Annotated in this window: 52 protein-coding genes and 10 pseudogenes; 29 read left to right on the top strand and 33 right to left on the bottom strand. The window is 60.6% G+C overall.

The window, feature by feature from the left end; all coding sequences use genetic code 11:
• Positions 1–465, top strand: a 465-nt coding sequence (locus NKH83_RS28475) for an IS66 family transposase (protein WP_352808342.1), incomplete at its 5' end; no start/stop codon positions are given.
• 85 nt (positions 466–550) lie between these two features.
• On the opposite strand, the gene NKH83_RS28470 is transcribed toward NKH83_RS28475, so the two are convergent.
• From NKH83_RS28470 to NKH83_RS28455, 4 genes and pseudogenes are all read right to left on the bottom strand, one after another.
• Positions 551–724: a site-specific integrase gene (locus tag NKH83_RS28470; protein WP_352808340.1), complete on the bottom strand. Its 174-nt coding sequence runs from the start codon at positions 722–724 to the stop codon at positions 551–553.
• Positions 721–1,380, bottom strand: a complete 660-nt coding sequence (locus NKH83_RS28465; protein WP_352808339.1) for a hypothetical protein — start codon at positions 1,378–1,380, stop codon at positions 721–723. The genes NKH83_RS28470 and NKH83_RS28465 overlap by 4 nt, the downstream gene beginning before the upstream one ends.
• Positions 1,380–2,522: a non-hydrolyzing UDP-N-acetylglucosamine 2-epimerase gene (gene wecB, locus NKH83_RS28460; protein ID WP_352808338.1), complete on the bottom strand. Its 1,143-nt coding sequence runs from the start codon at positions 2,520–2,522 to the stop codon at positions 1,380–1,382. The genes NKH83_RS28465 and wecB overlap by 1 nt, the downstream gene beginning before the upstream one ends.
• A 473-nt stretch (positions 2,523–2,995) precedes the next feature.
• Positions 2,996–3,456 (bottom strand): annotated as a pseudogene (locus NKH83_RS28455) (IS6 family transposase); the annotation flags it as partial.
• 268 nt (positions 3,457–3,724) lie between these two features.
• Here NKH83_RS28455 and NKH83_RS28450 point away from each other — a divergent pair.
• The 5 genes and pseudogenes from NKH83_RS28450 (at position 3,725) to NKH83_RS28430 (ending at position 6,710) form a co-directional block, all read left to right on the top strand.
• Entirely contained in the window at positions 3,725–4,450 is a 726-nt protein-coding gene (locus NKH83_RS28450; protein ID WP_352808337.1) for an FkbM family methyltransferase, read from the top strand.
• Positions 4,451–4,651: 201 nt separating this feature from the next.
• Positions 4,652–4,788 (top strand): annotated as a pseudogene (locus NKH83_RS28445) (IS21 family transposase); the annotation flags it as partial.
• A gap of 320 nt (positions 4,789–5,108) precedes the next feature.
• A pseudogene (locus NKH83_RS28440) lies at positions 5,109–5,240 on the top strand (co-chaperone GroES); the annotation flags it as partial.
• Positions 5,241–5,291: 51 nt separating this feature from the next.
• Positions 5,292–5,921, top strand: a pseudogene (locus NKH83_RS28435) (TCP-1/cpn60 chaperonin family protein); the annotation flags it as partial.
• Positions 5,922–5,939: 18 nt separating this feature from the next.
• Entirely contained in the window at positions 5,940–6,710 is a 771-nt protein-coding gene (locus tag NKH83_RS28430; protein WP_352808336.1) for a GntR family transcriptional regulator, read from the top strand.
• A gap of 45 nt (positions 6,711–6,755) precedes the next feature.
• Here NKH83_RS28430 and NKH83_RS28425 read toward each other — a convergent pair.
• The 3 genes and pseudogenes from NKH83_RS28425 to NKH83_RS28410 form a co-directional block, all read right to left on the bottom strand.
• Positions 6,756–7,153, bottom strand: a pseudogene (locus tag NKH83_RS28425) (S46 family peptidase).
• A gap of 70 nt (positions 7,154–7,223) precedes the next feature.
• A pseudogene (locus tag NKH83_RS28420) lies at positions 7,224–7,828 on the bottom strand (IS630 family transposase); the annotation flags it as partial.
• 530 nt (positions 7,829–8,358) lie between these two features.
• Positions 8,359–8,508: a hypothetical protein gene (locus tag NKH83_RS28410; RefSeq protein WP_023721628.1), complete on the bottom strand. Its 150-nt coding sequence runs from the start codon at positions 8,506–8,508 to the stop codon at positions 8,359–8,361.
• 767 nt (positions 8,509–9,275) lie between these two features.
• Here NKH83_RS28410 and NKH83_RS28405 point away from each other — a divergent pair.
• The 5 genes and pseudogenes from NKH83_RS28405 to NKH83_RS28380 form a co-directional block, all read left to right on the top strand.
• A pseudogene (locus tag NKH83_RS28405) lies at positions 9,276–9,893 on the top strand (ISNCY family transposase); the annotation flags it as partial.
• 596 nt (positions 9,894–10,489) lie between these two features.
• Positions 10,490–10,764 (top strand): annotated as a pseudogene (locus NKH83_RS28400) (carboxylating nicotinate-nucleotide diphosphorylase); the annotation flags it as partial.
• A gap of 150 nt (positions 10,765–10,914) precedes the next feature.
• Positions 10,915–11,410 (top strand): annotated as a pseudogene (locus tag NKH83_RS31745) (transposase); the annotation flags it as partial.
• 352 nt (positions 11,411–11,762) lie between these two features.
• The gene (locus NKH83_RS31740) at positions 11,763–12,971 is read left to right on the top strand and encodes a M16 family metallopeptidase (RefSeq protein WP_502895636.1); all 1,209 of its coding nucleotides are present in this window, start codon (positions 11,763–11,765) and stop codon (positions 12,969–12,971) included.
• Positions 12,972–13,011: 40 nt separating this feature from the next.
• On the top strand, positions 13,012–14,070 hold the full coding sequence (locus tag NKH83_RS28380; protein ID WP_352684528.1) for a class I SAM-dependent methyltransferase: 1,059 nt from the start codon (positions 13,012–13,014) through the stop codon (positions 14,068–14,070).
• Between the two features lie 396 nt (positions 14,071–14,466).
• On the opposite strand, the gene NKH83_RS28375 is transcribed toward NKH83_RS28380, so the two are convergent.
• The 11 genes from NKH83_RS28375 to NKH83_RS31735 all read right to left on the bottom strand — a co-directional run bounded on the left by NKH83_RS28375 (position 14,467) and on the right by NKH83_RS31735 (position 25,787).
• The gene (locus NKH83_RS28375) at positions 14,467–15,885 is read right to left on the bottom strand and encodes an FAD/NAD(P)-binding protein (protein ID WP_352808333.1); all 1,419 of its coding nucleotides are present in this window, start codon (positions 15,883–15,885) and stop codon (positions 14,467–14,469) included.
• Positions 15,882–17,057 (bottom strand): FMNH2-dependent alkanesulfonate monooxygenase, encoded by a 1,176-nt coding sequence (gene ssuD, locus NKH83_RS28370; protein WP_352808332.1) that lies wholly within the window; start codon positions 17,055–17,057, stop codon positions 15,882–15,884. Before ssuD ends, NKH83_RS28375 begins: the two co-directional genes overlap by 4 nt.
• A 33-nt stretch (positions 17,058–17,090) precedes the next feature.
• The gene (locus NKH83_RS28365; protein WP_352808331.1) at positions 17,091–18,338 is read right to left on the bottom strand and encodes an SfnB family sulfur acquisition oxidoreductase; all 1,248 of its coding nucleotides are present in this window, start codon (positions 18,336–18,338) and stop codon (positions 17,091–17,093) included.
• On the bottom strand, positions 18,335–19,126 hold the full coding sequence (locus NKH83_RS28360) for an ABC transporter ATP-binding protein (RefSeq protein WP_352808329.1): 792 nt from the start codon (positions 19,124–19,126) through the stop codon (positions 18,335–18,337). Before NKH83_RS28360 ends, NKH83_RS28365 begins: the two co-directional genes overlap by 4 nt.
• Positions 19,127–19,190: 64 nt before the next feature.
• On the bottom strand, positions 19,191–20,522 hold the full coding sequence (locus tag NKH83_RS28355; RefSeq protein ID WP_352780144.1) for an ABC transporter substrate-binding protein: 1,332 nt from the start codon (positions 20,520–20,522) through the stop codon (positions 19,191–19,193).
• A 50-nt stretch (positions 20,523–20,572) separates the two neighbouring features.
• Entirely contained in the window at positions 20,573–21,610 is a 1,038-nt protein-coding gene (locus NKH83_RS28350; protein WP_352808328.1) for a branched-chain amino acid ABC transporter permease, read from the bottom strand.
• A gap of 3 nt (positions 21,611–21,613) precedes the next feature.
• Positions 21,614–22,510, bottom strand: a complete 897-nt coding sequence (locus NKH83_RS28345) for a branched-chain amino acid ABC transporter permease (RefSeq protein WP_352808327.1) — start codon at positions 22,508–22,510, stop codon at positions 21,614–21,616.
• Entirely contained in the window at positions 22,510–23,412 is a 903-nt protein-coding gene (locus tag NKH83_RS28340) for an ABC transporter ATP-binding protein (RefSeq protein ID WP_352531517.1), read from the bottom strand. The genes NKH83_RS28345 and NKH83_RS28340 overlap by 1 nt, the downstream gene beginning before the upstream one ends.
• Positions 23,413–23,467: 55 nt before the next feature.
• Positions 23,468–24,568, bottom strand: coding sequence for a dimethylsulfone monooxygenase SfnG (gene sfnG, locus NKH83_RS28335; RefSeq protein ID WP_352808326.1), 1,101 nt, complete (start codon positions 24,566–24,568; stop codon positions 23,468–23,470).
• A 27-nt stretch (positions 24,569–24,595) separates the two neighbouring features.
• On the bottom strand, positions 24,596–25,165 hold the full coding sequence (gene msuE / locus NKH83_RS28330; RefSeq protein WP_352808325.1) for an FMN reductase: 570 nt from the start codon (positions 25,163–25,165) through the stop codon (positions 24,596–24,598).
• 73 nt (positions 25,166–25,238) lie between these two features.
• On the bottom strand, positions 25,239–25,787 hold the full coding sequence (locus tag NKH83_RS31735) for a hypothetical protein (protein WP_502895635.1): 549 nt from the start codon (positions 25,785–25,787) through the stop codon (positions 25,239–25,241).
• A gap of 382 nt (positions 25,788–26,169) precedes the next feature.
• On the opposite strand from NKH83_RS31735, the gene NKH83_RS28320 reads away from it, so the two are divergent.
• Positions 26,170–26,295 carry a hypothetical protein gene (locus tag NKH83_RS28320; RefSeq protein ID WP_023722890.1) on the top strand — a complete coding sequence of 42 codons (126 nt, stop codon included), beginning with the start codon at positions 26,170–26,172 and terminating at the stop codon, positions 26,293–26,295.
• 66 nt (positions 26,296–26,361) lie between these two features.
• On the opposite strand, the gene NKH83_RS28315 is transcribed toward NKH83_RS28320, so the two are convergent.
• Complete coding sequence (locus NKH83_RS28315; RefSeq protein ID WP_031195338.1) at positions 26,362–26,820, bottom strand: hypothetical protein; 459 nt, start codon at positions 26,818–26,820, stop codon at positions 26,362–26,364.
• 125 nt (positions 26,821–26,945) lie between these two features.
• On the bottom strand, positions 26,946–27,548 hold the full coding sequence (locus tag NKH83_RS28310) for a hypothetical protein (RefSeq protein ID WP_352808324.1): 603 nt from the start codon (positions 27,546–27,548) through the stop codon (positions 26,946–26,948).
• A 96-nt stretch (positions 27,549–27,644) separates the two neighbouring features.
• Here NKH83_RS28310 and NKH83_RS28305 point away from each other — a divergent pair, with 96 nt between their 5' ends.
• The gene (locus tag NKH83_RS28305; RefSeq protein ID WP_352808323.1) at positions 27,645–28,217 is read left to right on the top strand and encodes a helix-turn-helix domain-containing protein; all 573 of its coding nucleotides are present in this window, start codon (positions 27,645–27,647) and stop codon (positions 28,215–28,217) included.
• A 111-nt stretch (positions 28,218–28,328) separates the two neighbouring features.
• Here the strand turns inward: NKH83_RS28305 and NKH83_RS28300 are convergent, their stop codons facing one another.
• The 4 genes from NKH83_RS28300 to NKH83_RS28285 are packed head-to-tail and all read right to left on the bottom strand — an operon-like array spanning position 28,329 to position 31,512.
• Positions 28,329–29,645 (bottom strand): sensor histidine kinase, encoded by a 1,317-nt coding sequence (locus NKH83_RS28300; protein WP_023722885.1) that lies wholly within the window; start codon positions 29,643–29,645, stop codon positions 28,329–28,331.
• Positions 29,642–30,187, bottom strand: a complete 546-nt coding sequence (locus NKH83_RS28295) for a putative pterin-binding protein (protein ID WP_352808322.1) — start codon at positions 30,185–30,187, stop codon at positions 29,642–29,644. The genes NKH83_RS28300 and NKH83_RS28295 overlap by 4 nt, the downstream gene beginning before the upstream one ends.
• Entirely contained in the window at positions 30,177–30,869 is a 693-nt protein-coding gene (locus NKH83_RS28290; protein ID WP_023722883.1) for an FkbM family methyltransferase, read from the bottom strand. Before NKH83_RS28290 ends, NKH83_RS28295 begins: the two co-directional genes overlap by 11 nt.
• A 13-nt stretch (positions 30,870–30,882) precedes the next feature.
• Entirely contained in the window at positions 30,883–31,512 is a 630-nt protein-coding gene (locus tag NKH83_RS28285; protein ID WP_352648702.1) for a response regulator, read from the bottom strand.
• A 141-nt stretch (positions 31,513–31,653) separates the two neighbouring features.
• On the opposite strand from NKH83_RS28285, the gene NKH83_RS28280 reads away from it, so the two are divergent.
• Positions 31,654–31,998 (top strand): SPFH domain-containing protein, encoded by a 345-nt coding sequence (locus tag NKH83_RS28280; RefSeq protein WP_352700052.1) that lies wholly within the window; start codon positions 31,654–31,656, stop codon positions 31,996–31,998.
• Here the strand turns inward: NKH83_RS28280 and NKH83_RS28275 are convergent.
• The 3 genes from NKH83_RS28275 to NKH83_RS28265 are packed head-to-tail and all read right to left on the bottom strand — an operon-like array spanning position 31,995 to position 33,303.
• Positions 31,995–32,159 carry a hypothetical protein gene (locus NKH83_RS28275; protein WP_352808321.1) on the bottom strand — a complete coding sequence of 55 codons (165 nt, stop codon included), beginning with the start codon at positions 32,157–32,159 and terminating at the stop codon, positions 31,995–31,997. The genes NKH83_RS28280 and NKH83_RS28275 overlap by 4 nt on opposite strands.
• Positions 32,156–32,704 carry a thermonuclease family protein gene (locus NKH83_RS28270; protein ID WP_352808320.1) on the bottom strand — a complete coding sequence of 183 codons (549 nt, stop codon included), beginning with the start codon at positions 32,702–32,704 and terminating at the stop codon, positions 32,156–32,158. The genes NKH83_RS28275 and NKH83_RS28270 overlap by 4 nt, the downstream gene beginning before the upstream one ends.
• The gene (locus NKH83_RS28265; protein ID WP_352808319.1) at positions 32,701–33,303 is read right to left on the bottom strand and encodes a hypothetical protein; all 603 of its coding nucleotides are present in this window, start codon (positions 33,301–33,303) and stop codon (positions 32,701–32,703) included. Before NKH83_RS28265 ends, NKH83_RS28270 begins: the two co-directional genes overlap by 4 nt.
• A gap of 67 nt (positions 33,304–33,370) precedes the next feature.
• Here NKH83_RS28265 and NKH83_RS28260 point away from each other — a divergent pair, with 67 nt between their 5' ends.
• The 12 genes from NKH83_RS28260 (at position 33,371) to NKH83_RS28205 (ending at position 46,404) form a co-directional block, all read left to right on the top strand.
• Positions 33,371–34,045, top strand: a complete 675-nt coding sequence (locus tag NKH83_RS28260) for a lytic transglycosylase domain-containing protein (protein WP_352808318.1) — start codon at positions 33,371–33,373, stop codon at positions 34,043–34,045.
• Between the two features lie 13 nt (positions 34,046–34,058).
• Positions 34,059–34,373 carry a TrbC/VirB2 family type IV secretion system protein gene (locus NKH83_RS28255; protein ID WP_352808317.1) on the top strand — a complete coding sequence of 105 codons (315 nt, stop codon included), beginning with the start codon at positions 34,059–34,061 and terminating at the stop codon, positions 34,371–34,373.
• A 3-nt stretch (positions 34,374–34,376) separates the two neighbouring features.
• Entirely contained in the window at positions 34,377–34,670 is a 294-nt protein-coding gene (locus NKH83_RS28250; RefSeq protein WP_352808316.1) for a VirB3 family type IV secretion system protein, read from the top strand.
• On the top strand, positions 34,667–37,069 hold the full coding sequence (locus NKH83_RS28245) for a VirB4 family type IV secretion/conjugal transfer ATPase (protein WP_352808315.1): 2,403 nt from the start codon (positions 34,667–34,669) through the stop codon (positions 37,067–37,069). Before NKH83_RS28250 ends, NKH83_RS28245 begins: the two co-directional genes overlap by 4 nt.
• Entirely contained in the window at positions 37,053–38,210 is a 1,158-nt protein-coding gene (locus NKH83_RS28240) for a transglycosylase SLT domain-containing protein (protein WP_352808313.1), read from the top strand. Before NKH83_RS28245 ends, NKH83_RS28240 begins: the two co-directional genes overlap by 17 nt.
• 9 nt (positions 38,211–38,219) lie before the next feature.
• Positions 38,220–38,954: a type IV secretion system protein gene (locus NKH83_RS28235; protein ID WP_352808312.1), complete on the top strand. Its 735-nt coding sequence runs from the start codon at positions 38,220–38,222 to the stop codon at positions 38,952–38,954.
• Between the two features lie 179 nt (positions 38,955–39,133).
• Positions 39,134–40,177: a TrbL/VirB6 family protein gene (locus tag NKH83_RS28230; RefSeq protein ID WP_352808310.1), complete on the top strand. Its 1,044-nt coding sequence runs from the start codon at positions 39,134–39,136 to the stop codon at positions 40,175–40,177.
• A gap of 78 nt (positions 40,178–40,255) precedes the next feature.
• Positions 40,256–40,963 (top strand): VirB8 family type IV secretion system protein, encoded by a 708-nt coding sequence (locus NKH83_RS28225; protein ID WP_352808309.1) that lies wholly within the window; start codon positions 40,256–40,258, stop codon positions 40,961–40,963.
• Positions 40,960–41,757: a TrbG/VirB9 family P-type conjugative transfer protein gene (locus tag NKH83_RS28220; RefSeq protein WP_352808307.1), complete on the top strand. Its 798-nt coding sequence runs from the start codon at positions 40,960–40,962 to the stop codon at positions 41,755–41,757. Before NKH83_RS28225 ends, NKH83_RS28220 begins: the two co-directional genes overlap by 4 nt.
• Positions 41,757–43,220 (top strand): type IV secretion system protein VirB10, encoded by a 1,464-nt coding sequence (virB10, locus tag NKH83_RS28215; RefSeq protein WP_352808306.1) that lies wholly within the window; start codon positions 41,757–41,759, stop codon positions 43,218–43,220. The genes NKH83_RS28220 and virB10 overlap by 1 nt, the downstream gene beginning before the upstream one ends.
• A complete protein-coding gene (gene virB11, locus NKH83_RS28210; RefSeq protein WP_352808305.1) occupies positions 43,217–44,242 on the top strand; it encodes a P-type DNA transfer ATPase VirB11 in 1,026 nt (341 codons plus the stop codon). The genes virB10 and virB11 overlap by 4 nt, the downstream gene beginning before the upstream one ends.
• 11 nt (positions 44,243–44,253) lie before the next feature.
• A complete protein-coding gene (locus NKH83_RS28205; RefSeq protein ID WP_352808303.1) occupies positions 44,254–46,404 on the top strand; it encodes a type IV secretory system conjugative DNA transfer family protein in 2,151 nt (716 codons plus the stop codon).
• A gap of 103 nt (positions 46,405–46,507) precedes the next feature.
• On the opposite strand, the gene NKH83_RS28200 is transcribed toward NKH83_RS28205, so the two are convergent.
• Both NKH83_RS28200 and NKH83_RS28195 read right to left on the bottom strand, forming a co-directional pair.
• Positions 46,508–46,756: a DUF982 domain-containing protein gene (locus NKH83_RS28200; protein ID WP_352808301.1), complete on the bottom strand. Its 249-nt coding sequence runs from the start codon at positions 46,754–46,756 to the stop codon at positions 46,508–46,510.
• Between the two features lie 40 nt (positions 46,757–46,796).
• Entirely contained in the window at positions 46,797–48,449 is a 1,653-nt protein-coding gene (locus NKH83_RS28195) for an MFS transporter (protein WP_352808299.1), read from the bottom strand.
• 232 nt (positions 48,450–48,681) lie between these two features.
• Between NKH83_RS28195 and NKH83_RS28190 the strand changes: the two are divergent.
• A pseudogene (locus tag NKH83_RS28190) lies at positions 48,682–48,873 on the top strand (transposase); the annotation flags it as partial.
• Here the strand turns inward: NKH83_RS28190 and NKH83_RS28185 are convergent.
• The 4 genes from NKH83_RS28185 to NKH83_RS28170 all read right to left on the bottom strand — a co-directional run bounded on the left by NKH83_RS28185 (position 48,861) and on the right by NKH83_RS28170 (position 52,901).
• On the bottom strand, positions 48,861–49,607 hold the full coding sequence (locus NKH83_RS28185) for an NAD(P)H-dependent flavin oxidoreductase (protein ID WP_502895637.1): 747 nt from the start codon (positions 49,605–49,607) through the stop codon (positions 48,861–48,863). The pseudogene NKH83_RS28190 and the gene NKH83_RS28185 sit on opposite strands and share 13 nt — an antisense overlap.
• Positions 49,608–49,694: 87 nt before the next feature.
• Positions 49,695–49,859, bottom strand: a complete 165-nt coding sequence (locus tag NKH83_RS28180) for a nitronate monooxygenase (RefSeq protein WP_352808297.1) — start codon at positions 49,857–49,859, stop codon at positions 49,695–49,697.
• Between the two features lie 397 nt (positions 49,860–50,256).
• Positions 50,257–52,434, bottom strand: a complete 2,178-nt coding sequence (locus NKH83_RS28175) for a relaxase/mobilization nuclease domain-containing protein (protein WP_352808295.1) — start codon at positions 52,432–52,434, stop codon at positions 50,257–50,259.
• A gap of 59 nt (positions 52,435–52,493) precedes the next feature.
• Positions 52,494–52,901, bottom strand: a complete 408-nt coding sequence (locus NKH83_RS28170; protein ID WP_352808294.1) for a hypothetical protein — start codon at positions 52,899–52,901, stop codon at positions 52,494–52,496.
• A 493-nt stretch (positions 52,902–53,394) separates the two neighbouring features.
• On the opposite strand from NKH83_RS28170, the gene NKH83_RS28165 reads away from it, so the two are divergent.
• Positions 53,395–54,075: a nucleotide-binding protein gene (locus NKH83_RS28165; RefSeq protein WP_352808293.1), complete on the top strand. Its 681-nt coding sequence runs from the start codon at positions 53,395–53,397 to the stop codon at positions 54,073–54,075.
• Positions 54,072–54,479, top strand: coding sequence for a hypothetical protein (locus NKH83_RS28160; RefSeq protein ID WP_352808292.1), 408 nt, complete (start codon positions 54,072–54,074; stop codon positions 54,477–54,479). The genes NKH83_RS28165 and NKH83_RS28160 overlap by 4 nt, the downstream gene beginning before the upstream one ends.
• Positions 54,480–55,044 lie beyond the last annotated feature (565 nt).

Here is a 55,044-nt window from a genome sequence, read left to right as displayed (position 1 = left end):
ATGGCCCCACTGTGGGCCGCCGAGGAGGCCGTACGCGGCCAGGACCCGGCAGTACGGATAACTGCGCGTCAGGAGAAATCCGCCGTCATCGTTGCCGCTCTCTTTGCGCTGTGGGAAAAGGAGCTGCCCAAGCTGTCGGGAAAATCGAAACCGGCCGAGGCGATCCGCTATGCACTCGGCCGGCGTGCCGCGCTGGAGCGCTTCCTCACTGACGGCCGGATCGAAATCGACTCCAACACCGTCGAGCGCGCCATCCGGCCGCAGACAATTACCCGAAAGAACAGCCTCTTCGCGGGCAGCGACGGCGGCGGACGGACATGGGCCACCATCGCCACCCTGCTGACCACCGCCAAGATGAATCAGGTCGATCCGCACGCCTGGCTCACCCTGACCCTCGAGCGCATTGCCAATGGCTGGCCAAACAGCAATATCGACGCCCTCATGCCATGGAATTACCAGCGCTGAACGGCCTCAGCTGCCCGCTTACTGTCCACTTCGGCCTTGGTGAGGTGGTACGTCACCTCAATCTGCATCCGTTTAATGCGAATCGTCAGCACGCGTTGGGCAACGCCGAAGAACGCCGGGTCGGCGGCAAGCGACGTCGGAAGAAAGATCGGATCGCGGCCAAGCGGGCGTTGCGCGTGGTGACGGAATTGTTCCGCTTCTCCTCGAGTTCGTCGAGAAAAGCGAAAACAAGGTCTCGATCAAGCTCTTCGAGCGTCAACGCCGCCGGCTTCTTCCGCAACCGGGCGGCGGCAAAAGGATCAGCATGCGCAAGGCGTCGCGATAGCTGGCCACGGTCGCGGGAGTCGCGTTCCGCTGCTTGGTCAGGCGCCGGCGGAAATAGGACTCCAGGAGCGGCGCTACGAGCAGGTGTGCGGTGTTCGCTCGTGCTGCGCCTCCATCGAGGGCGGCACGCTCAGGTAGTAGGCCGTGTCGGTGTAACTGGCGTGGCCGAGATATGTGGCCAGCGCCTGAACGTCTGCGCGCTGTTGGTGCCAGAGGCTGAGGCGGGTCACGGCAAACCGGTGATCGTGCGGCCTTAAACGGCTTACCGCCATCAAAGTCGGCGAGTTTACGGACCTCGGCAAAGCCATTTTGCAGGCCGGTCGCCGAGAGGCGGTTGCCCCGGGAACTGAGGACGAATCCCTGATCCTTGGGTATGGGCGCTTCATTTCGGAATCGGGGGCGGGCTTCATCGGAATAGGCACACCACAGCGTTGGAGAAATTGAGATCTCGTCGGATTGTTCACTCCTAGCCATGACCTTCTCTCTTTTGTCGTCATCGCCCGGTCCGGTCAGTTCGATATGGTGGTGTTCTTCGGAGGGCGTGGAGGGCAGCGAACGGTCCCGCGCCACGCCGCTGATCTGGCGGCCCATCAGTTGGCCAGCTGCGACTCGCGCGCGGTGTGCGCAGCAAAATATCTCGCGATTGCACCGATGACCCGAGTTGTCGCCTTTCCATCGCCGTAGGCGTCCACGGGCTGGGCCATCCGTGAATATTCGTCCGGATCGCGCAGCAGCCGGGTCGCTTCACTCACGATGCGGGCGGTGCTGCGGCCCACAAGGCGCGCCGTGCCAGCTTCGACAGCCTCCGGCCGCTCGGTGATTTCTCTTAAAACGAGCGTCGGTTTGCCGAGTGAAGGGCCTTCTTCCTCTGCGCCGCTGCTGTCCGAGATGATGATGTCCGCGCGCAGCATAAGGCTGCAGAAGTTGCGGTACGGCAGAGGATCCACCACCGTAATATTCGCCTGGTTGCTTAAATAGGGCAAAATGACTTCGCGCACTGCCGGGTTCTGGTGCAATGGGATGATGACACGCACGTTCTCCTGACATGATAGCTGCACAAGAGCTCTTGCGATCTCGTGCATCGGTGCGCCCCACGATTCACGCCGATGTGCTGAGGCGACCACGATCCGCCGCGTTTCGTTCTTCAGGTCGGCAAGCGCTGGCTCGGCGAAGGCGGGAGCATTTTCGGCCGCCCAGTGAAGGGCGTCGACGACCGTGTTCCCGGTGACCGTGATACGATCCTCAGCGGCACCTTCGCGGAGAAGATTCTCGCTGCTACGAATCGTCGGCGCCAGGTGGAGATCCGTTATCTGGGCGACCAGGCGCCGATTGGCCTCCTCTGGATATGGCGATGCAATGTTGCCGCTACGCAAGCCCGCCTCGATATGGATGATGGGGATACGGTGCTGGAAGGCGGCCAGGGCTCCTGCCAGGGTGCTCGCGGTATCGCCATGAACGACTACCGCGTCGATCCCCCATTGTTCTATTTGCCCGGAGAGCCTTTCCAGTATTCGATATGTGACCTGCGACAAGGTCTGGCGAGGTTGCATGACGCTTAGTTCGATGTCGGGTCGAATACCGAATTCCGCTAAAGCGATATCCAGCATCTCGCGATGCTGCCCCGTGGAAACAACGAGGGGCTCGAACCTGCGGTCGAGCTTCATCGCGTTAATTACTGTGGCGCATTTAATCGCCTCAGGACGAGTACCGAAAATGAATGCCACCTTGGGCATGATCGTCTCTCCAAATAAATGTGAGCGCGCTCTCTGCTAGTGTCTTGCGTGGCCTGGGGGCGTCGGAGACCGCAGTCGCCAAGGAATCGCATAAGGGGCCATAGGCGCCATCATCAGGGCCGAAGCGAACCACGTCTTGTCCATTCACAGCGGACGACGAGGATGTACCCTTGCCATAGTACGCGATTTGACGCGGATCGCCTTCCTCCATCGCGACTGACCCCGGCATCAATGATGGCGGCAATTGCTGCCGCCACTCCTCAACGAGGAGGCACAAAACTCGTGCCACATTGGCTGATCGAGCTAAAAAACAATTTGTGATTGCTTACAGCTACTTAGCAAACAGAAAAAAGTTCGCCCAACCGAACTTCGTGTCACGGGCCCGACAAAGCCGACACACGACGCAGTCTTAGCGACGAAGAGCAAATCGCTGCGTCGGACAAGCTGGCCGGCTTTGCCAAATGCGGGTCGGCTTTCGACCGGCGCCGGGAGCAATCCTGCAATCGACTTGTCGCATCGCAGGAAACAATGGCTTCCCGGTTGGTCATGCGTCGATGACGATGCGATCAGCACGGTCATGGCGTGCCAACGCTCTTACGCTTGGCGGCCGGCAAATCCCGGGATTCACTGAACCAGAACTCGACGGTGTCGCCGACGCTGTCGATGGCGCGATAGAGGTCCATCCCGCCAGCGGACCTTGATGTAGTTCTCGTCCGCATGCCATTTGCCGGTCACGAGGCGCTTGCGCCGGTTAAAGCGTTCCATCAGCAGCGGCGCGAAATGAACGACCCAGCGATGGATCGTTGAATGATCGACACTAATGCCACGCTCCGCCATCATTTCTCGAAGATCAGCGTAGGCTCAGTCCGTAGGCCAGATGCGAGCGAATGCAAAGCAAGATCACAGATTGGTCGAAATGGCGGCCTTCGAATATCTCAACTCTCCGAGGAACACCGGAGCCCAATGCGCTTGGTTACCAAAAACTTTGCAACACATCCTCGGGAAGTCGCCGGACGGTGGCGCCGATGTCGCGAACCCGACAAAAGTGTCGCGGCCATTCCAGCGGGCGCGCGTGTTTCACTCTTGTTGAGTAAGGAGCACCGCATTCGGCACGTGGCACGCTGATTGCGGGGATTATGAGCAGGGGCCGTCGCGAAAACCGGTCGTAGCGGTCCCCTGTCCAATACATTGGAGGTCGAGCTATGTTGTCCCACTTCGAAAACCAGTCAATAAACCAAGAGGTCGCTAGGCTCAATCTCCCGAACTCTCGGATAAAGCACTTCGCGCCGGCTAGTTACGCACAAGCCGGAGAAGACGTTATTGTCGAAGGAATTCTGGCTGCAAAACTCTACAAGAGTCAAAGATCTTGGGCCAGTGTGTTTTATGTCGAGATCGGCGCTAATCACCCCATCTCGACCTCAAATACCTTTCTTATGTACCAACGGGGCGCGCGAGGTGTTCTGGTTGAACCCAATCCTGAATTGGAAGCGCTGATCAGGACTGCTCGCCCGGAAGACGTTCTCGTTCGATCCGTTGTCTTGCCCGCTCCGCAAGCGTCTGCGACGCTCTTCATCGGAAACGCCCATGAGCTTTCGTCGGTGGATAAAGCACACGTTGAAAGTTTCGGGGACTTCGACGGTATAGGAGGTATCCGAGAACATATCGAGGTGAGCGCGATCGGTATCAATGAACTACTGGCCCCTTATGCCAATAAGATCGATTTCTTATCGATCGATTGCGAAGGACTGGATCACGATCTCGTCAAGGCCATTGACTACGAGTGCATCAGACCTGCTGTCATCCAATGCGAGCCAAACGAGCATTATCTAAAGGGCAATAGGGATCGGATCATCAATGTAATGGAATGCAGATCATACCGGCTTGCTGCAATGACTGACATCAACGTCGTCTTCGAGCGATTGACTTGATGCAGCGGCCCAAATCGAACGCGTCATTGAACGTACACCAAGTCTGCCAACATCCGTCCTCGGGTGCCGCGTGGCAGTCAGATGAAGCGCATATCGCCGCATGTAGCGTAAGCGGGAGCTGAGGCCATTCAGCGCTGGGAATTCCATGGCATGAGGGCGTCGATACCGCTGTTTGGCCATGCATTGGGATCGGCCACTATTCTTATCGAGCCGGTGGCCTGCACTTCAGCGTCGGGTTGGGAGAGGGGTCGGGTCGAGAACCAGGTCAGGCTGGGCCCGAGCGCTTTTTCACCCCAAGGCTGCGCTTCAAGAACCTGGAGGAACTCAACGCCTTGCTGCTGGAGACGGCCTCAGCTCCATGTCCCGCGAGCGCAGGCCCTGAACGCGCCGAAGACGTATTTCATAGGCTCAGGATAGGCCCTGTGAAACTTCGTCTCGTCCGCATCGAGACAACGGTCAATGCGTCCCATGGCGCAATCAACACAGCAGGGCATAAGGGTCGGAACTTCATAGGCCAGTCCACTCTTGGAGAACGGAGCAAAATTAATCCGCATGTGCGCGCGATGCCGAAAAAGGGTCGCGCGAGCCCCGCACCAAGCCCTGTCGGTCCGAATCGGGGTAGCCCTGTTGCAATCTGTTTGTCCTGAAGGAGAACGACATGACGTTCCGTTCATTGGATGACCGCATCCACGTCCGCCGCATCGAAGCCGACGAGAAGACGGCCAGCGGCATCACCATTCCCGACATCGCGAAGGAAAAGCTGCAGGAGGGCGAAGTGATCGCCGCCGGTCCTGACGCACGCAATGAAACCGGCCAGCCTAAGCCGCTGAACCTCGAGGTCGGCGACCGCCGTAAATCGATGCTGGAGGATATCGCGATCCTGACTGGCGGCACCGCCATGAGCGAGGATCTCGGTATCAAGCTAGAGAATGTCGCGCTGGACATGCTCGGCCGCGCCAGGCGGGTGACAGTCGAGAAGGAGAACACCACGATCGTCGACGGCGCCGGCAAGAAGGAGCAGATCCAGAGGCGTGTCACCCAGATCAAGACGCAGATCGAGGAGACCACCTCCGACTGGATCGCGAGAAGCTGCAGGAGCGGCTGGCCGAGCTCGCCGGGGTGTCGCCGTCATCCGCGTCGGCGGCTCGACGGAGGTCGAGGTCAAGGAACGCAAGGATTGGGTCGGCGACGCCATTCATGCCACCCGTGCCGCGGTCGAGGAGGGCATGCTGCCCGGCGGCGTGGCGCTGCTCAGAGCCGCCAAGGCACTCGAGGCGGTCGCCGCCTACAACGCCGACCAGAGATACGGCCCCGATATCGTGCGGCGCGCCATCGAAGCTCCCGCGCGCCAGATCGCGGAGAACAGCGGGGCAAACCGCTCCATCGTCATCGGCAAGCTGCGCGAGGCTGTACCTATGGCTCGGACGCCTAGACCGGCGAATTCGGCGATCTCTTCGGCCAAGGCGTGATCTCGGCTTAAGGAGACCGCATGGTTCAGCCCGGTAGAACTCCATTTCATATTCAGCTCGCGGATATCATTCGGTCTCAGATCGAGAGCGGGGTCTTCAATGCTGGGGATCAGCTCCCCACTCAGATGGAGTTGATGAAACAGCACGAACTCAGCAGCAATACGGTGCGACAGGCGGTGCTTGCCCTTGTCGGTGAAGGCTTGCTTTATCGACGCGCTGGCAAGGGGACGTTTGTTGCCAAGCGTCACATCGGCCGGGACCTGCTCACTTTTTCAGGATTTTCGGAAGAAGCGGTAGCGCGTGGCTTCCGGCCGGGTACCAGGCATATGACGGTCGACTGGCGTTCCGCTGACGCATTGGTTGCAGCCGCTCTCAACGTGCCGATCGACGAAAGCGTGCTGACCATTGAGCGCGTGCAAACGATCGACGGCGAAGTCGTCGCGGTTGAGACGGTTTCGTTTGTCGCGGCAATCGGACGCCAGATGGAAAAGCGCGACCTTGCCGACGCTTCTTTCACCGAGATTCTCGAGCGGCAGCTTGGTGTGGCTCTTGCGCGAGCCAGACAGGAGATAAGGGCCGGCACCGCGCGTACCAGACTGGCAAAAGCACTCGACGTGTCGAGCGGCACTGCGGTGCTGCAAATCGACCGTACCGCCTTCGACTCGAACGATCGGGTTATTTACTTTTCGTCCTCGTCCTACCGGGCGGATCGCTACATTTACACCGGCTGGATCGAACGAAAGAGCGCCTTGGTTACTCAACCACGCCAATTGATCGGCCGGAGCAGATGATGCCCAACTGCGAAGGGATGTGTTGCAAAGTTTTCAGCTAGCTAGTCATGTGAACCTAAAGTTCGCCACATAAGCGCCTTCAACGGCGATGCGCAGCCAGTTCTTGGGCCGGTAGGGCACGTTGTCGCGCGCATATGGCCGGGAGGAACCATCAGGCGCGACATAGGCGCGACAAAAGCCGAAGTGGCCCGTGTGGCGCGGCCACATCCAGTTATCCGTTTGGCCGCCGAAGTTGCCGATGCGGAGCGCGGGCGCATAGACGAGGCGCACGTCCTCAATTTCGAGCTTCTGGAGGAGATAGTAGAGGCGCCGCCATAATGGGCCCCTACGTCGCAACGGTGATTGGGCTGTCCTTCACATGCGGCGATCAGGGCCTTTTTGTTCGTGGCGAGCCGCTCATAGCGGGCAAACCCGTTCAGCTTGTCTGAGACGCTCTTGAGCATTTCGGCGGTCACATCCCGCATGTCCTCGATCACATAGATGCGGGCTGCCGGGCGCTGCTCGGCCTAAACACCTGACGGACGAGAGAATTTCGTCCGCGGACTTGGTCCATCGATAGGGCTTTGGGTTCTCATTGTGGCGCTCGATGAAGGTGCGAATATCGGCCTCGAGCTGGCTGGTTGAGGTATGCACGCCGCGTCGCAGCTGCTTTCGGGTCAGTTCAGCGAACCAGCGTTCGACCTGATTGATCCAGGATGCCGATGTGGGCGTGAAGTGGACATGGTAGTGAGGCCGGCGCGACAGAAACCTGACCAGCGCGGTTTTGTGGTATCCATGATGACGTGGACATCGAGATCGGGCGGCACGTTGGCGTCGATCTGCTTGAGGAAGTCCAGAAACTCGGTCGCCCTGTGCCGCTTGTAGCATTTGCCAATCACAAAGCCGGACGCCACATCGAGCGCCGCGAACAGCGAGGTGGTGCCGTGTCGGACATAGCTATGGGTCCGGCGCTCCGGCACGCCCGGCATCATCGGCAGGACCGGTTGCTCCCGATCGAGTGCCTGGATCTGGCTCTTCTCGTCGACGCTCAAAACCAGTGCCCTGTTGGGCGGTGACAGGTAGAGCCCGACGATGTCGCCAACCTTGTCGACGAACAGTGGATCGCTCGACAGCTTGAACTGGGTGAAGAATTGCCCGCGGCGCCAGGATGGACATTCTGCTGAATTTTACCTGCGGCGCTGTTTCATGGACGCGCTTGGGCACCCCATTTTCTATTGCCCGCCTCGGCTCATGCGGGGCGGGCTTCTTGGCCTTCTGGAGGATTTGCTCACCATGGTTCATAGTGGCGGCGCAACCGTCCGGTGAGCGCCTCACCTGAGGCTACATGGCGGCCGTGGAGATTGCCTCAGGAGCGGCGCCCAATCGGAAACCTTAGCACCTCCGCGTTTTGGCGTGGCTGCTTGAACTCTTCGACGGCAACCGCCTAATTAGCAGGTCCAAGGCTTGGCGTCCCCTTCGACTCATCGGGTCATCGCCACAAAGGTAGTCATACGCTCGATCTAAATGCACTCGGGCGGCGGAAAAATCGCTTGTCATAGGACCCTCTCTAACCACCCCATTGCCGTCTACGAGGTGAAGGTCGCGCAATCGTCAATATTTACAGACAAATTTGAATTAAATCGGGGATGATCGGGGAGTAGCTAGGCCGTCACCCACGGTGACTGAACCGGCCGACATCGGCGCCGAGGTCTCGGCATTCCTCGCGCGCCTGGAGGCCGTAGTCCCCTAACATGATGCCGCCGTCCAGCCCGCCGACGATCACTCGCTGGCGCTCGGTCGGATCATAAATGCCGAGCACCCCGTTCCGACACCACCTCTAACCGGCGTCATTCGATGCGGACGCGGAACCGGCCCGATTTTGCGGCGCAGAGCCAGAGGCGGCGAGGCGGCCGCCCAGGTCCCAGGCCGGTTGGCTCCAAATCGCGCTAGGTCGTGTAGATCAGGTTTGTACACACCACTTAGCTATACGCGGGGGGCGATAATGCCATCGAAGAACAAATGGCGCAGGTATTGGGTATCGATCCGTCGGAGCACCCAATCCCGCCCGCAACGCGGTTCGCAGCCATCTCGACCGATTGGTGGACTCCTGACTGCGGGATCTAAGGAGCTTTTCCTAGCCTATAGCTAAATGGAAAGACGCCCATCCCCTCGATTGAGCCAACCCAGACCCAACCTACTGGACTCCAGAGCGAAAAGAGCGCGTGCGGCTCGTGCGACTTGTGGGGAAAAGTAAATGGCGCCTCGGCATGACTGACTCCGACTGCCTGAGCGCCGGCTTTCAGTGCGCGCAAGGGGAGCGTTCCGGTGGCCAATGCTGCTGTTGGAACGGAGCAGGTGGGTTGTTCTAGCAACACGGTTGAGTGTCCGGGGTGCCAACAATGAACAAATGCGCAGGAACACTCGATCCGCGCCTTCTGCAGGCCTGCCTACAACCTGTGCAAGTGCACAGGTAGCGAAGGTGCGCGCATTCAAGCACGTTTGAGCGTCGGCGCAATTTCCATGCCGACCACCAACGGAGATATCTGCGATGACCAGCAACATGCGGCTAATGAAAGCGAGCGAGATTCCCGCCTTCGTGGCATCAGCACGATAGAGGCGGCAAACGCCTACGCTCCAGAGTTCATGGCGGACTTCAACGCGCGTTTTGGCAAAGAGCCCCGCAATCCGAAGAACATGCATCGGCCCCTCGCCGATCACGAACAGTTGGATGGCGCGATGTGCCATAAAGAGTTTCGCACCGTGTCTAAGGCGCTGACGCTGCGCTACGACAAGGTGCTGTTCATCCTCGATCCAACCGACTTGGCGAAGCGTCTTGCCGGCAAGAAGGTCGTTGTCTGCGACTATCCGGACGGCCGGCTCGAGGTAACTCATGATGGCATCGGCCTGCCCTACAGAACCTTCGACAAACTTCGCTCAGTGCACAGGACTGCAGTCGTCGAGAACAAACGTCTCGATGCGGCGCTGCTGATGGTTGCCGAGATGCAGGAAGCTCGGGAGCTGAAGCGTAGCCAGCACGCTCCGCGGCGAACCGGCCAGACAGACCATATGTTCGGCATCCCAGACGGGAGCGTGGGCAATGGCTATGTGAAGCGCGACCGCAAGCCTGGGCGTCGGCGGGACTTCATGAACGACCCGGCCGTCATTGCCAGACGGGAGGAAGCACTGGCGCGCATGGCGGCCGCTGTCGACCGTGTTGAAGTCACTACCCCGAACAAATTTGGTGCGGGTGATCCGGCAGATTCAGGCAGGGCCAGTGGCCGCCTGGACGATGTTCTCGCATTCCTGATGGAGAATTCGGGCAAGCTGCCGGAAGCCCCGCTGCCCTGATGAATTTTCGGCAAAGTGTAGGCAAGCGGACTGCCTGTGCAGCGCCAGTCCGCCGCGATCTGTCCAGCGGCGGGTCTCAAAGCTAAAGCCAAGGGAGCTTCACTGGAAGGCACCCGATCGGGCTGCGCAACCCCGACCAGCTGACGCCCGATCGGGCGCTCTCGTCGGTGCCAAGAAGGCGCGGCTTCACCGTCGGTGCGACATTTCTACTTTGCTAGGAACCGAAACGCCCTGCCCTACAAGTGTCGCATTTCTAATTTTCCAGCGCTGTCTCATCTCTAACTTGCTTTAACACCTGATCTGGCAAAATAGGAATGTCGCTCCTGCTTGTGCGTTGCCAGTCTCTCGCCTTCGAGAGCGGAGAGATTGCATCTTGACTGAAATCGCATTGAGGCCCTTGTCGAGGGTTATAGAGCGGCGGATGACGAGCGTTGCCGCCGCAAGCGTGGCTGGCGCGAGCAAGCGTAGGTCATCTCGTCAAAATCGAAGTGGAGGTCGATACGCTGATCCAGTTGGAGGAGGCACTTGGCTTCGCCCCCGACGCTATCCTGCTCGACAACATGTCGGTCGATGAGTTGCGCCACGCGGTGGCGATGGTTGCCGGGCGGGTGGTCACCGAAGCATGGCTGCGCAGATTGCTGCGACGGGCGTCGATCTGGTCTCCATCGGCTGGCTGACCCATAGCGCGCCGATCTTGGATATCGGACTTGATTATCGGGACTCATAATCGACTGATGGACGGCACCGGGCGGATAAGTTTTCCGGTCACCGTCAAGCGGCTAGCAGAGAAGCCGTAAAGGCCAGAAACCAAAGAACAGGATGGAAATGGACGCAACGATTTCGACGAAGACGATGCCGCCAGGTCAAGCACATGACTTGGCGCGAAATGCGCAAGAAAGGCTTTCGTGGCCAGATCGGCGTCGTCTCTGAATGGGCGCGGCGCAGACGCCTTGCTGAAAGGACCGATCAAAGCGCACTTGCCCGCACGCCTTCGGCACGAAGCATCGCCAGGCTCATGACGCTGGCGCGTGACGACCTGTCCAAATCGGACGCTGTACTGATCGGGGCAATCGAGAGCAATGTTCCTGACCTCGGTCATCGCGCGAACGCTGATCGACGACTTTCAGCAGATGATCCGATCAAAGGCGGCCGCAAAACTGGACACTCGGCTGGACGGCGCGAAGGCAAGCCTCGTCGGCTCCTTTGCAAACAGGGTCGAAAAGGACATCGCCGCAGTCCGCAACGCCATCATCTCTCCGTGGTCGAATGGCTAGACCGAAGGCCAGATCACCAAGCTCAAACTCATCAAGCGGCAAACGTACGGCCGCGCCAAGATTGATCTGCTCCAGGCGCGCCTTGTCGGTGCAACTTAGGCTGTGGCCGCAGCGAGAGTGCCGAATGAGGACCCCGTTTAAGGGGTGATTCTCGTCCAAACGGTTCGGATGGGCGGTCGTCCGCCAGCAACTTCTCCTTGCTAAGTAATCCGGCATCCTCGAAGGCCTCGCGCCAGTTCGAAGCGCATTCATATCCCCTCCGCAGCAGCACGCGCAAGCATCGTCACAAGCCCCGAGCCGCTTCGCGTTCGGCGCTGTCCAATTTCCGACAATGTCGGACACGCAACGTAGCAGGGTCAGATCTACCAGACTGCGTATAAATGGTTTTCTCATTTGGCACGGTACATGCACCATCATCCGCAAACACGTGCCCGACCAAAGAAGACGTCGCATGATCACCTCACCAAAACATACCGCCGCCGCGGAACAAATCACTTCGCCCCGAACCTTGCTTATCGTCCGTCCCGTCACCACAACCGGAGCCATCCGCTTCGTCTTCGACGGCGGCACCACGCAGGACTCGGCTGACAAGGAGGGACTGGCCAATTTGATGACCGGCCTGTTCGACGAGGGCGCCGGCGATCTCGACAGCGATGCCTTCCAGGTGACGGTTGACCATGCCGGGGCCGAGATGAGCTTCGACGCGCAGCGCGACGGCATTTATGACAGATGCGCATGCTGCCCGAACGGAAGGACGCCGCCTTCGATCTGCTCAGGCTCGCGCCTAACAGCCCCCGCTTCGACCAGGAGCCGGTCGACCGCATCCGCGCCAAGCGGCGCCGAATCTACGGCACGCATCCTTATTCGAGGCCGGACGAGGGGCACCAAGGAGAGCCTCGCCGGCATAACGCCGGTCGATCTAGGCGCCCTCCACAAGGCCGCTTTCGTCGGTGACGGGCTGCACGTAGCGGTCGTCGGCGATATTGATGCCAAAGGCCTGAGTGAAAGGCTCCACGACTCGGTCGGCGATTTGCCTCAGAAGCAGGCGATCGCGCCGGTGGCCGATGTCGCCCCGAGCTCGGCCGGCGTAATTGGTCGCCTACGACCCGCCGCAGACTTCGCTGCAGCTTGTTTTTCCCGGCATCGGACGCAGCGACTCGGAATTCTAAGCCGCACAGCTGATAAGCAAAATACTCAGAGGCTCGCCATTTACCTCACGTCTGTTCCAGGAAGTGCGCGAAAAGCGCGGCCTTGCTTACGGTATCCATTCCAGATTGAAAGACTACCAGCATTCCAATGCGCTTGTCGTGACCACGGCGACGCGCGCCGACAGGGCGGCCGAGACGCTCGGCGGATACGCCACGTGATCAGGGAGTTGGCGGAAACAGGGCCGACAGAGGCCGAGCTAAAAGCGAGCAAGAAATATCTGATCGGCACCTATGCTACCAACAATCTGGATTCCTCCAGTTCGATTGCAGCCACGCTTGTCGGGTCTTGGCACCGGCTACACCAGCGCCGCGCCGCCCACATCGATCGACCAAGTCGAGGCAGCGGCGAAGAAGCTGCTTTCGGCCGAACCCGCCATTATGGTGGTCGGCCCGCGCGTGGACGCCAAAGAATGGGCCCGGGCTCCAATTTCGCCATTCTTCTCCCCTTGTGAGGCTTTTCCTGGGAGAGATCGAGCCCAAAGGGAGATTCCGATGTCTGAAGCGAGTCAGGAAAAGTTGGACGCATTCTTGGGGAAAATGGTCGGCGATCTCGGTGCGATCGCTACGGGCGCGGGAGTCTTGCTGGGCGACAGACTCGGCCTGTTCAAGGCATTGCGCGAAGGCGGCAAGATGACGGCCGCCGAACTTTCGACACGCACCGGTACCCAGGAGCGCCTTGTAAGGGAATGGCTTTCCGGGCAGGCGGCGGCGGGCTACGTCGACTACGATGAAGCCAACGACCAGTTCTATCTCAACGCCGAGCAGGAGCTGGTGTTCGCCGATGAAAATAGCCCGGCCTTCATGGCTGGCGCATTCGAGTTCCTATCCGCGCTGTGGCTCGATGAAGAAAAGGTGAGGCAAGCGTTCCAGTCCGGCAAGGGCGTTGCATGGCACGATCATAGCGCGTGTCTGTTTCGCGGCACGGAGCGGTTCTTCCGTCCAGGCTATAATGCCAATCTGATCGACTCCTGGCTGCCGGCCCTGGAGGGCGTAGTCGAGAAGCTCGAACGCGGCGTGGAGGTCGCGGATGTCGGATGCGGTCATGGCGCATCGACGGTGCTCATGGCACGTGCTTTCCCCAATTCGCGCTTCGTCGGCTTCGATTATCACGCCCCTTCGATCGAGCGCGCCCGCAAGGCCGCCGAGGAAGCCGGCGTCGGCGCCAACACGCGCTTCGAGGTCGCGGCCGCCAAGACCTATCCCGGCACCTATGACCTCGTCGCTTTTTTCGATTGCCTTCACGACATGGGCGACCCGGCGGGCGCCGCCACCCATGTCCACGGGTCGCTCAAGCCGGATGGCACGTGGATGATCGTCGAGCCGTTCGCGCATAATCATCTAGCGGCGAACCTCAATCCCGTCGGACGCGTTTACTATGCCGCTTCCACGTTCGTGTGCACGCCCGCATCCCTGTCGCAGGAAGTCGGGCTCGGGCTTGGCGCCCAGGCCGGCGAGGCGAGGCTACGCAAGGTGGTGACCGGCGGCGGCTTCAAGCGATTCCGTCGCGCCACGGAGACGCCGTTCAACATGGTGCTGGAGGCCCGTCCCTAGCGCGGCCGTCGCTAGAAATTGCAGCTCATCGCTTTATGGTGAAGATCTCGTCAAAATCCGAACTCACAGTTATCGACAAATTTTCAGAGGCGTCACTCCCCTGACATCAGATTGGAGTTGTTAGAAGCCAACAGTAGTTGAAGGCACACGCAGCCAAGCTCGTCGCCTAGACTAGTTCGGTGCTCTCAGAGAAGCCAACTCCGAAGACCGTACTCCGCTCAAACGCGCAGTCTCTCCACCTGAACTTGGGCGACTTCGGCGGCGTCGGCGACAAACGCGAAAAGCGCCAGGAGCGGCACTGCGACCAATGGCGCTTTCATAAACCTCGAAGGCGCTTTCAATCCTGGCGATGCGTTCCGTCAGTGTCATCTGAATAGACTCATGCTAATCACAGCTTCACGACGCCTTGCGACGCAACGCCGTTTGGTATCGCAACCATTGGTGAATTTCGGCGGCGATGCGCTCGGTATGTGCGGTGACTTCGGGAATTCCCATCAATTCGCCGACGCTGCCGCGCGCCAGCGGTCCGCTGACGAAGATATTGTCGGTCGGGCGCCCGGATGCACCGACTGCACGGCCTTGCGGATCGGTCTCCAAGCCGAGACCAATCGGGTCAAGCCGGACCAAGCCCAACTGTCCGAGCTCGGCAATCGCCGTGTTGGTCCTGAAGAGATCGGCATGTGCCGGACCTGTCGTCACGATCACCCTATCGAAAGCCTCGACAACGAAGCTGCGTTCGCCACGCAGCCGCTGCGCAATGCGAATGCGCCCATCGACCACCTCGGCGTCGGCAATCGATGCCGCGCGATAGGCGAGCTTGCCCTCGGCAACGCGTCGATCGAGCACGTCCGCAACCTGCGGCGCGAGGCGGAAGCGATGCACGTCCCAGAGCGCACGAAGATTGCGCGCCACACGTCGCTGCTCGGCCAGCGGCAAGGCCTGCCAGATGGTTTGTCCCTGACGTCGGACGGCATCGAGCACCGGATGCCAGTCTTCGCCCCGACGCTTGGCATCAAGGATCGTTACCCGGATGCGCCTGAATAGTGCCGTTGCGCTGCGTGAAGGCAGGGTCGTGAAATCGCCAATTGGATCGGCCAGCATCGCGGCTTGGCCGCGCGAGCGATAGCCGTGGCGTGACAGCGCGACGATGTGGCCACGATGCCCCTTGCGGTCGAGCGTTGCAATCACGTCCGCCGACGTCAGCCCGGTGCCCACGACCAGGACACGGTCGTCGCGGCCGATCGCTTCCAGCCTCTCGAGATCATAGGGATTGGCCACCAGCCCGGCTGTGCCAGCCACGGACTTCAGGGGCATCGGCAAGGCCGGCGGCGGATGCGTCGTCGCAATCACCACGGCGTCGGCAGCGAGCGTCCCGCCATCAGCGAGGATCAGACGGTAGCCCTCGCCGGTGCGCTCGACCGATGCGACGGCCGACCTGACATGGCGGATCGTTTTGCTGAGTAGGAAGGGCCGGAGATGAGATTCCACATAGCGCCCGAAAACGCGACGCTGCGGGTAGAGTGCTCCGTAGGCGGCAATAGCCTCGGCATCGTCTACAATGGCTCTGGTCTGCTCCAGCCAGTCGGCAAAGTGGCTGTCCTGGCCGGAGATCAGCGTCATGCTTGACGCCGGCACATTGATACGATGCGCCGGATCGGCTGTGGAATAGGCCAGACCATAGCCGAGCCCCTCGCGGGGCTCGACGACCACGATATCGGATGCACCGGCCGGGAGCAGTCGCGCCAGATGAAACGCAGTCGCCGCACCTGAAAAGCCGCCGCCGACAATCGCTATGATCGGTGCGCTGGCGCTCAAGACTGACTCGCGCGCAGCGCCGACGGGCGATGGTCGCCGGCCACGGTTTCGCCGAAGGGGCCCATGTTGACGGCCGTCGGCCGCGTTGAGATCTCGTGATCGAGTGGCAACTGCGGCAACACAAGTTCGCCGAAGCGATAGGCTTCCTCCAGATGCGGGTAACCGGACAGGATGAATGTATCGATGCCTCTGCGCCGGTATTCATCGATCCGTGCCGCCACCGTAGCCGCATCGCCGACCAGAGCGGTGCCGGCGCCGCCACGCACCAGGCCGACACCGGCCCACAGGTTCGGGCTGATTTCCAGCTTGTCACGGCGGCCGCCATGCAACCGGCTCATACGCGACTGGCCAACCGAGTCCATGCGCGCGAACACCTTCTGCGCCTCGGCGATCGTCTTGTCGTCCAGACGGCTGATCAGCCGATCGGCATCGGCCCAGGCTTCGTCATTGGTTTCGCGAACGATGACATGCAGCCTGATGCCGAAACTCACCTGGCGTCCGGCCTTCTCGGCAAGGCCGCGCACATGGTCGACCTTTGCGGCGACGTCAGCCGGCGGTTCGCCCCAGGTCAGATATTTGTCGATCTGCTCGGCGGCGACCGCATTGGCCGCCTCCGACGAGCCACCGAAATAGAGCGGCGGATGCGGCGTCTGCACAGGCGGGAACAGCAGCCTTCCGTCCTCGATGCGGAAGTGCTTGCCTTCGAAGGCAACGGTCTCGCCGCTGAGCACCGCCTTGTAGATGTCGAGGAATTCCCGCGTCACCTCATAGCGCTCGTCATGGCTGAGGAAGATGCCGTCGCCCTTGTTCTCGACTGGGTCGCCACCGGTGACGACATTGATGAGCAGGCGCCCCCCGGAAATGCGATCGAGCGTCGAGGTCATCCGCGCGGCGAGCGTCGGCGATTGCAGGCCCGGCCGCACTGCAACGAGGAAGCGGAGCCGCTGCGTCAACGGCGCCAGCGCCGACGCCACGACCCAGCTGTCCTCGCAACTTCGGCCGGTCGGCAGCAGCGCGCCGTAGTAGCCGATGGCGTCGGCGGCCTTGGCGACCTGGGTCAGATAGGGCAGGTCGACCGCCCTGCCCCCCTCGGAGGTGCCGAGATAGCGGCTGTCGCCATGCGTCGGAAGAAACCACAGGACCTTGATCCTGTCGGGGATGGCAGTGCTCATGAATAGTCCTTTGTGACTTTACGGCGTTCTCGCTCAGCTCCAGGCGTGGAACGGCGGATTGACGTCGTTCAGGTAATAGTTGCCGAGGATCGCGTATTTCCAGCGCACCGGATCGTGCAGCGTGTGGGTGCGGGCGTTGCGCCAGTGACGGTCGAGGTTGTACTCGGCAAGCGTCGAGCGGGTTCCTGCGAGTTCGAATAGCTTGTTGGTGGCATTGATGGCGATCTCGGTGGTGAGGATCTTGGATTCCGCCACCGCGATCTGTGCTTCCGCGACACTCTTCTCATTGGGGCGGGCCACGGCGCGATCGACTGCAAGCCCGGCCTTGTCCAGAACCGCCTCCGCCGCATTGGCCCGCAGGCGGAGGTCACCGACGGCCTGGATCGTATAGGGATCTTGCCAGGCATGATCGACGCCGCTGTCGATCCACGCGCGCGACTTGGTGCGCACGAAGTTGATGGTTTCGTCGATCGCCGCCTTGGCGATGCCGAGATCGACCGCGGCCTGGATTATCTGGAAGATGGCGCCGTCGGCCGTCGGCCGGTCATAGCCCTTGTAGCCCGGGACGAGATGCGTCTTCGGAACCTTCACATTGTCGAGCAGAACGGTGCCGGACAGTGTCGTCTTCTGGCCGAAGCTCGACCAGTCGTCGATGACCGTCAGTCCGGGCGCGCCGCGATCGGCGATGGCATACCAGGCCCGGCCCTCGTCATCGAGCGCCACGATCGGCACCAGATGGGCGAGCAGCGCGCCGCTGGAATAGAATTTCTGGCCGTTGACGACGACATGGTCACCAGCATCGACGAACTTGGTCTCGAAGTCGGCGGCGCGCTTGGAGCCGAACTCGGAGAACGCATTGCCGAAGCGGGTGCCGGACAGAACCTCGGCGAAGAGCAACTGCTTCTGCGCCTCGTCCGAGACGGTGCGGATGGCGGCGACGACGCCGAGATGGTTCTGCGGAATCTGGCCGAGCGACGGATCGGCCGCCGAGATGATACTGATCACCTTTGACAGCGTCACATAGGAGAGCTCCGGTCCGCCATAGGCCTTCGGCACATTGATCGACCACAGGCCGCTCTGCGAGAAGGCGTCGAGTTCCTCCTTCGGCCAGATGCGCTCGCGGTCCCGCTTTGAGGCTTCCCGGGCGAAGTCGGCAGCCAGTTTTTCCGCTAAAGCGATCGCCTCGGCATCGGTCTTGATGACATGCGCTTTGGCCGACGGACGCTCGACCGGCGGCACAGCCTGGCGGATATCGGACGGCTGCTTGGATTGGATGGTCATGCTGCGGTCTCCTTGGGGATATGGTCGGATGGAAGCGGCGAGCCGCCGAGATAGTAGGTCTTGATGTCGGCGCGCTGCCGCAGTTCGGCCGCCGGTCCCTCCAGCACGCTGATGCCGTTTTCCAGCACAGTGGCACGGTCGGCATATTTCAGCGCAACCGCCGAATTCTGTTCGGCGACGAGGATCGACAGGCCCTCGTCGCGGTTGAGCCGCTTCAAGGCGTTGAAGATCTCCTCGACAATCAGCGGCGCCAGCCCCATCGAAGGCTCGTCCAACACGAAGAGTTTCGGCCGCGACATCAGACCCCGGCCGATTGCCGTCATCTGCTGCTCGCCGCCGGAGGTGAGGCCGGAACGGGTTCGCCGCTTCTCGGAGAGCCTGGGGAAAAGCGCATAGACACGGTCGAGGTCGGCCTTGACGCCGGTGCGGGAGGACGAGCGCCCGAGCGCGCCGGTCAGAAGGTTCTCCTCGACGGTCAGCGAGCGGAAGCAGTGCCGGCCCTCGAGAACCTGGACTAGGCCCTTGCGGACGAGGTGCGAGGGGCTTGCCCTGGAGACATCCTCGCCGTCGAAGGTGATCCGGCCGGAGGTGATGGCGCCGCGCTCGGCCGGGAGGAGATTGGATACGGCCCGCAAAAGCGTCGTCTTGCCGGCGCCGTTGGAGCCGAGCAAGGCGACGATCTCGCCCTTGCCGACCGTCAGGTCGACGCCGTGCAGGGCGGCAATGGCGCCGTTGTAGACGGCTTCGACGCGACTGACCGACAGGATCGGGCTTTCCGGGCTGGACATTGTTGACTCCGCTGGGAGGATGGATGGCGCGGCCGGCCAGATTGTCGGCCGCGCCATGCCGAACTCAGTTGCTGACCACCGCTTCGGCATCCTCGGCCGTGCGGATCTTGATGCCCTTTTCCTTGGCATAGGCCTCGGACGACTTCTCGATGATCGGGCGCAGCAGCTTCCAGTCGGGCGCGATCCAGTCGGAGACGACGTTCCATTTCTTGCCGTCCCACTGCTGGAAGGTCACATAGCCGTCACCTTCGTGATTGTCCCAGGAGACGTTGATCGAGTGGAACAGGTCCTTGGCGCCCAGCGCCTCGACACGGGCCGGGTCAAGCTTGAGATGCTCGAAGCCCCAGCGGACTTCGTCGCCAGTGAGCGTGCGGTTGCCGAATTTGGCCTGCGCGATGCGAACCGCCTCGACATTGAGGATGCCGTTGACGATGCCGAGATTGTGGTAGACCGAGCCGATGCGGCTCTTGTCCTCGAGATTGCCCTTTCCGGCGCCGTAGACCGTTTTGACGATCTCCTGGACAACCGGATACTGCTCGCCAGACGCCTGGGTGGTGATGGCCGTATAGCCCTTGGCGGCGTCGCCGGCGGGGATCACGTCCTCCTCGGAGTTGGACCAGACATTGCCGACGATGTGATCGGCCGGGAAGCCGGTCTTCTGCGCCGTCTTCAGGGCGACCGGGTTCATCACGCCCCAGCCGCGCAGCACCACATAGTCGGGATGCTCGCGACGGATCGTCAGCCACTGCGCCTGCTGTTCGTTGCCGGGATGCGGAACCTCGATCTGCGACAGCTCGAAGCCGTATTTCTGCGAAAGCAATTCATAGATCGGGATCGTCTCCTTGCCGTAGGGCGAGCCGTGATAGAGCACCACGATCTTCTTGCCCTTGAGCTTGTCCAGGCCGCCTTCCTTGGAGGCGATGTAGTTCACGATGCCTGAGGTCTCGCTGTAGGGATTGAGCAGCAGCGGGAAGACGTAAGGGAACACGCGCCCGTCCGTCGTGTCGGTGCGGCCGTGGTTGATGGTGATCAGTGGCACCTTGTCGTCGGTGATACGGTCGATCATGGCATAGGCGATGCCGACCGAAAGCGGGTTCCAGGCAGCGATGCCGGGATTGCTCTTCAACCGCTCATAGACCTCGACGCCCTTCTCGACCTCATACTGCGTCTCGCCTTCGCTCCAGGTCAGCTTGACGCCGTTGACGCCGCCGTCGCGGATGTTGATCAGGTTGAGATAGTCGATGAAGCCACCGAAGAAGCCGGTGCCGCCGGCGGCATAGGGGCCGACGCGGTAGCTCTGCAGAGGAAAATACTGTTCGTCGGCGTGAACCGCCGTCGCGCCGAGGACGAAGGCCGTGGCGATCGCCGCTTTTCGTAGGTGACTGAAGAGGGTCATGGGTTGCGTCTCCTGAGGTTTGTGGTCCGTGAGAGGATGTCGAGCGGCGCTCAGCTGGACCTTGAGCCGATCCGTCGTTTCAGGCGGTCGAAGAGGGCCGACAGCCCGTTCGGTTCCGCGATGAGGAAGATGATGATGAGCGCGCCGAGGACGATGCGCTGGCTCATGTCGAGCACACCCGAATCGAACAGGCCACCGAACACGAAGGCGCCGAGCCGGGACAGAAAGAGCGGGAGGACGACGATGAACGCCGCCCCCAGCAACGCGCCGCGTATCGAGGCCAGCCCACCGATGATGATGATGAACAGCATCTGGAACGAGCGGTCTAGATTGAAGCCGGCCGGCTCGACAGTGCGCAGATAGGTGAAGGCCCACAGCACGCCGGCGACGCCGATGATGAAGGACGAGATGGCGAACGCCAGCAGCTTGGTCTTCAGCACAGGGACGCCGATCACCCGCGCGGCGGTTTCGTTGTCGCGCACGGCGATGAAATTGCGGCCGGTCGCGCTGTTGACCAGGCGCCAGACCAGCGCCGTGAGCACGATGACTGTGGTGACCGAGAGCAGGTATCGGCCTGTCGCGCCGTCGAGCGACAGCCCGGCGACGGCAAGGTGCGGCGCCGAGATCACTCCGGATGGGTTGTCGTTGGAGAACCAGCCGAACTTGGTCAGCGCCCACTGCACGAAGAACTGGGCGGCGAGCGTCGAGACGGCGAGATAGAAGCCGCGCAGGCGCAGGCTCGGCAATCCGAACACGACGCCGATGCCGGCGGCCGAAATCCCGGCCAGGATCATGGTTGCAGCCAGCGGCAGTCCTTCGACCCGAAGGTTGAAATTGTAGGCGGCGAAAGCGCCGACCGCCATGAAGGCGGAGGAGCCCAGCGAAAGCTGGCCGCAATAGCCGGTCAAAAGGTTGAGGCCGACCGCCGCCAGGCTGAGCGCCAGGAACGGCAACAGGATCGCCTCGACGAGATAGCTCGACGCATAGGCGGGGATCAGGCCGTAGGCGACGGCAATCAGGGCGGCCGGCAGAGCTAACTTCTGCCAGTCGATTGGACGCCTTGCGGCATCGAGCGCTTGGACGGCCATCGGTCAGACCCTTTCGACAGTCTTCTGGCCAAACAGGCCGGAGGGGCGCACCAGCAGGACGACCAGCGCCAGCGCATAGGCGAACCAGCCTTCGATGCCGCCACCGACAAAGGGTCCGAGGTAGACCTCGGCGAGCTTCTCGCTGGCGCCGATGATGAGGCCGCCGACGATGGCGCCGAGGATAGAATCGAAGCCGCCAAGCACCAGCACCGGCAGCGCCTTCAGCACGATCAGCGACAGCGAGAACTGGACGCCGAGGCGCGCGCCCCACAAAAGCCCCGCGACCAGCGCCACGAACCCCGCGGCCGTCCACACCGTTCCCCAGATCCGGGGCAGCCGCAGCCCGACGGCGAGCGCCGCGAACTGGTCGTCTGCGACGGCGCGAAACGCTAGGCCGATGCGGGTCCAATAGAAGAATGCGCTCAAGCCGGCGACCATCGCCGCGGCAATGCCTGCAGCAAGAAGATCGAACGACGAGATCAGGATGCCGCCGACCTCGAACGGCGTGTCGTCGATGCCGAGATCGAGCCCGTGCACCTGCGTGCCCCACACCAACTGGGCAGCGCCTTCGATGATGTAAGACAGGCCAAGCGTGGCCATGAACAGCGTCATCGGCGAGCGATTGACCAGCGGCCTCAGCACAGTTCGCTCGATGGTGAAGCCCAGCGCAACCATGACCGCGAGGATAATGAGCAGCGAAAGCGCAAACGGGATGCCGCGTTCGACAAGGCTGACAAAGGTGAGTGCGGCGAACAGCACCATCGACCCCTGCGCGAAGTTCAGCACGCCCGACGTCTTGTAGATCAGCACGAAACCGATGGCGACGAGCGAATACATGACGCCTGAGAGCAAGCCACCGACCAGCACCTCGATGACGAAGAGGAAATCATAGTAGCTCATCAGATGCCCTCGCCATCTTCGCCTTCGGCGGTGCCGATATAGGCCCGGATCACCGCCGGATTGGCCCTGACCTCGGCCGGTGTCCCGTCGGCGATCTTGCGGCCGTAGTCGAGCACGGCGACGCGGTCGGAGAGCCCCATGACCACGCCGATATCGTGTTCGATCAGGATGATGGTGACGTCGTGCCGGTCGCGCGCTGCGCGCACGAAACCGGCCATCTCGGCCTTCTCGGTCGCCGTCATGCCGGCCATCGGCTCGTCGAGCAGCAGGATCTTCGGCTCGGCGACGAGCGCGCGCGCCAGTTCGACCCGCTTCTGCAGGCCGTAGGGCAGCGTCGCGACCAGGCGATCGGCGACGGCCTCGAGATGCAGGAAGGCGATTGTCTGGTCGACCTTTTCAGCGATCGCGGCATCTTCGCGCCGGGCGCGCGGCAGACCGGCAATATGTTCGACGAAGCTGGCGCGCCGGGTGTGGACGCGGCCCGACGCGATGTTGTCGCGCACTGAAAGCCCACCGAACAGTGCCAAGTTCTGGAAGGTGCGCGCGACGCCGAGCCGTGCCAGACGGCTTGCCGACACCCGGGAAAAGGACTGGCCATCGATCGCGATCTTGCCCTGATCGGCGTGATAGAGGCCGCTGATGATATTGATCAGCGAGGATTTGCCGGCGCCATTGGGACCGATCACAGCGCGAATCTCGCGGCTTTTGACCTCGAGGTCGACATCCCGCAGTGCCGTGACGCCACCAAAGGAAATGCTGATCCCGCCCAGCGCCAGGATCGCATCAGCCTTTGCCGACAGGCGCGCCGGGCGCGTGTCCTCGACGGGACCAGCGCCAGCAAGAATGCCGGAAATTTCGGGCGCGCGCTCGTATGCGGCGGCTCCCAGCGAAGCACCAATCATGAAACGTTCCTGATTTTGAAGGCGTGCCGGCAGCGGCCTGATGGCCGCGCCTGTCCTATTCCGCGGCGACAAGCTCCCTGTCGCGCGCCGCTTCCAGTTCGCGCACCAGAGGGATGACGCGCTTGCCGAAGAACTCGACCTCTTCCTGGAAATGCAGGAAGCCGAGCAGGATCAGATCCGCGCCGGCATCCTTCAGCTTGAGGATGCGTTCGGCAATCTGTTCCGGCGTGCCGATGAGATTGCTGCGGAAGCCGTCATTGTATTGGACAAGATCCTCGAAGGAGGATTTCGCCCAGTTGCCTTCGCCTTCCGGCGAGGCCTTGCCGGCATTCTTGACCTGATCGGCGAAACCCTGCACCGCCTCCGGATTGGCCTTGGCGATGATCTCGTCGAGCACGGTGCGCGCTTCTGCCTCGGTTTCGCGAGCGATGGCAAAGGCGTTTACGCCGATCTTCACCTTGTGGCCATTGGCCTTCGCTTTGGTCTTGATGTCGTCAACCTGCTTCTTGATCTCTTCCGGCGTGTTGCCGTTGGTGAAATACCAGTCGGAAACCCGCGCAGCCATGTCGCGCGCCGCGCGTGATGAGCCGCCCTGGAATATCTCCGGCTGCGGATCGATCGGCTTCGGCTTCATCGAGTAGTTGGTATAGCGATAGAAGTCGCCCTTCAGCGTGAAATTGTCCTCGGTCCAGATGCCGCGCAGCGCACGGATGAATTCCTCCGAGCGGCGATAGCGCTCGTCATGGTCGAGCCACAGCTCGCCGATGGCGGCGAACTCACCGCGGAACCAGCCGCTCACGACATTGACGGCGACACGGCCATTGGTCAGGTGGTTGATGGTGGCTATCTGCTTGGCCGCCAGCGCTGGATTCCAGGGGCCGGGCAGGATCGCCGCGATGACTTTCAGCGTTGTGGTCGCCGCAAGCAGGGCGTGGCTGAACGATACGGATTCGTGCTGGTTGTCGGCGCCATAGCCGGCGGTGAAGCGTATCTGGCTCAGTGCGTAGTCGAAGCCGTTGGCCTCGGCGATCTGGGCGAGCTTGCGGTTATAGTCGATGTCCCAACCCGTCCGCTGCTCGATGTTGGAGATGACAAGGCCGCCCGAGACGTTCGGGACCCAGTAGGCGAATTTCAGGTTGTCGGAATTCGAGGTCATTTCGTTCGTTTCCCCTTTTGATTGGCTTCAACCGATGCGCGTGGCGACGGCAGCGTTTGCATGACTGGAATTAAGCAAGGAGACCGCTTCGGTAGCGGCCCGTGAGATGCGATCGATAATCGCCGCGCCGACGATCTTGGCATCGACGAAATCGTCGGGCGCGCCGTAGACGCCGGTCGGGACGGTGACGGCCCCGAAAAAACCGAACAATGGCCGGAGCTGATGTTCGAGAACCAGGCCATGGTATGGACTTCCGCCTGTTGCCGCGAGAAGCACGGTCTTGCCCGTCAGTGCACGATAATCGACAAGGTCGAACAGGTGCTTGAGGGCGCCGGTGTAGGACGCCCTGTAGACCGGCGTTCCGACCACGAGCAGGTCGGCCTTCTCGACACGCTGGATGATCGCTTCGCCAGACGCGCCGAGCGCACGACGAGACAGCCCGGCGAAAAGCGAAGGCGCCGCCTCGGTGATTTCGATCAGGCCGGCGTCCGACGGGACACGCGACGCGACCGCCTTGACCAGCGCGCTCACCACCGCGGTGGTGCGGGATGGCGTACTAACGCCGCCGGATATGCCGAGAACCGAAATTCTTGCCACGTGTCGTCGATCTCCTGTTCCACCAAGGGGATGCCCGGTTGCCAAGACGGGATCGGACGATATTACACAAAATCTATAGAGATAAGGAATTATCTTTTGATTTTTCCAAACCATTGAGAAAATCGGAGTGCTGACGCCTCATTAGCATGAGCTCTAACATCCGATTGGCGGCAAACCGCGGGCGCAGACCGGCCAGGCTTGATCGTGGCGATCGGCGCTCCGTTGCCCGGTGCGGCCCGCGCCGCAGATTGTCACCACCGGCACGTCGCGCTTTTGGTCGTCGATCGGCGTCGCCGCCGTGATAGCTGCCGTTGAATCGGACCCCGAACTGCCGCTCGGCGCCGAAACGCCCGCTCACATCGAGATGCCCGCCGCGCTGGGGGCTCGACCGTGTCAGATCGACCTCGGCCCGCGCGCTTGGGATGATATTGGTCGTACCCCCCGAGACTGCTGTTCGGCGCGATGCCATAAAGGAGCACCACCGGTCCTTTGAGAACCTCGATCGCTCGATATAATCGGTGAACAAGCGATAGGTCGGCGCGACCCCGAACACACCATCGAACGCGACCTCGCCAAAATTTCCTTCATTGATCGGAAAGCCGCGAATGTAGAAGGAATCCAATATCCCGCCGGTTGAATGGGTGCTCCGTACCAAGGATCATTGATCATCACGTCGTCCACCGTGCGTGCGCCCTGATCCTCGATCGTTTGCGCCGTGTAGCTGCCTATGTTGAACGGCGTATCCATGATGTCGCGATTGCCGAGCAGGCCCAGGCGCCCGCCTCGCGCGACTTGTCCGCCCGGATACGCTTCCGGCAGATTGTCGATCGTTGCGGTCAGGGGCAGGCCGCCCAGCCCCACCACCACGATGCGCTCGAGCACCGTGCCATGGAATGTTCGTTTCATTGTTGACAGGTTAGTCATGCAAGACCTCCTGACCATCCTCACCCAGCTCTCGCCAGGCAAGGCAAAACGTTCTTGGTCCTTGGCGTGAGGGGACTTGGATGAGGAAATCTGTTGGGCTGTTCGCTGCGCTGGCCGTGATGGGTCAGGACGCCGCTGCGCAGGAGTCGACGGCTGATCGTCTGATGAAACTAGATCGGGAAGACGGTTATGCCGGACTTTTCTGAAACGCCGGTGGCTGGCGCCCGAGGTCAGAACATATCGGTTTTCGCTCGCCTTCCCTCTCGGCTCACTCACTTGTGCGGCATACAATAGACGCCCTCGGATTCCATGAGTACCGCGCCGCCCTTCAACTCGCTCATTGCGCCGACCCAGGCTTCCGAATAAGTGCGGCTGGCATCCACGGCCGTCAGCCAAAGAACGCGATTGTCAGCCAGTTCGACTTTAACTTCCTGCTGCAAAGGGCTTGCCTGCACGGTCTGTTGATAGTGCCGTTTGATCCTGACATTGCTGGCCGGGAACTCAGCTTCGTTGCTGCCATAGTTCAGCACAAACCTAGTATGGTCCTCGGCCACTGTGCAACTGCCGTCACGCTCACACACGATTTTGGCGGCGGTCTTGCAGTCCCATTTCAGTGAAGCGGGCCACATCGGATTGTCCGCGCTCGATCGCGGCTTCTCGCTCTGGCTAGCCACCGCCAAGCCTGCCCATGGGCCCATTATCGCAGTCGACAGGAGCAGCGCCTTCAACACTTATTACCCTTCCCTGATCCAGTACCGTATTGCTGTCTCGAAGCTATCGCTGGCGTCGGGGTGAATGAACCGGACAGACACGCCTTGTGATCCTCATGGCGACTCATCCTGCGTGATCGCCTGGCTTATGGCATGTTGAGATTGAACCAGCTTTTCTGGCGCATGCCGTTCGCGTCGTCATACTCGATGAACCAGGGCTTTCCGCGCACCGGCCGAGAGATGGTGTAGTAGGTGGGGCCATTACCAAGGGAATGCCCTCTATCGTTGCCCGTGATCTGGATTTTTGCCGTCACCAACCTACCGTTGATTTCGATCTGGGCCTGTCGAGATCCGTTGTCATGGTCTTGGCCGAGACGACTATTCGTGAAAGTGGCGGGCAGGGTGAGCCTGTCGGAGCTGATACGGCAGATGTTCCGTTCTTGCCTCATTCCTCGCCGATCGGAGTCGTAGCTGCCAGCTGCTTGCCAGCCAGCTGGACAATCCTCATACTTCTCGAATCTCGCGGCGCTGGAGTTGGCTTGTGGACAGATCGGCCAGTTAAAACCCGGCGCTTTCATCGCCGCCATCAACTTGTAGATTGACGGGTGGCAAGAAGGAGTGGCCTGCCAGTCACCGGACAGGCAGAGGAGGACCTGACAGCCCCATTCCGATGCCTGTGATTGGGATGGAAGAGCCGCGGCGCCCACGACGACGGCGGCACCCACCAAGAGATATTTCAGCATGTTCATAGCCTTTTCCTCGCTGCGGATTCTGATACTTTACTATGGATCATCCGCGCGAAAAAGGACAGATCGAGAAGGCAGGTTGTGCGACTACATCGATTTATGAAACGAGACGACGCGGGCCTGGTCAACAACCCGTTGCGCGCCAACATTGCGAGAACGCTGGAGCGGGAGAGAGCTAAGCGTGGCCTATCCCATATGCACATGGCCGAGCTGTTCCGGACCGTCGAGGGCGAAAGGCTCGCCTACCGGACATACATCCAGACCGTGCGACAGAAAAACAATGTCACCCTGACGACGTTGCAAATCATGGCAAGCGGCTTGCATGTTTCAGTTGCGGACCTGCTCGCGGGCGGAAAACAACTTCCCGAATGGGCGCATCAGTTGGACGAAAATGCAATCCGCATGCGTCTGGCGCACATCATCGACATTGAGCGAAAACGACGCACTTTGCTCCGCTATAAGATGGCCGAGCTCATCGGCGTGGCGGAGGCGACATTCATGAAATTGGAACGCGCAAGCGGCAATATCAGCGTCGACACAATTGCGGCGATCGCCAAGGCGTTGAAACTTGATCCAGCGACCTTCCTCTTTTCCGATAAGGTCCCGCCATCAACTGATCTACCTGATTCTGACGCACCCGGAGGCGTAGGTTCTCATTTCAGAGTGCCGTGAACTTCCAGCGTCATCATCCGTCTAAGCTGCGCTACACAGAATGCCTGGCAGGTTTTCGCCGTGATAGCGCATACCGGTGCAATTCAGGTGAAAATGGAGCAGAGCTGACAATTAGGCGCGCCACGTGTGTACCTTTTTTCGCCCGCGCCTGAGGAACGACTGCCATGACGTGGCGGCAGTCGAATGCACCGGAATCCTGATCTCTACGGTTGTGCCGGCACCGGGAGCGCTGTTGATGATGAGCCTTCCTTTCAGCGTCGAGACCATCTGGGAACATGCGGTCAGTCCAAGGCCAGTATGATTCCCAGCTCGCGTTGAAAAGAAAGGTGTAGTTGCCTTCACAAGGATTGCAGGCGACATGCCTGCGCCGTTGTCCGCCACATCTAGTACGAGGTAACTGCGCAGGAGGAAGGGACGTCGCTTGACTGTCGCGGAGATGAGAATTGGGGCGTTTCTGGTGCCGGATAGAGCGGCAAGAGCGTTTTCTATCAGCTCATTAACGACCAACCGTAACGGCGTCGCCGGAACAGGTTGCAGACGTGCTTTAGGATCGACCAAAACTTGCACCAAACTGCTGCGATCGTGCGCGAGATCCTCTAGGAGTGGGCCGAGCGCCACGGTGCTGGAATCTTGTGGCGCATAGGCGATCTGAAGGACACTGTTGGTGATCGATTCCAGTTCAGTAGCAGCACTGCGCGCAGCCTCAAGCATTTCGCCGCTCGGTTGCTTGTCTGGTTGTGCGTGCTCAAGGAACAGCCTCAAGGCTGTAACCCGCGATCGGGTCATATGCGCAAAGAGCGAAGCGAACGAGCGCATATGCTGGTCACGGCGATTGGCCAAAGCATAGCGCTGATGGATAACGAGATAAAAGGTGGCACCCAGGCCAAGTGCGATGGCAAAGATGAACCAGTTGCGCGAGGCCGCAATGTCGATGCTGGCGGTCTGCTGCAAGGTGGCACTGTGATCAACGGTAGAGCTGGAAATCTCGTAAATTGACTGTTCCAGCTTGGCCATGTCGGCAATGGCTTGGGTGTAGTTTGTACGCGCTGACACAAGAGGGGCAATTTTCTGTTCGAGGGTTAGGCCAATCCGGCCCAGGAGTTCGGCATCGTGGTCGGGAAAAAAGCGGTTCAGATAGGGCAGGTTTTCCAACTGCGCGACGTTGACGTTCACCAACGCCATTTGTCGATCGATGTCCGCATCAAGCTTGCCCGTCTCGTCGGCAATGCGAAGATAGCCATAGACTCGTATAAGGCGCTCGCGAATCTGTGCCGCGCGCCACTGAATCTCGAAAGTCTGATTGAGGATGGCATCCGTCTCCTGACGGTAGCGGTTCGATTGCATGAATGTCCACGCACTCAGCCCAAGCGCTGCAGCCATACCGAGATACGGCAGAACAGTGAGCAAACGGCCGTTTAAGAACTTCATTGCGTGGCGCGCAGGATGACTGGGAAAAACACCCAGATCGAGTTTCTTGCGGGAACATATGAAGCAGGCAATTGGTCGAAGGGCCAAACAATGAAGATGGGGCCTTTCTCTACCATGCTGATCGGGCGGAAATCCTGGCCCGGCGGGCAATGCGAGCTGGCCTTGTCACTCTCGTTGCAACGACGTTCGATCGCCAGGATCGGATTATAAGACCGGATTTCGTCCATATGAATGTCGGAAACGAAGTTGTCATAGGCGACAACTTTGACCTCCTGCACGGCGGTGACTCCGGCCTTGGCAAGCACATTTGCAAGCAGCGGCCCACGATATTCGATTTTCTCGTTGTCGCTCGTCCAAGGCGTACGCGTGTCATAGGTCTGTTGTGGAAAGTCTGCCCGCAGCTGCTTTACTGAAAAAACGGCGACAGTCTTGCCGCTGGCGTCTTGAACCGACACTTCGTTGGGATCGAGCGGCATTTCCTCGGCCGCGCTGGCGAGCGGAAGGGCTACGGCAAACATGACGGCGAGAGCATTACGCAACATCTTCCACATCCTCGTATTCGCGGGGGCCATCGTTCTTAGCGAAGAGGACGCAAGGTCCTCGGGAGCCCCGCGGATCGTAGGCAAATCCCTTTTCTGCTAGGGCAAGGGTGATGTTGCGGATGCCGTCAAGGCCATAGAGGTGGTCGTGCAGCTCAAGAAAGATGCGTTCGACGCCGGGCAGCTCGGCATCCTGCAGAAGTTCTTTCTCAGCTCCTTCAATGTCCATGACGAGGGCGTTTATTCGATGATCGGCGATGAAACGATCGACGTCGGCCGAGACGATCGAAAGTTCGCGCTCATATGGTCCTTGGTCTTTGTCCGTGGAAGACATCCAAAGGTCGCGGCGAACGTAGAAGGTGAAGGACCGCGGCGGGCCTGCTGTGAGGATACCCTGCGAATATGTGACATTGTCGAGATCGTTGGCCGCTATCACGCGCTTCGCTAGTTCCGCTGTTGCAGGATTCGCTTCAAAAGCCCACACCTGAACGCCGGGGATTTTCGCGATCAGTGCGGTGATGATGCCGATACCGGACCCTAGCTCCAGTACGCGATCGCGCGCCTTGACTGCCCTGAAGATCCACTTCGCTTCCTTCGCCTCATAGCTCTGGCTTTGAAGCGCTCTCCAGATAACCGGCGAAACATCCTGTGGTGCGACAGGAACCTTGATTCCATGGACGATCATGGGCGCAATTGTCTCACAGACCTCGTGGGAGCGGATGGCCTTGCCGCATGAGCTTGGCGCGAGCCTGCTTGTAGTATTTCTCGGCCGAGCCGGCATCAATGGCCAGCCGGTCGGCCATCAGCGAAAAGATTTCCTTGCGCTTCACGCCGGGTTCGCGATGCGCCATCATGTCGATGGCCTCTTGTTCGCGCGGTGTAAGAACAGAAAAGCGATAATCGGGTTTCGTCATGACAACCCGCGACAGGCGCAACGAGAATCCCTTGGTGGAAATATCGTCCAGCACGTCCCTGAACACGCCGGGCGCAAGCCCGGTCTTGCCGAGATAGGCGGCAGCGCCGATTTGCCGGAAGCCATCCGCCTCGCAACGGTTGTCAGAACCGGTGACGACAACATGGATTGCACTGGGTGAAGCCTCGATGATCTTGTCGACGACAGCGACGCGGTCGCCCTGTGAGGTGGGATCAAAACCGGGCAAGCCAGGATCGATCACGACAAGATCGAAATGATTGTTTTGAAGCTCGGCAGTCGCGATGTTCAGCGTCTCCGCTCCCAGGACAATGCATTCTTCGAAGCTTGCTTGCACTTCGTTCATCAGTGCCAGACGCATAAGTGTCTGGTCTTCGACCACCAGGGCACGAAACATTGGAAGCCAATCCCTCTACGCATGCGCCCACCGCCCCTGTCTCTCAGAATTGGTCGCTTCAAAAAAGGGATGATGTCATCCCTATTTTTCCTCACCTCCCGAGCTACCAGTATGTGACCGACGTACGCCAGGGCGAGGACGATGCCTATTCAACAGGTCTGCAGCAATGGACAGATGGAAGCGGCTGAAGACGTCGCAAAACTGATTGCGGAACATCGTCAGAGGCTCGCTGACCTTGAACGTCTCGGAAAGCGAGCGATGCAGGCCGAGGGTACGGACGCGATCTTGCTGGGTCAAAGGCTGGACGCGGTCATGGCGGAAGAGGCCACGGTGCGAAGGCGTGCTGCCATTGCTCCAGTAGCCACTATCGCGGAAATGAAAATGAAGGCTGCTTACTTCCAACGGCTGACGGCTCATGGCTGGTGCGAGATTGATGTGGACGATTGGCGCGCGTTGCTCGGTTCCTTCACGAAACTGCAGCCCTAAGAAAAGAGCGCCGAAATCCATGAGGCCACGGTGTTCCAGGCTGCGTACATTCCCGCCGGCAGCAAGATGATTGCGATGAATGCGACAGCATCGCCAATGGCACCGTCAGTCCGTCCTTCCACGGGATAGTAATATTTTTGCCCTTCATCATCGTGTTTCACTGTTTTCTCTCCAACCCTTGGCTCAGCAGCAGTTGCACAGGATGCTGAAACGTCGTGCCCCACAAACCCGCACGTTTCATCTTAGCGTTGATTTCCGCGACGAGGTAGTTCTGATTGACGGCTTTGCCCTTTGCTGTCGTCGCGGCAAACGCGTATCCGGTTGCTATCAGCGCGGTGCCAACATCGATTGTTTCGCCATTCAGCTGCGCACCGCACACGACAAAAACCGCCTTGTCGAGGGCGTAGCCGATTGGCTGGCATGTAACCGCGGCGCTATCGAACAGCGCAGCAAGGTGCGCCAGCGAGATGTTCCCGCAATCGATTTTGTTTCCATTTGGCTCTTCGGCTGACGTACCTCGAAGACATGACTGGACGCCATAGAGGCGGAAAAGGTGATCTCCGTCACGCCAGGTATCTCCGGTCAGCAGTTGAGCCGATTTCGATACCGCGAAGGGCATTGGTAAGGCGGAGGCGGTGGCATCCTGCGCCTGTGCCGATGCACAAAAACAAAATGCGGCCAGCGCTGTAAAGCTCGCCTGTTTCATTCCTGGAACTGTCCACCGAGGTCGGCGGAATGCTCCAGATCGGGGCGCAGCGACTTGCCGTCCTTGTTGCGTCCGATTGCCGCCATGTCGAAAAAAACCATTTCGTCATCGTCGTAGGCGACGTTGTACGGGTCGTTTGCATTGCCCGCCCCCACGAGCGAGAAACACGACACGGCATCGGGTTCACCCTTCGTGCTGTGCAAGACTAGTGTTTTGCAAAGCACGACAGATGCACGATCGTTGTAGATTGCCTCTTCATAGTCCTGCGCGGCCTTCGTGCAGTCCCATTGCTGCGTCTTGTACGTAATCTTCGGTTTGGGGCAGGCCGCAAGGCCGCGCAGTCGATACGTCACGCCGTTGATGACGCGCTCGGTCGCGGACGGCACCTTAACCGGCGAGATAAGGGCGGCCGCATCGCGCTGAAAGAGCGCGCCTTTTGCATCATAGCGTTCATAGACGAACACCTTCTCGCCCGGCTTGGCAAACTGGAGCAGGTAGTGCTCCGACGGCTGGGCAAAGGCACTCGGGGCGTCGGCGCCGGCAGCATAAGCCGCGGTGCCCTGAAGCAGCAAAACCATGCAAAGGGCCGTCTGTCTCATCAAAATCCGTCCTTGCGATTACATACCGTGTTGACACTTTACTAGGGCTGCGTGTAGCCATAGTAAAGTGTTAAATTTTGGCGACACTATGAACACTCGATTCGCTCTCCTGCTCACCCTGTGTGGCGCCACGATGCCGTACAATGCGCACGGCCAGGACTTGGCGTCAGACCGCGTAGCAGTTGCCTTTGCAACGCCGGCGCAAGCCCTTGCCGCGGTCGGGGCGCAAAGGCCGGGGGCGTGTACGACCGGAAATCGTGCTGAGGTCTCCCGACTTGTGCGTTCAATCGCGCAGGAGGAAGGATTCGACGCCGATCTGGCCGAGGCGATTGCATGGGCCGAAAGCGATCTCGGCGCCAGTCAGGGTCCGTCGAAGGCCGGAGCCCTGGGGATCATGCAGTTGATGCCGGGCACGGCGGCCGATCTCGGCGTGAGCGACCGTTGCGACACAAAGGCAAATGTCCGGGCTGGCCTCCGCTATCTGAAGTCACTCTATGACGAGTTCCAGGATCCGCTGCTGATGCTGGCGGCTTACAACGCCGGGCCCAACAGCGTCTACAAGGCGCAGGGCATTCCGGTGAATCCGGAAACTGCAGAATACATCGTGAAAATACTGAACCGCTGGAAGTTCGGCGGTGTCGTGAAGAAGTCTGCCCTGGCCAAATCCGAAACGCTCGCGGCCGCTCCGCCAGCAAGCGAGGACGCTTGGCAGGACGGTCATGTCATGGATTTCGGCAACTGAAAGGAGCCAAAGGGTGGAATACAGGAAAGCGGGCAAATTTGCCCTGAAACTGGCCTTGGCCTCGGCGGTCGGAATAGCTCTCGCGCCAGCCACTGCGTGTGCGCAGTCGGCGGCACCAGTCGAAAATGTGCTGGAGTGGTTTGTCGGAGTTCTGCAGGGCAACATAGCGCGCTCATTCGCCATCATCGCGGTCTGTTTTCTTGGCTTCCTCGCCATGACGGGCCGGCTGGCGTGGATGATGGCTTTTTCCATCATCATCGGCATCGCTCTGATCTTCGGCGCTGCCCAACTGGTGGATGCGGTTCGCGCGACTGCGGGAGGCAGCTGAGACATGGACGACGAGGAAGTCTATGTCGAGCCGGTCAGCCTGCCTTTGACACGCCCCCCGATGAAATGGGGCGTGCGCTACGAGGTTTTCGCGCTGAACGGCATTCTGGCGGTGATCGGCTTTATTGCCACCAGCAGCTTCATCCTCGGCCTTGGCGTGTTCGGCGTGGTGCATCTGGTCAGCGCATATCTGTGCCAGCGTGACCCCTACATGTTCCACATTTTCGAGCGGCGCGTCTCCAAACGCGGAGCGGTGGCGAACCTCACTTTCTGGGGCGCGAGGAGCTATTCGCCATGAGCCTCGATGCCGACCTGAAATTTGGCCGTGAGCGCCGGCGTGAAAAGCCCGCGGCGATGCACATCCCCTACCTTCGTCATGCCGATGACAATTTAGTTGTGACGAAGAGCGGCTTTCTGGTCGGGGCCATACAGCTCAGTGGCCTGCCCTTCCAGACGATGGACCAGGCCGAGTTGAACAGCCGCATGTTCAACCGCAACACGACGTTTCGCAATCTCTCGACCTCTCGCTTTGCGGTCTACACAACGATCATCCGCCGCCACGTGACGCCTGAGATCGAAGGCGATTTTGACAATCCTTTCGTGGCTGAGCTCGACGCCCGCTACATGGATGAGCTTGGGGCGAAAAACCTTTTCGTCAACGAGGCGTATCTGGCGATAATCCGCCGGCCGATGGTCGGCCGTGTCGGCTGGGTGGACAAGGCACTCAATGCGTTCCGCATCAGTACCGCAGGCGAAGAAACCCGCGACGAGGCGATGGCCGAACTGCATGACGTTCTCGACGGCGTCGTCAAGGATTTTACCGCTTACGGGGCGCGTCTTCTCGGTGTCGTGAAGCGCCGCGACAGCTTCTTTTCCGAGCCGGCGGAATTCTTGGCGAAGATCCTCGCCGGCGGCCGCGACGTGGAAATGCCTTTGCCTCGCATGAGCCTTGGCGATGTGCTGGCGACGCGGCAGCTGTTTTTCGGCAAGTCCGCGCTGGAACTTCGCGGGCCGGACGAAGGCAAGCTCGGCGCCATGGTGTCGATCAAGGAATACCCTCCGTTTACCGCTCCGGGCTCATTGGACGGCCTCTTGCGCCTGCCACATGAGTTTGTCCTGACGCAGAGTTTTGCGATCGAAGACCGTGTAACGGCGATGCGCAGGATCAACACCATCGCGAACCAGGTTGAGGGATCGGACGAGGCGGGCACGACGGTCGAGGAGTCCGTCCACGACGGCGCCGACAAGCTGGCCGGTGGCGAAGTCGTCTTCGGACAACATCACATGAGCGTCATGGCCTTGGCATCGGACATGACTGGTCTCAACCGTGCGCTATCCGACATTACGGCCGAGCTTTCGCGCATGTCGATCGTGCCGGTCCGCGAGACACTGAACACGGAACTGGCCTTCTGGGCGCAGTTGCCGGGAAATTTCAGCTACATCGCGCGACGTGCGTTGATCTCGTCTCTTAACTTCGCCGGGCTGTTTTCAGGCCACAATTTCCCGTCCGGCCAACGTGAGCGGCTGCACTGGAGCCGGCCCATCGCCTTGCTCGAAACGACCAGCCAGACGGCCTACTATTTCAATTTCCACGTTCACGATGTCGGGCACTTCACTGTGTTCGGCCCGACCGGCTCGGGCAAGACTGTGGTGCTGTCATTCCTGATGGCGCAGGCCATGCGCATCATGCCGCGTCCGCGATGTGTTTATTTCGACTACATGCGCGGTGCTGAAATTTTTGTTCGAGCGCTCGGCGGTCGATACGAGGTGATGGAGCCTGCTCAGCCGACCGGCTTCGCGCCATTGCAGCTGGAGGACACGCCAGAAAACCGGTCCTTCCTGGAAGATTTGCTCATCTACATTCTGACGCCGGAAGGTGGCGCGCTGGACGTGGCGGAAATGCGCGTCATCAACGCCGCCGTCGACATGATCTACAAGATCCCGCGCGAACAGCGGACCTTCGACCTGCTGCCGGAAGTGCTGCGGGGGTCGCTCATGCCCGGCATGAACGATCTGGCCGCGCGGATACAGCCGTGGCTCGACCCGAAGGACAAGGGCTGGCTTTTCAACAATCCCGTCGATCTGGTTGATTTCTCGAAACCCGTTGTCGGGTTCGACATGACGAAGATCCTAGGTGACCGAAAGCTGCGCTCGGCGGCGCTGCTCTACATCTTCCACCGTCTTGAGGACGTCATCGACGGCTCGCCGATCATGCTCTTCCTCGATGAAGGTTGGAAGCTGTTGGACGACGAGGTTTTCGCCGCTTTCATCAACGAGACACTGAAGACCATTCGTCGCCGGAACGGCGTTGTCGGCTTTGGCACGCAGACGGCGGAAGACGTCGTCAATTCCTCCATCTCGTCGTCGCTGATCGAGCAAACGAAGACCAACATTTTCTTCCCCAACCCAAAGGCGAGCAAGGAGTCCTGCATGGAGCGCTTCTCGCTGACGGCGAAGGAATTCGAGTTCGTGCGCCGAACGGCGAAGGAAACACGGACCTTCCTCGTCAAACACGACAGCGACTCGATCGTCGCCAAGCTCGATTTGTCGGCGATGCCCGATCTCATCAAGGTCTTGTCCTCGAACGAAGCCAACAGCAAGGAATGCGCACGGCTCCGGCAGACTTTCGGCGAGGAGCCGGAGGCGTGGCTGCCATACTTCTGCGGATGGGAGAACGAGCATGACGAAGCGGCTTAGCAGCGCTTGTCTGGCGGTGGCTCTTGCGACGGCGGGAAGCATGAGCGTGGCTGTCGCTCAGATCGCGGTGATCGACGATCCGAACCTCGACAAGCGGCAAGAGGACGAACAGCACAGCAAGAACTCCGATGCGGCCAAGAAGGACGAAACCGACAGGAAGAAAAGCGTCGTCTGCACCTATTCGAACAAATACCGCTCACAGATGTTTCGCCGGTCGCCGGCCGACGCGTTGCAGCGCGACGCCGCCAACGTAAAGCTGATCCGCTACTATGCGCAAAAATACGGCGTGCCAGAAGGTCTGGCACTCTCCGTCGCCTATCAGGAATCGCGCTTCGACACCTGCGCCGGGAGCCACACCGGCGTCAAAGGCGTCATGCAGCTGACCAAGCGCACCGGGAAGTCCATGGGACTGGACCGCGACGTGAACGAGCAGAACGTCGAAGGCGGTGTCAAATATCTCGGAATGGGCGTGAAGCAATGCGGGGCAACGAATTATAGCTGTCTCGCTTCCTTCTACAACGGATCGAACGCTGGCGAGCAAAACCAGTGGGCCGGCGGGGTCGGCCGCTGGAACAACTACTTCAACGAATATGTGTCGAGCGGCAAGGCTCCGGCCGCCGCGCCGCCACCCTTCTCGATCGTAACGGCCGACGGCGCAGGCGGCACGGCCCAGGACGCGGCCATGGGCACGGTCAGGAAGGCGGCTGGCGGGCTTGATGCAAGCTCATCGCAGATGGGGGCCAACGATGCGGCGATCGACGCGCTGGCGGGCACCGTTGGCCAGGTGACGGAATACAAAGACGCTTGGGAGCTGAACTCGTCGGCTCGTGGGATCAACGCCGATGTCACCAACCAGTACCTCGCCCAGGCGGGGGACTTCACGGCGTTGCTGGCCCAACTTCTGTCGTTGCAGAACGTTCAGGAATCGCAGTCGTCCAAACTGGTGCAACGGCCAAAGAGCGGCTCTGCAAACCCGTTCTCTTGTGATCCCGCGGAACTTGAACGGTTGAAGATAGATCGCGGCCGGTGGCTACCATGCGCACTTGAGAACGCAGGGGCAAGCTCAGCCGACAGACGCTCGATGATCATCACCCCCGACCCTGCTGGCGCTGCCAGCGTGATCGATTCCTTACAGCAATAGGAGGCTGACATGAAGAAATTCGCGATTGCCGCCAGTCTGGCGCTTTGGGCAAGCACGGCCCACGCACAGATTGCCGTCATTGATGGCGCCAATCTCGATGTCGCCCGCAAGAATGCGGACAACACCAACTCCATCATGGACTCCAACAAGGATATCCTGAAAAAGAGCGAGGAGATCCTGCAGGCTCTCAGCGGCAGTCGTGACGGTTCGCTCGGCATCGGACAAATGGGCCTCGGCGGCAGCATGTCGATTGCCCAGGCGCCGTCGTTCGGATCGATCCTGAACGGCGGGGCTCTCTCATTTGGTGGCCTGTCACCGGAAATCCAGAAAATCGCCGGCGCCGTCATCAATGGGCTCCAGCTGGTGAAGCAGCTCCAGCAGATTGCCGGCAAGGAGACCAGCGCCGTCAACACCGCCTATGGCGGCAGCGTCAACGTGGCCTCGCTGCTAAGCGCGCTGACTTCGCAGGCCTCGCAGGGCGTGACCCAGCGCCAACAGTCCCTGCAGTCTGCAAGTGGGCAGATCGGGCAGTCGCAGGACGTCAAGGGATCGGTGGACCAGAACACGCGAATGCAGCTGGAAAACGCGCGCGCGGTCAACGAATTGATTGGCGTCCAGAATGGTGCGGTCGCGGCCCTGAATGAGAAGCTGAAGGGAGATCTTCTTCGCCAGAGCCAGGTGCAGAAGATGATGACACCGCGCAACGTCAATCCGTTCGCGGACTTTGGCAAGAGCGGAGGGTAGCACTTGTCGAGGCGGGTGGTGCGCATAGTCGTGATTGGGCTCAGCGCAGGGCTTTTAGGATGCGCAAATCGCGAACTGAAAGCGCCGTGCGGGCCTTTGGCGTATGCGCACGCCGACGAATGCGGCGCGCTGAAGCCGGTCAATTCAACGCCGTTCACCAGCATCATTGACGAGGATCCATGAACGGTCTCGCCGAAAGCATTCTCGGTGGCATTGACAACATCGGTGAGGACTTCGTTCGCACCGTCTATATGCAATTGGGCAATGCGATGGGCAACGTCTTCACCCTCATGCTGACCCTCTATATAGTCTGGTGGGGCTATGCGATCCTGAGCGGGCGTGAGTCGATTTCGCCAATCGAAGCGGCCTATCGCCTCGGCCGCGCCGTCATCATCTATCTGCTGCTAACGGGATGGGGCACATTTTCCGCGACGATCTACCAGCTCGCGCAAAGCATGCCCGATGAAGTCGGCAAGGTGATCGTCGGGGCCGTGTCGCGAGCTACAGGCAATCAGCTCAGCGATCAAGCGGCGATTCCAGCGCTCATCGACAACCTCTACCAAGGGGCGCAGGACGTAGCCAATCAGGTGTACAGCGGATCCTTCTACGACATTTTTGGCGCGCTGCTGTCGCTGCTCGTTCTGCTGTCAGCCATCATCTTCGCAGCGCTTGCCATTGCCGCGATCATCGCCGCCAAAGTGATGTTGTTCATCACGCTCGCCTTGGCGCCGATATGGATCATTCTTTGGCTATACCGCTGGTCATCGCGCATGAGCGAAGGCTTCCTTTCGCTCACCACCTTCCTGATGATTCAGCAAGTCCTGATCTACGGCTTTCTCGGTTTCTACTTCTCGCTCGTCAATGCGGCGCTCAACACCGCCACGTCCGGCGGAGCGACCATGGATAGCAAAATGTCCCTGGTGCTGCCGCTGGTGCTGGTGACGATCATCGGGATCTACGTACTCATGCAGATACCCTCGATTGCTTCGATCCTGAATGGCGGCGGGTATCTCAGCGCCGTGGGAGCCCGGTACTCATATGGGACGTTCGGCAGGAATGCCGTGCGCTATTCCGGCGCGCGATGGGCCGCCGGCCGTGCCGCTCGCGGCGCCCGGCAGCTCGCGGCAAACCAGTTTCGAGCTTCGCGAGCAGCCAGGTCGGATGCCGCAACCCGGTCCGCCATTCAGCAAGGTGCGCGCGATAACTCCAGGCCTCTGGCCTAGAACACAAGAACGGTCATCGATCGCGGCGTGGTATCAGGATGCGTCGGGCAAACGAGGCAATAGAGAGTGTCAAATCCAGTGGAAACGGTTGCTGACCGCAGCAGCGAACTCGTCGACAAACGCTATTACAGGGCGGGCGTGACCTGGGAAGACGACACGCACAGGTCAATGCGTCGATCGCGTACATTGGCATGGATCGTCAGTGGCGTTTCTGGACTGGTGGCGGTGTTGTCGCTGCTGGCGCTCGTGCTGATCCTGCCGCTCCGGCAGTTCGAACCGTATGTTGTGGAGGTCGACAAATCGACGGGCTACCTCGAGATCATGCGCGCGCTCAAGCCTGGAGATTTGTCCCAGAACGAAGCCGTCACGGCGGCCAATCTGGTGCGCTACATCAGGGCCCGCGAAACCTACGATTCCCGTGAACTGAAACAGAATTACGACCTGGCGCAACTCTACTCCACCGACACGGCGTCCAAGGATTTGTCATGGCTGTACACGCCTGCGAATCCTCAGTCGCTGGACAAGATCTATGGCCGCAATGCCACGATCTCCGTCGAGATCAAGTCGGTATCCCTGCTCAACCGCAACACAGCATCGGTGCGCTTCGCCACGACGACGCGGCGGGACAATTCTTCCACCGTCGACAATTGGGTCGCGGTGATAAAATTCCGCTACACCTCGACGCCGCTCAAGAACGAATGGCGCTTCGACAACCCGTTGGGATTTCAGGTTACGGATTACCGCCGCGACCAGGAGTCGGCGCCGGCTGCGGGAAGCCTGCAATGAGATGGCCCATGGGCCTCGCCCTGTCGGCCGCCCTTTTCCTCGGCGTTACCCACAACGCGGCCGCACGCGACGGCCGCATCCGATATGTCACCTTCAAAAATGACGACGTGACGTCGGTGCGCGCAGCTCTTGGTATTTCAACGATGGTCGAGCTCAGCCCAACCGAAGTCATCGAAACCGTGTCGGCTGGCGACACGAAAGGCTGGTCGATCATCCCCAAACGCGGATCGCGATTTCTGTTCGTCAAGCCGCTGGAGCGCGATGCTTGGACCAACGTCAACGTCGTCACCAACCGGCGCGTCTATTCTCTGCTGCTGCAGGCGACTGACAATAGCCGTGACCGGGCATCCTTCCAGGTCCGGTTCAAATACCCGGACGAGGATATCAACGCGCGCCTGCTCTCACAGGCCAAAGAGAGCGCCGCCGATCCGGATTTGAAGGATCTGAACTATGCCGATCTCAACTACGACTATGCCTATAAGGGCGACGACAGCTTGAAGCCACGTACCGTATTCGACGACGGCAGCAAGGTGTTTCTGGAGTTCAAGGGTGACATTCCGGCGATTTTCGTTGTCGACGACAAGCGCCATGAGTCGCTGGTCAACGTTCGCACGCAGGGCAAATACACCGTCGTCGACAAGGTCGCGCGGCAATTCACCTTGCGAGCCGACGGCAAGACGCTCTGCCTCTACAACCGAGCTCGACCCAACGCTATCGATCCAGTCGAGCAGGTGTACGGTCCAACGAAACTGACAGGCGGTTCCACCCTGTTCGGATCCAGCGGAGGACGGTGATGACCCAAATCGACTATAACCAACTGGATGGTAGCCCGACGGTCGCGCGCCGCGGTGCGGGCGTGGGCACCAGGATCGCCCTGGTCGGCGTCAGCGTGGTGCTCGTAGGCGCGCTGATATGGCTGAACTGGCCTCGAGAGCCGGTCTCGCGCGATCTTCGCAGCGATGGCGAGGAAAACTTCAACCCGCCCGAGTTTCGCCCGCCGGCGTTGAACGAACCGCCTCAACCTGCCGACGGCACGATCGACCAGATCGTGGTGCCGCCACCGGCCGCCGAACAGAACGGCACGCAACAGGCTGACAATGTCGATCAGACCGTGCAGGAGGGCGCCGACCTTGATGCGCAGCGGCGCGCGCTGGAGGCGCAAATGGCGGCCGAGGAGGCTCGCCGCAAGGCCGAGGAGGAAGAAGCCCGACGCAAGGCCGCGGCTGAGGACGAGGCTCGCCGCAAGGCTGAGGCCGCCGAGCGTGAAAAAGCGGTATGGGCACGCCTGCAGTCGAACCAGATGGTGACGAATGATGAAACCGGCTCGACAGATGCCGGCGCCCCGGCGGCACAGGTCGAAATCGCGCCCGACGGTCAGATCATCCCGGTCCCCGGCGCCGACAGTGATCCCAACAAGGCATTCCTGGCGCAGTCTGAGGCAAGTTCTTCCAGCATTGTCAAAGCCAGGGTCTTCCGACGCACCGATGCGTTGATCCCTGAAGGAACGATCATTCGCGGCTATTTGGAAAGCGCGGTCAACACCGACCTTCCCGGTGCCGTGCGCGCCGTCGTGCGTGAGGATGTATTCTCCCTTGACGGCAGGCGGATCCTCATTCCGAAGGGCTCGCGCCTGACCGGGGAATACCGCTCGGGGCTTGCGCGCGGTCAGAAGCGTGTTTTCATCGTCTGGAGCAGGGCCATCCGCTCGGACGGCATTTCCGTCGATATCAAGTCGCCTGGTGCAGACGCGCTCGGCCGCGGTGGCATGGGCGGCCGGGTCGATACGCACTGGGTTGAGCGGTATGGCAACGCCATCATGCTTTCCGTCGTTGGCGGTGTCTCTGAATATCTGTCCTCGCTTGGAGATAGCAGCCAGGATGGACAACAGCGCCAGGTGTCGACGATCGATCCCGTAACCGGCGAGACCACGACCGTAACTTATGGTGGCAATGGCTCGCAGCGCGACGCCCGCAGCATCGCCTTCGATAAGTCATCGACCGCCCTGCAGCAACTCGCGCAAGAGGCGTTTCGCGACACGCAGAACATTGGCCCGACAGTCTACGTCGATCAGGGCACATCCATCGTCGTGCTGGTGCGGCGAGATCTCGATTTCTCGGATTTGTACGCCGATCCCTTTCAGGAAGAAGTGGCGCGCCTGAAGGCAGGTGGGCGGCCGAAGACGGCGATCGATCCGACGCCTCTCTACGGCACGCCGAAGGATCATTTCTATTCCGGCTATGGGAGCCCGGTGAAATGAATGCCGTGCATCCCCTCCCCGACCCTTGGGCGAGAGCCCCGGTCCTGCGCGCTCATCTGGAACCGATATGGTCCTATTTGAACGAAGATGCGGTGTCCGAGATTGCGATCAACAGGCCGGGTGAATTGTTCATCGAACGCCTTGGCGCGAAGGAAATGGAGCACGTCGTCAAGCGCGAGGTCACGCCCGGCTGGATTAGGCATATCTCGACGGGCGTTGCCTCGGCGACAAATCAGGTCATCAACGAAGAAAAGCCGGTCCTGTCGGCCGCTCTACCCTCAGGCGAGCGCATCCAATGCATCTTGCCGCCCGCGGCTCCCGAAGGCGGGGCGATTTCCATCCGCAAGCAGGTCATCATGGATATGAGCCTTGATGCCTACAACGATCTCGGCGCCTTCGAGAACACGGCGATGGGCAGCGGACTGGCGCTGTCAACCGAAGAAAAACGACTTGTCGAGATGTTGCACGACACGTCGCCGATGGACTTCCTGCAATATGCAGTGCGCAACCGCGTCTCGATCGTCGTTTCAGGCGGTACGTCGACCGGCAAGACGACGTTCTTGAATGCGCTCTTGAAGGCGATCCCGGCCCATGAACGGATCATCACGATCGAAGACACCCGCGAATTGAGGCTGCCGGCTCCCAACAACGTCACCCTGATAGCCTCGAAGGGCGACCAGGGGCTTGCCAAAGTCTCCGCGCAACAGCTTCTCGAGGCGTCGCTTCGCATGCGGCCCGACCGTCTGCTGTTGGGCGAGTTGCGCGGTGCTGAAACCTTCGCATTCCTCCAGGCGATCAACACCGGCCATCCCGGTTCGCTGACGACCGTTCATGCCAATTCCGCCCGGTCCGCCTACGAGCGGCTGGCGCTGATGGTCATGCAGGGCAGCTCCGGCCTCTCACGAAGCGAAATCCTCGACTACCTGCGCGAGGTCATTCCGGTGGTCGTCCAGATGGTCCGCACTGAAGGCGGACGACGCAGCATCAGCGAGATCAAGTTCACCAAGGCGGAGACGATCTAGCGGGTCCATTCATGCAGAAAATCGCAACAGCAATTTTCATGGTGCTCATGGCGATGGCCCTGGGTGCCCTGGTCTTCACGGTCACCTATGCCGGGACAGATTGGTACCGGACTGGCTCACACTTCCTGTTCGACCAGCTGAACGCCGATCCCTTGCCGGTCGTTCGCCAAGCCTGGGCGGACACGATGGCGGGGAATTTTGGCCGGGTACAATACGCCGTTGCGGCAGGAGCATTAGGGTTTTTCTTGCCACTGGTCGGCCTGTTTCTCATGCGCCCGAGAAAGCGCAATGACTCTCGCTTCATGACTATGAGCGACGTATCAAAAACCGGCCTGACGAAAGTTGGCGGCGTCTTCGTCGGTCGAGCCGGCGGCAGGCTTGCCGAAATTCTGTCGCCCGGCCGCGATCAGCGCTCCGGCAAGATGCGCTTGATGCAGCGCAGGCTGATCGGCGGCAAGAAATTATGGATTGACGGCGATGATCTCGGCGGCTTCGTCATAGGGCCGCCGCGCTCCGGCAAAGGCACGTCTCTCATCATCCCGAACGCCTTGACCTGGGCGCATTCGCTCGTCGTTCTCGACCTGCGCGGCGAGACCTATGCGGCGACCGCCGGCTACCGTTCAACCATGAGCCGCGTTGTGCGTTTCGCGCCGGCTGATCCGGGCGGCAATACCGCATGCTACAATCCGATGGACTTCATCTCGCTGGATTCGGCGCAGCGCGACATCGACCTTCGCAATATCGCTGCGGCGCTGTTTCCGCGCCCCCCGTCCAACGCAGACCCATATTGGGTCAACGATGCCCGCCTCCTTTTTACCGGCATAGCGTCCTTCGTCATGGAATCGCCCGCGATCCCAGACGAGAAGAAGACCTTCGCCACAATCCTCCAGATCATGAACGGTGCCGAGCAGCCGCTCCTCGAATTCTTCGGCTCGCTGCGCGAGGAACGCCGCCGCGAATGTTCGCATTTCACGCTGCAAACCCTGCTGCCATATTTTGAGATGTCTGAGCGGCAGTTCTCCGGCATCTACGCCGGCGTTCGGACCGGCATGGCCCCCTTTCTCAACGAGCGCCTGATGCGAGCTACGTCGCGCAGCACGTTCGATATTCGCAATCTGAAGCGCGACCGGATCTCTCTTTATCTCGACGTGCGGCGCGAGCAGATCACCTCCCTTGGACCGTTGTTCAACGTCCTGATTACGCAGTTGATGAACTTCATGTCGGAAACTATGCCGCGTGCCGACGAGCATCCGGTGCTTGTGCTGCTCGACGAGTTCCAGAACCTCGGCAAGCTCGAGAACGTGACCGAAATGGCGAGCGTGCTCGGCGGCAACGGTGTTTCGATGTGGTTCTTCGTACAGTCGCTGAAGGCTGTAGACGAGATCTATCGCCAGGAAGGGCGCAAGACACTTATCAACGCGGCTCGCGTGCAGATCTTTTTCGGTGCGCAGGACGCTGACGATCTGCGCTACGTTTCCGAGCAGCTCGGCGAAACGTCGGACGTTCAAAAGGACGTGACGCGCACCAAGGCTACGTTGTTCGACACGTATTACACGCGCTCGGTCCACCGCAAGGAAGTGCGGCGGCCCCTCATGCGGCCGGACGAAATCCGCACGCTCGACAAGAACAAGGTGATTATTTTGCCGCGAGGCGAGTTGCCGATCCTGGGCACCCGCAATTTCTATTTTGCCGATGGCCAGCTCGCCAAACGCGCTTTCATGCCCCTGCCGACCTCTATCGAGGTTTCGCGCACGAAAAGCCCAGCGTTCAACACTTCTGCGGCGGCTCCAAGTCCTGCGCTGCCGACGATTGTGCCGACAGCACCTGCGTACCGCTCAGGCCTCTTGCAGATGCGCCTACGGCGCGGCGCCACGTTCGCCGCAAAGTCCGGCCGTATGGCTTCGCCGCAGGGTCGGCGCCCAATCGCAAAGCAACCCCCGAAAGCAACCGATGCTGCAGCCGTACCAGTCTATGCAGCCATAGATTTTTCCGCGTTGGCGGCTAAAGCGGTCACGACAAGGATAGCACCCGATAAAGAAGCGGCGGTGGCGGCGATCCTGAACAAGGTGCGATCTCTGCGCGCCAACGCATCCGACAAAGAAGCTTTCGACCGAAATTTGAGCGTCGTGGAAGACACCTTGCCCGATGTAGTCGACGGGTAGGACTGCTGCGCCCTGCTCGTGTCAGATAGAAAAGCGGCAACGTCATGCCTCAGGCCTTCCGTACAGACGCCAGTTGGCGCGCCGTGCCGCTTGAGCACTCCAGTCAATCGCAGCGTAAGATCTTTGCTTCGCGCGCGACCGCGACGAACGCCCTGCGGGCGGCCGGTGGATGAAGCTCACCTCGTATAACCTTCAGACAGGCGTCCATAGCTGCCCTGTGCTTCTCCGTCTGATGACCACCAAAATCCCGCAGCAGGATGGAGGCCGCATCATTAACATCGAACACGGTGCGTTCTGTATAGCGGCCAATCTGAATCACAACTGGCCTCTCAAATCTTACCAAGCCGGTCATCTACCTCACCCCTTGAAACTCTACCAACAACAGCCTGCGATCACCGGCGGAAGAAAAATCGCGTCGGTTGATCCCGCTTGCGGGTTGCCCCGGTCGGCCGCTCAATCGAAAGTTTAGTAAGAGGTGGAGCTGCACCTATGTTCAATTCGAGCAGACGTTGGTCGAAATCCTTGTCCGCCGTTGTAAGGCGATGATTCAGGCGCAGATAGTCCATCCAGGTCGGCGTGCGGAAGGTTTCTGTCCAAAGCGAAGGATCCTGAAGATCGCGCTGAAGATTCCAGTGTCGCGCGCCGACGCGGCTTTGCACCCGCCGTCGTTCCTGCATCTGATCCAGGAAAGCTTCAACGTTCGGCTCCGGTATTGAGTACTCGATCTTCACGACGATTGGCCCGCTTCTCGGCTTAAGCTCGAGAGCGAGCTGGGGCGTCTCGAAGCCGAAAGGATCCTGATCAGAGTCTTGCCATTGACGGATAGGCAAAAGGAACCCGGTGGCCGCGACGATCAGTAACGCAGCAGCCGAAACCTCCAGGGCTGAGGTAAGCGAATAGTTCTCAGCCACTGTACCCCACAGCCAACTACCCGCCGCGATACCGCCCGACGAAAGGGCATAATAGATTGAGAGCGTGCGACCAACGACCCACCTTGGGCTGGCCAATTGGACGCTTACGTCGAGCCCCGTCCAGGTGACGACCCAGCCGGCGCCGCCGAGCGCCAGCGCAACAGCCGCTACCGCCACTGAAGACGTGAGAGCAAGCGCTAGACAACACGCCGCGCAGGCAATGCAGGCCAATGTTGTCAGCCGCTCCTGGGACAGCGATCGCCTCAAGACATTGTTGCAGATGCCGACGCACAAGGCGCCCGTCCCGAAGCCGGCCATCAGCACACCATATACGATTGGTCCTCCCCCTAGTTGATCGCGGGCAACAAGAGGCAGGAGCGCGAGTATGGAAATACTGGTCAGGCCGAAAAGCGCTCCACGCGCGATTGCCGCCTTGATCTCCGTCGACAGCGCCGTAAAGCGCGCGCCATCATGGATGGCCGTGGACAGTGGCTCGCGCGGGAGAGGGGACGAGCGAACATCCCATTTGCGGCGCCCGATTGTCCACAGCAGCGCTAGATACGTCAGCGTCGCCACAGCGAAAGCTGTCAGAGGTCCAAAGGAGGCAACGACGAGTCCACCAAGCGCCGGACCGACGCTGCGAACAGCGTTATATCCAACCGAGATGAGCGTGACCGCGGCCGGAACTTCGCGTTTTCGTAAGATGTCGCCGACCGACGCGTGCCAAGCGGGATCGGTGAAAGCAGCACCCGCTCCGGCCAAACAGCTGAATGCAAGAACCATCCATGGATTGAAAATTCCGAGGCCTGCAAGAACCGTCAGCATCGCCGAGGACAATGCTATCACACACCAGCCAGCGAACATCAGATTGCGGCGGCTGAAATTATCAGCCAGGGCTCCGGCGATGATCGACAGGATGAATGTAGGCAACGTCGTCGAAGCCTGCACCAAGGCGACCATCACGTCGGAAGTCGAAATGGTCGCCATCAGCCAACTGATGGCGACAGTTTGAATTAGCCAGCCAAAGCTGGACACCTGCGTAGCAAGCCAGATCGATCGGAAAGTTGCATTCTCGAGCGGCGCAAATGTCGCGGACGAAGCTGGAGTCCCATCTGCGGGCGCCACCCTGCTCATTGGGTTGAGCCCTCCCCTCGGTCTATCGGTCGCGTTTAGAGGTGCCCTCCCGGCGCAGGTGCCCGTGGAGGAATAGCAGCATGAGCGCATTTGCTAGGGATAGCGCAAGACAATTCTTCACCGCCGGCGCTCTGGCCGAAGCGATTACTTGGTCTGGAAGAAAAGGCGGATGCAGCCTGACCGCAAATCGGGCATCGCACCGAGTTTACGAATTGCCGCCTTCGGGAAGGAGAACTTTCCGCCGAAAGCCAACCGGCGCTGGAAGAACTGCTTCTCCCCGTTCCTCTACCGTGGTCGCAACGCCATCGAGCGCATGTTTGGACGGCTCAAGGATTTCCGCCGCATCGCCACCAGATACGATCGATCGGCCACTAACTTCCTCGCTGCAGTCTGCCTCGCCGCTACGGTCAGTTACTGGCTGTGACAGTTGTCCTCGACAAACAGAAGCGAACTTGCGCCCTGAAGCAGGGTGATCGCTTCAGAAACGGTGCGAAGGAGTATGTCACTCGCCGGCTCGATGTCGTGGATGAGGCCGGCGGCCTCACCAATCATGATCGCGGCTATCGTGGGATCGCCGCTTGCCCACGCTTCGCGGTAGGCAGCGGACTGCGCGTCAATGTCGGCGAGGAGATGGGCCTCATTGCCGTGCCAGGCTTCCGTAAAAGCATTCTTCCGAACGCGCAGTGAAAACCGCGATGGCCAATCCAGGCGGCGCGCTAGGTCCATCACCGAGGTTCGAACCGTGTCGTCTCCGGTCGCGGCAAGGGCAGCCTGGTGCAGATTTGGATGAACGAGAGCCTCCAACGAGGCCCAGAAACGTGAGCCCATCACGACGCCATCAGCGCCAAGCATCAGCGCCGCTGCAAGCCCACGGCCATCGGCGATGCCACCGGCCGCGCAGATGAGCGTGTCCGGCGCCCGTCGCCGTACCAAGTTCGCGACCTCCGGAACAAATGTGAATGTCGCTCGCTTCTCACCGTGACCGCCGGCTTCCGCGCCTTGGGCGACGACGATGTCGGCTCCGGCATCAAGAGCGCGGCGCGCGTCGTCGAGGCTCTGGACCTGGCAGATCAAGGGGACCCCGGCGGCCCGTATCGCCGGCGAAAAAGGCGCCGGGTCGCCAAAGGATAGGAAAATCGCACTTGGTCGCCGCTCCAGGGCCTTATCGAGTAGGCGCGGGTTCCTGGCGAGTGACCAAGTTATGAAGCCGCAGCCGACAGGTCGGTTGCCAGATCGCTCGAACTCTCACGTCAGCCAATCAGCGTCGCCATAGCCGCCGCCGATAAGCCCAAGCCCTCCGGCTGTACTGACCGCACCTGCGAGTTCCCCGCCCGATGCGAATGCCATCGGCGCGCTGATGATCGGATGCTGCAGTTTAAGCCGATCAGTGAGACGGGTTACGATGCGCATCATCACTCCAACAGATTGCCTTGAGTATCGCAGGTTCGGTTGATCCTATCGAGCCCCGCTCAGCGCCCCGCGATTAACGGCAACCAGAGCCGCCAGCGCAGTCGACCGACGGTTATGAGCCGGACCCTAACCCATCAGCAAACTTACGACCGGGCTTTGAGCCCGTCACCGATCGATCCAATGGCGCTGCGGTTACCTGGACCGACCTGAAAACCAGCCTGTCACAGCCTTAGCTTCGGTCCATCCAGCAATACGGCACGAAGCAGATTTCAACATCATGCGCGGCGTGAGATCTGCGTGGCCATCATCCTGAATCTCGTAAGCGCCAAATGGGCCTCGGCACATGAGGTCACTAACACTCTCGGTCTCTTTAGCCGCAGGCGGCAGTGAGCTCGGCTCAGCGCTCGTAATCGTTATCATTTGAGCGCTGGGTCTTGCGGTCCTGCTCTTCCGACTGCCGTGCCTTCTGTTTGTTGGCGTCCTTCTGCTTGGCTGCCACCTTCTCCTGCTCGGGGCCGGTGCGCGGCTGCTCCGGCTCGCGGGGATCGTCCCGAGTTGGAAGGTCTCGCCCTCGCGCCTCGCGCTCGGGGATAGGCTCGCCACCGCCACCACCACGACGCTGCTGCTGCCGCTCGAATTGCAGCCGCGCGAGACGGTCGTGCATCTTGTCGTTCACCTCTTCACGATACAGTTCGAACTGACCTTGATGCGCCGGCGGCAGCGTCTCGCGCATGTTGTCGAGAGCCTGATTGACGCGGGCCATCTGACGCCGCATTTCCAAGGGGGTTTGCGCCATGTTCAAATCTCCTATCAGTGCATTCAATTCTCTCATACCGGGATGGGACAGGAAAGACTTTTGCCCCGATCGATCAGCTCCGCGACCCGCGGCAGGACCTGGCTGCCCCTCCCCTGTCCGATCGCGACGGAACTGCAGAAAATTGTTGCCGATCGACTCCGCTGCCGTGAGAGCCTGACCGACTACGCCCGCGGTCCGCATCGTCGTCACAGTCTTTTGCCATGCGGCAGCAATTGCATCGCCGTTCACGACAAGGGATTGCCCATCCAAACGGCGTTGCCGCTTGGCCTCCACCCGCTCGATCGTCCTGGCGCTGACCTGGTAGCGCGGATCGCTCTGGGCGCGGCTGTAGGCTCCGGCATGCTCCTTCGTGAATGGCCGCGTCATCGCATGATCCATGCGCCGCGTCGCCACCATCGCAATGCCGTTCTCGCGTGCTTTTTCCGCAAAGATCTCGCGCCAGGCGACCAGATCCGGCTTGTAGAATTTCAGGCGCTCGCCGTCGGCTGCCCGTGCCTGCACCATCGCATGGATATGGACGTGCTTGGTGTCCTTGTGATGAGCCAGGACGAACTTGTATCCTGGCGCGCGCTCCTCGAGCACGGCGCGCGCCGCAGCCATGACGGCGTTGGCATCGGTGCCGGCCCTTGCCGAGAAAAGCAGGTGATAGGCATTGCGGCGCTCGCGCCCCGAAAACTGCGGGCGCCATTGTTCGTAGACCGAAGCCGCCGCCTTGGTGGAATTCTTCACCCCGGGCACAGGCTCGCCATTTGAATGGCGGACTTGGCTGTGGGTGCGGATGAACTTCTGCAGGAAATATTTCGCTTTGGGTTCACGGCTCACGGCCGCCGTTACCTCTGCCTTGGCGACCACCCCCGCCGCGCCCATAGCTTCAGACAAGCGCGCCTCGATCTTGTCGAGCGCCTTGCTGCGCGAATTTTCCCGACCGCCGGCCAGGACTCTCGCAAGCGGTCCGGCCCGCTCATCGGCGTGTGCGTAAACCTCCACCGTCTGTCCATCCTGCGCATAGATGAACGGTTTCGAACCGAATGCCTTCTTCAGCGCTTCGCTCAAGGCGGCATCGCTGACCTCGCCGGCGAGCTCGAAACGAACCTCCATAAAATTGGTATTCTCCAAGGGCGGTTCGAACGTCTCGCAAAACGTCTCCAAAAAAGCCTTTCTTGCGCCGCCTGTCGCAAGGACCTGTCCATCCTCGTCGAAAATCTCGATGTCGTGTTTCTCGCCTTTTTCGTCCTCGCGCTTCCCGATGTAATTGAGCAGCCGAGCGGCGGCCTCCTTGGTCGACGGAGGATTGGGCATGACCTTGAACACACCAGGCTGCGCACCTGCTGCATAGCCTGCCCGTGCCGCCACGGCCCGCGCCTGATAGCCCGCCCGCGCCGCCCGGGCAGTACCGTTCGAGCGACCAGCACCACGACCGCCGCCACCGCCGCGCCGCTTCCAGTCTTCCTCCTCCTCTTCCGGCCGGAAACCGGCGAGCGTGGCGCCATAGACCATGATCGGGGCGCTAGCGGCTTTGGGGGAGCTCGCAGCCGCGGCGGACTTCAGTGCGCCCCTGGAGACGGAGCTCCCCGCCACTCCTGTTACTCCCGGCGAAGAACGAGGGGCGCCCCTGCCGCTACCTACGGTCGAGCCGGCTTGACCGCGCCCGAGGCGTCCGCCGCCACCGGTCAGCTCATGACTTTTCATCAACTGGAATTCGCCGGCCTCGCGTCGGGCGCTCGTCACATACTTGTCGTCGTCATCCTCACGCTTCACGCCGGACCCGCGCCGCAGATAGCGCTCGATTTCGGCCGCGTAGCCAGCAAGACGACCGCTCATGGCCTGGCTACCCTCGCCTTGCGAGAGCCGACGGTCATCATTTTCAGTTCATCGCGAAACTGCCGCACAAGGTCGCCCACGGCGATCAGCGCCTGCTCAAGATCCTCATCATGGGCAACACGGCCGTCGTTCATGGCGCGCACGGCCTGATTGAAATTGATGCCGACTCGCCGCAGCTGATCGGTCATCTCAACGATCGCCGGCCGCAACGCCTCTGACGCGATAGGCAGGTGCCCAACCTCTGCCCGCATGAGACGCCGGACGACCTCGCTGACGGTTACGCTCTCCCGCTCTGCAATAGCTTTGAGACTGGCCAGCTCGTCAGCCGAAAACCGGATGTGCGTCACCTCGCCGTAGCGCTGTGACGCCTTCTTTACCGCTGCTTTTTGGGCGTCTGCATCCATCTCTCAAGCCCGCTTGCGGGCGCTAAGGCCCGCCAGGGCCGCGCCGCCTATTTTGTGTGTATCACAAAATAGGCTATCCTGCCAATGAAGAGCAAGAGGAATATAGCTACAGGCGCGCGCCTTCTTCACCAGCCCAGCTGTCGGCGCCAGCAGCGCGGGCGAAATGTTCCCATCGTGATTTGATGCCGATGTGTCTATGATGCGTTGGCGACTTGTTTCCATGTTAACATGGAAACAAGGGCCGTCTGATGGGCAGCCGGAAAAGCGTAGTCGGAAATGCGCAGTCGACGGGCCACCGGAGCCCTTCTTCGCTGAAGCAGCTGCGTAAAACTGCCCCTTTAGCGAGCTCTTATCGATGCGCGCCTGGGTTGCCAAACCAGTCTTCCCCGTCGACAATGTCCAATGTTTCGACCGTGATTTTGTTTCATGTGTCCATGATGACTTGTTTCCATGTTAACATGGAAACAAGGAGCCAACGCCGGAAGGAGGCCCCATGATCATCTCCGCTGCGATCCCAAAGGGCGGCACTGGCAAATCGACGATGCTGCGCACCCTCGCATCCGTCGCGCTGCATCGGGGCTATTCGGTCACTCTTATCGACGGCGACCGGCGGCAGAACATGAACCGCTGGTTCCAGATGCTGGGCGAAGCTGGCAATCGTCCTGACAGCCTGCAACTGGTGAGCGCGATGACCCCGAAGGAAATTCTTCGCGCGGCAGCCACTCACAACGGTGAACGCTCCGTCGTTTTGATCGATACGGAAGGCACCACAAATGACAACCTCATGGCCGGGCTCTTCGCGGCCGACATTGTCGTCGTGCCGGTCTATTTTGCCCTCGATGATGTGACCGCCGCAATCCAGATCACCGACCACTACATCCCGCTGGCGGTCGAGAGCCGGGGTAGACCGCTGCCTGCGATATTCGTGCTGACCAAGCAGACCATCATCGATGGCAGGGCGCGAGCCCTGACCGAACTGCGCGCCATCATCCAGGCCAACGGCACGCCCATTGCAGAACACGTCCTGCATAATCGTGTTGCCTACCGCGATCTTCAGACCGGGCAGACCCTTTACAGCCCCGAGGTGCCTGATGCGAAGGCGGTTGCCGAGAGCGAAGGGGTCTTCGACGACCTCTTGCAAACCTTCATCGAAGCCACAAGGAACGCGGCATGAGTGAAGAGACCGCACCGAAACCCGGTGACGACAAGAAAGCGCGCATGATGAAGGCGATCTCCACGCAGCCACCCGTACTGCCCAGCATGTTCATCCCACCGAAGGCCGAGCCGTCAGGGATCAAGGAGCAAGCTACGCCACAGACGCAGGAACCGACAAAGCCGTCCCCGGCAGTCGGGCCCGATTTCCGCAAGCTGCTGCGGCAGGGTCAGAAAAAGGACCCCATCGCCGGAAAGAAGATTCGCGAGGAGGAGATGATTCGCTGCGGGTACTATTTGACGGCCGTGGAGCAGCGCCAGTTCAAGTTGCTGGCGATCAGCAACGGACACAGCATGACCGAACTGCTGCGAAAGGCTGTCCAGGACTATATCCGCATTCATAAGCACAAACTGCCGAAGGAATAATCGGCGGTTTGGAGTCGCTGTCTCTTGCTGTAGCGGGTGATGTTCGTGGCTCTTTTGCGACGCGCAAAAAAAGGGCCCGCGACGGAACACTCCGTCGCAGGCCCTGAAATGTGTTTGCCTACTTGGGTTGGTTGAGGTGTTTCAGCACTTGGCCGAGGATTGTGTCTCGCACCGGACGCCCGCTGGCTGCCGCTTTGTCGTCGACCAGCTTTGCAGCCAGTTTGGGCGGCAGCGGCATGAAGTCGTAGCCGTCTGAGATGGCTGCGCGGCGAAGATCCTCAAGCGTTTTGAACGCGCATCATGGGTGCCGAGCCAAAGACCGGGCTCGTCGGTTTCTTCGTGCGGGAACGCTTGCAGGAAGTAGGTCCGAAGTGGTGGATCGTAGCCGATGACCGCGTCTGGATCCGAGCGGCCCTGTCCGGTGACGGCCAGTGACAGTGATGGTGTAGCGGCTCATTGCAACCTCCTTTTGCCGGTGGGGGGGGGGGGGGGGGGGGGGGGGGGGGCGCGGCGGGCCCCCCCCCCACCGCGGAGGGCGGGGGGGGTGGGAATGAAAAGAACCAGC

Origin of the sequence: Mesorhizobium sp. M0909, from assembly GCF_040319515.1 — a bacterium.
In the GTDB taxonomy this organism is placed as follows: Bacteria; Pseudomonadota; Alphaproteobacteria; order Rhizobiales; family Rhizobiaceae; genus Mesorhizobium.
Note: the sequence above shows the minus strand (reverse complement) of the source record. Positions and strands in the feature narration are given on the sequence as shown.

Excerpts from the sequence above, each read along its gene's own strand:
- NKH83_RS28245 (WP_352808315.1), top strand. The coding sequence starts at position 34,667 with ATGAGCCTCGATGCCGACCTGAAATTTGGCCGTGAGCGCCGGCGTGAA.
- NKH83_RS28160 (WP_352808292.1), top strand. The coding sequence starts at position 54,072 with ATGAGTGAAGAGACCGCACCGAAACCCGGTGACGACAAGAAAGCGCGC.
- NKH83_RS28355 (WP_352780144.1), bottom strand. The coding sequence starts at position 20,522 with ATGACCCTCTTCAGTCACCTACGAAAAGCGGCGATCGCCACGGCCTTC.
- ssuD (WP_352808332.1), bottom strand. The coding sequence starts at position 17,057 with ATGAGCACTGCCATCCCCGACAGGATCAAGGTCCTGTGGTTTCTTCCG.
- NKH83_RS28250 (WP_352808316.1), top strand. The coding sequence starts at position 34,377 with ATGGACGACGAGGAAGTCTATGTCGAGCCGGTCAGCCTGCCTTTGACA.
- NKH83_RS28340 (WP_352531517.1), bottom strand. The coding sequence starts at position 23,412 with ATGATTGGTGCTTCGCTGGGAGCCGCCGCATACGAGCGCGCGCCCGAA.
- NKH83_RS28220 (WP_352808307.1), top strand. The coding sequence starts at position 40,960 with ATGAGATGGCCCATGGGCCTCGCCCTGTCGGCCGCCCTTTTCCTCGGC.
- NKH83_RS28310 (WP_352808324.1), bottom strand. The coding sequence starts at position 27,548 with ATGAACATGCTGAAATATCTCTTGGTGGGTGCCGCCGTCGTCGTGGGC.
- NKH83_RS28165 (WP_352808293.1), top strand. The coding sequence starts at position 53,395 with ATGATCATCTCCGCTGCGATCCCAAAGGGCGGCACTGGCAAATCGACG.
- NKH83_RS28350 (WP_352808328.1), bottom strand. The coding sequence starts at position 21,610 with ATGGCCGTCCAAGCGCTCGATGCCGCAAGGCGTCCAATCGACTGGCAG.
- NKH83_RS28240 (WP_352808313.1), top strand. The coding sequence starts at position 37,053 with ATGACGAAGCGGCTTAGCAGCGCTTGTCTGGCGGTGGCTCTTGCGACG.
- NKH83_RS28180 (WP_352808297.1), bottom strand. The coding sequence starts at position 49,859 with ATGCGCATCGTAACCCGTCTCACTGATCGGCTTAAACTGCAGCATCCG.
- NKH83_RS28200 (WP_352808301.1), bottom strand. The coding sequence starts at position 46,756 with ATGACCGGCTTGGTAAGATTTGAGAGGCCAGTTGTGATTCAGATTGGC.
- NKH83_RS28450 (WP_352808337.1), top strand. The coding sequence starts at position 3,725 with ATGTTGTCCCACTTCGAAAACCAGTCAATAAACCAAGAGGTCGCTAGG.
- NKH83_RS28285 (WP_352648702.1), bottom strand. The coding sequence starts at position 31,512 with ATGTTTCGTGCCCTGGTGGTCGAAGACCAGACACTTATGCGTCTGGCA.
- NKH83_RS28270 (WP_352808320.1), bottom strand. The coding sequence starts at position 32,704 with ATGAAACAGGCGAGCTTTACAGCGCTGGCCGCATTTTGTTTTTGTGCA.
- NKH83_RS28230 (WP_352808310.1), top strand. The coding sequence starts at position 39,134 with ATGAACGGTCTCGCCGAAAGCATTCTCGGTGGCATTGACAACATCGGT.
- NKH83_RS28465 (WP_352808339.1), bottom strand. The coding sequence starts at position 1,380 with ATGGGCCGCCAGATCAGCGGCGTGGCGCGGGACCGTTCGCTGCCCTCC.
- virB10 (WP_352808306.1), top strand. The coding sequence starts at position 41,757 with ATGACCCAAATCGACTATAACCAACTGGATGGTAGCCCGACGGTCGCG.
- wecB (WP_352808338.1), bottom strand. The coding sequence starts at position 2,522 with ATGCCCAAGGTGGCATTCATTTTCGGTACTCGTCCTGAGGCGATTAAA.
- NKH83_RS28195 (WP_352808299.1), bottom strand. The coding sequence starts at position 48,449 with ATGAGCAGGGTGGCGCCCGCAGATGGGACTCCAGCTTCGTCCGCGACA.
- sfnG (WP_352808326.1), bottom strand. The coding sequence starts at position 24,568 with ATGACCTCGAATTCCGACAACCTGAAATTCGCCTACTGGGTCCCGAAC.
- NKH83_RS28300 (WP_023722885.1), bottom strand. The coding sequence starts at position 29,645 with ATGAAGTTCTTAAACGGCCGTTTGCTCACTGTTCTGCCGTATCTCGGT.
- NKH83_RS28320 (WP_023722890.1), top strand. The coding sequence starts at position 26,170 with ATGAGGAAATCTGTTGGGCTGTTCGCTGCGCTGGCCGTGATGGGTCAG.
- NKH83_RS28280 (WP_352700052.1), top strand. The coding sequence starts at position 31,654 with ATGCCTATTCAACAGGTCTGCAGCAATGGACAGATGGAAGCGGCTGAA.
- NKH83_RS28365 (WP_352808331.1), bottom strand. The coding sequence starts at position 18,338 with ATGACCATCCAATCCAAGCAGCCGTCCGATATCCGCCAGGCTGTGCCG.
- virB11 (WP_352808305.1), top strand. The coding sequence starts at position 43,217 with ATGAATGCCGTGCATCCCCTCCCCGACCCTTGGGCGAGAGCCCCGGTC.
- NKH83_RS28235 (WP_352808312.1), top strand. The coding sequence starts at position 38,220 with ATGAAGAAATTCGCGATTGCCGCCAGTCTGGCGCTTTGGGCAAGCACG.
- NKH83_RS28295 (WP_352808322.1), bottom strand. The coding sequence starts at position 30,187 with ATGTTGCGTAATGCTCTCGCCGTCATGTTTGCCGTAGCCCTTCCGCTC.
- NKH83_RS28205 (WP_352808303.1), top strand. The coding sequence starts at position 44,254 with ATGCAGAAAATCGCAACAGCAATTTTCATGGTGCTCATGGCGATGGCC.
- NKH83_RS28170 (WP_352808294.1), bottom strand. The coding sequence starts at position 52,901 with ATGGATGCAGACGCCCAAAAAGCAGCGGTAAAGAAGGCGTCACAGCGC.
- NKH83_RS28430 (WP_352808336.1), top strand. The coding sequence starts at position 5,940 with ATGGTTCAGCCCGGTAGAACTCCATTTCATATTCAGCTCGCGGATATC.
- NKH83_RS28360 (WP_352808329.1), bottom strand. The coding sequence starts at position 19,126 with ATGTCCAGCCCGGAAAGCCCGATCCTGTCGGTCAGTCGCGTCGAAGCC.
- NKH83_RS28380 (WP_352684528.1), top strand. The coding sequence starts at position 13,012 with ATGTCTGAAGCGAGTCAGGAAAAGTTGGACGCATTCTTGGGGAAAATG.
- NKH83_RS28265 (WP_352808319.1), bottom strand. The coding sequence starts at position 33,303 with ATGAGACAGACGGCCCTTTGCATGGTTTTGCTGCTTCAGGGCACCGCG.
- NKH83_RS28345 (WP_352808327.1), bottom strand. The coding sequence starts at position 22,510 with ATGAGCTACTATGATTTCCTCTTCGTCATCGAGGTGCTGGTCGGTGGC.
- NKH83_RS28290 (WP_023722883.1), bottom strand. The coding sequence starts at position 30,869 with ATGATCGTCCATGGAATCAAGGTTCCTGTCGCACCACAGGATGTTTCG.
- NKH83_RS31740 (WP_502895636.1), top strand. The coding sequence starts at position 11,763 with ATGATCACCTCACCAAAACATACCGCCGCCGCGGAACAAATCACTTCG.
- NKH83_RS28305 (WP_352808323.1), top strand. The coding sequence starts at position 27,645 with ATGAAACGAGACGACGCGGGCCTGGTCAACAACCCGTTGCGCGCCAAC.